The following is a 57671-nucleotide window of genomic DNA, read 5'->3' as shown; positions in this document are numbered from 1 at the left end:
AGTTGTTCTTAACGAAACCCTGGGCCACGCGATCCGCATCGCGACTAATTAGTCGCTAGCCATCCCATTTCATAACGTCGAACACAGGAGCCACATAAACATGCACGTGTTGGTCACTGGTGGCGCTGGATACGTCGGAAGCGTTTGCAGTGCTGTTCTCCTCGAATCCGGCCATGACGTGAGCATCATTGATGATTTTTCTACCGGCAACCGCGATGCAGTGCCGGCAGAAGCCCACTTAATCGAAGGTGAGCTCAGCAAGATAATTGATCAAGTCCTTGCAGAGAAATCATTTGACGCCGTCGTGCATTGTGCTGCACGCAGCCTCGTTGGAGAATCCGTGTCTAACCCTGAGTTGTATTGGCACGCAAACGTAGTCACTACACTTCGTTTACTCGACGCTATGCGGGCACACCAGGTTTCCAATCTCGTTTTTTCCTCCACGGCTGCAGCCTACGGCGAACCCGAGTCGGTGCCGATTGAGGAATCCGCGCCTACTAAACCCACCAACCCTTACGGCGCCAGCAAATTAGCGATTGACCATATCATTAGTTCTTACACTAAAGCTTATGGACTGGCAGCGACATCCTTGCGGTATTTCAATGTCGCTGGAGCCTACGGCAAAATTGGTGAAAATCGTCGTATAGAGACTCACCTTATTCCGCTAATTTTGCAGGTAGCACTCGGTCATCGTGACAAGATCATGGTTTTCGGTGACGATTACCCCACGGCAGATGGCACCGCCGTGCGAGATTACATCCACGTTTACGACTTGGCTCAGGCCCATGTGCTTGCTCTAGAGTCAAATATAAAAAGCTCGCACAGGGTCTACAACCTGGGTTCGGGTAATGGTTATTCAGTGCAGGAAGTGATCTCCCAGGTTCGCGCGACGACTGGCCACCCAATCCCGGCTGAATTGGCCCCACGTCGTGCAGGTGATCCCGCCACCCTCGTTGCTTCTTCTGCCAAGATCACCACCGAACTCGGTTGGAACCCCACGCGCACAAACCTGCCGACTATTGTTGCAGACGCCTGGGAATTCACTCGCCAGTTAGGTGTTAACGCTCATTCTCATCCAAGAGCCCGCACTTAACCGCGTCGAGAGCCGCATAGTGCATTCCGGAACTTACAGCCGCAAATAATAATTGGCTTAAATTGTGGCTTGGTTGCTCATGTAACGCGACCGTTAATGCCTGGCTTGCAGATAAGACCTGCCCGAGTTCAAGAAAAACCAGTGCGAGTGTTGCCAGGGCATTTGCACGCAACTCCCCGGATAGGCTGCGCACCGCTGCTATCAACAGATTTTTCGCAGCTTCCGGGGCGTCTAGCATCACGCCGATCACTTCATCCCTAAGCACAGTACGCGACATCCAGATCCCGACCGAGTCGATTATTTCTTCCTCGGATAACAACTCCTCTGTCGTTACGTCATTTCTGGCAAGGCCATTCAGCAATGCTGTTGCATCACTACTTGCGTTTGCGTCAACACTCGAAGATCGGTTGACCCGCCGTTGTATCTCACGAGTACGAGCTGTTCGTTGTTCTTCGTCACTGTCGGTGTCATCACCAAGCAAATAAGCAAACGCTTCTTGCCTGGTTAAGCTAGGAAGTTCGTTGCGAAGACTCCATGGGTGCATCGCCGGAGATGCCACAACCGATCCAACTGTGCCAGTCCGCCAGATCGTTGGTGTGATTTCGTCATAAAGCACTTCTACACCAAATAACAAGCGATACCGTGCGCCTTCACGGGTTTCATCAACCAACCAACACCCCATGAGCGGAACTTTTCCAGCCGCATCTGCCTGTTGAATAGCTTGAAACCAGGCTTGTTTTTCAATCCACCCTGAATATTCATGGTCATTACCTACGGCACGGTCGCTGACAATAAACCCAACGTGGAATGCGCATTGCGCATTTGCCAGATAACGGGCTATTTCTCCACTAGGAAAATCATCACTCAAATCAACTCGGACTGTCGGCCCAATATAGACGCTACCGTCCGGTTTTGAATAATATCCCTGGACTACAAACGATTCTTCTGGGTAAAAACCTAGCAATCCCGGTAGGTTTGCAATCAATTCGTCCGGCGTCGCAGCTAGGAGCCCATTTTCACCACTACTACGGTTCTCGTGCATTGCGCTTTTTCTAGCAGCATTGCCGTGCCGATATCGAGCATGTGATCTTTTCGAATTCCGGTTCCTCATGCCAACCAGTGTCAATGCTTTTACTATGCCTTTCCATGCTATTCGAGCACGAGCAAGCTAATCTGTGGATAACTAAAGTTATCCACACTCGCGCGGGCAACTGGGTTGCCTCCCAGCTATGCACGGAATAAGGTCTCATATTTCGGCGTTACACCATGTAGAAACTGATGCGGAGAAGGACTGAATGTCAGTCGCGCGCAACAGCGCTAGAATGCAACGAGGAGGTGCGCCAATGTACGACGATGCACGTGAAATGTACGAACTGGAATATCCGGCACCCGATATGGGTAACAATTCCAACGACCGCCTGACTTTAGTGGTGGCATTAAACGGTTATGCTGATGCTGGAATGGCTGTGGAGGCGGCTGCCGACCACCTCATTTCGGCGCTAGACCATCGCCCAGTAGCCACATTCGATTCAGATGAACTAGTCGATTACCGTTCTCGGCGCCCGGCGGTAACCATCGCAAACAACGAGCCGGTCGAGATCGAAAACACCGAAATTAGCATCAAGGTTTTGCGAGATAACCAGGGTAAGCCGTTTTTGCTACTGTCCGGACCAGAACCAGATTTGCGTTGGAATGGATTCACCGAGGCGGTCGCTGACCTCGTCGAAAAACTGGATGTGCAACAGACAATTTGTCTCTACGCCGCCCCCATGACCGTCCCCCACACGAGACCGATGACGATTTCCGGCCACGGCAATTCTCAGGAATTAATCAAGCGCCTAGTTTCGTGGGATCAAAAACTCATGGTGCCAGGCTCCGCTGCTCTCTACCTAGAGCGTGCGTTGCACAAGCGAGGTCGTAATGTCGCTGGTTACACAGCTCATGTTCCACACTATGTAGCCTCCTCGCCTTATCCGCTGGCGACGTACAATTTGCTTAGTTCAGTCGCTAACGCTAGCAATTTGGATTTGCCGCTGGGGAGCTTGGAGCACGACATCCAGCGCACCAGTCAACAGCTAGAAGAACAGATTTATCAAGCCGATGAGGTGCAATCCCTAGTAGCTGGGTTAGAAGAACAATTCGATGAGGGTTTAGAACGTTACCGAGAAAAGAATCCTCAAGCTATCTTGCCAGGTGAGCAAAATATGCCGACTGGTGATGAGATCGGAGCATCGTTCGAACAGTTCTTAAATTCCCTCGACGGTACTGAGCATGGAGAAGCAGACGAAGAAGAGTAGCTTTCATTGATCGACTACGGTGGTGGATGTGAATCTTAACGACGTAGTGCCTGATCTGTCAGAAGTTCCCTCCTCATTGCTTGAGGAATCCATCTGGGAGTCATTTCTTCGCTGGACAAAGGATAAAGGCATATCCCTTTATCCCGCACAAGAAGAAGCTAGTCTCGCTGCTTTAGCCGGGGACAACGTCATTCTGTCGACGCCAACCGGTTCCGGAAAGACTATGGTGGCAACTGCTGCACAATTCTTCTGTCTCGCGGAAGGTAAACGTTCGTTTTACACTGCCCCGATCAAAGCCCTAGTAAGCGAAAAATTCTTTGCGCTTTGTGACGTCTTCGGCCCGGAAAACGTGGGGATGATGACCGGCGATGCCACGGTTAACGGCAATGCTCCTATCATCGCTGCTACTGCGGAAATTGTGGCTAATATCGCTTTGCGTGACGGCAAAGACGCCAGAATCGACCAAGTCGTGATGGACGAATTCCACTTCTATTCGGAACCAGACCGCGGTTGGGCCTGGCAAGTTCCCCTACTCGAGTTGCCCCAAGCGCAATTTGTTCTAATGTCGGCGACTCTCGGCGACGTCAGCTGGCTGCGTGAAGACCTCACTCAACGCACTGGTCGAACAACTACCCTAGTAACGGGTACCACCCGCCCGGTCCCCTTAGCATTCAGCTATGAATTCATTGCTGTCGAGGAAATGATCGATACCCTTGTGGACAACCACAAGGCCCCCATTTATGTCGTGCATTTCTCGCAGCGCAAAGCCACTGAACAGGCTCAATCACTAACCGCAACCTCTTTTTTAAATTCCGAAGAAAAACAGCGAATGGTCGAGGAGATTGGTGATTTCCGCTTCAGCACCACTTTCGGCAAGCAACTGTCGAAGATGATTCGCCGTGGTATCGGTTTGCACCATGCAGGAATGCTGCCCAAATACCGGCGACTGGTAGAGAAGCTAGCGCAAACTGGATTGCTGAAGGTCATTTGTGGAACAGATACCCTCGGAGTGGGCATTAATGTCCCGATCCGTACGGTTCTGTTGACTGGCCTCGCAAAATTCGATGGGCGACGAGAACGCATCGTCAAATCCCGTGAATTCCACCAAATTGCCGGCCGTGCGGGTCGTGCTGGCTACGACACGGAAGGCACCGTCGTCGTACTGGCGCCCGAGTTCGAAATTGAGAACGCAAAGATGCGTCGCAAAGCCGGCGATGATCCAAAGCGCTTAAAGAAGCTTAAAAAGAAAGCTCCACGTGATGGCGAAGTCTCTTGGTCAGAAAAGACTTATGAGCGGCTCATCAACTCCGAGCCGGAATCGCTCAGCAGCCAGTTCCAGATGAGCAATTCTATGTTGCTCAATGTGATCGCCCGTCCTGGAGATGTCTATGCGCACATGAAGCATCTGATTCGTTCCAACCACGACACCCGAGCACAACAAAATCAGTCAATTTTGGCCGCGACTTCCCTATTCCGTGGTTTACGAAATGCGGGTATCGTGGACAAGCCCGCCAACGAGACGGGAACGGATTCACAGGGCCGACGCTACCACCTGACTGAAGAATTACAGCGTGATTTCGCGCTAAACCAACCTTTGGCTCCATTTGCTCTGGCGGCGGTTGGTTTATGGAACCCGGACTCTCCCACTTACACATTAGACGTGATTTCCACTTTTGAAGCCATCTTGGATGATCCTCGCCAACTTCTCCAGGCGCAGCAATCGTTCGCGCGGGGCGAAGAAATCAATGCACTCAAAGCTGAAGGCGTTGATTACACGGAACGAATGAAAATCGTTGAGGAAATCAACTGGCCAATGCCATGTCGTGAAGAATTAGACGCAGCTTTTGAGACTTATTGCCAGGGACACCCCTGGGCCAGAGAATTTGACATCTCGCCAAAGTCGGTCGTGCGCGATATGTTGGAAAACTCCATGACCTTTTCGGATTTGATCGCAACCTATGGACTGGCCAGGTCCGAAGGGGTCGTACTGAGGTATCTTACCGATGCTTGGCGCACGTTGAACCATTCTGTCCCTGCCGAGGCCAAGACTGATGAGCTTTCGGATATCATCGTTTGGCTCGGAGAGCTGATTCAACAAGTGGATTCTTCGCTTGTCGACGAGTGGGCAACCATGACCGACGAAGATGCACCGGTCTCGCAAGAACGAGTCGACCGCGAGCTGGCATTCGGTGTAGAGGATCCTAGCGCACTAAGCGCGAACCCACGCGCTTTGAAGATCATGGTACGCAACTATATGTTCCGTCTAGTGCAACTTTTTGCCCTAGAACGAGAAGAGCGTCTCGAACAGTTGCTTGATTACCTGGAGAATTATCCAGATATCAGCGATGCTTTGGATGATTATTTTGAGCAATACACCGATCTTGATACTGGCCCCGAAGCACGCGGCCCGGAATATTTTCACCTCGATGCCTCTGCACGCTCGCGCCTCTGGCCCGTCCGACAGATCATTAGAGATCCAGAAGGAAATAATGACTTCCAGTTCGTTGCTACCGTCGACTTAGACGCCAGTGACGATGCTGGTGAAGTTAGGCTTAGGGATCTGCGTATCGAGCGCTAACGAATGCTGCAGGAAGAATGCATGCTATTTCGCCACTGTCCACGGCTGGCATTGCCAGCACAGTCATGCCATGGTCATACCGTGGTTCTGCGCAACCTTATTCCTACTGATTTCCGGTGGCCACTAGTCTCTGCTCACCGTTGATAGCCCCACACTAAAATTTTCGATAAAATCATAACTATGCCTAATAAGGAGTTTAGTCCGACACTGTCACAACTACGCACATTTGCGACTGTCGCCGAGAATCGGCATTTTGGTACCGCCGCAACTAAGTTGGGCATCTCCCAACCCTCACTTTCGCAAGCACTAGTTACTTTAGAGCAGGGGCTAGGCGTCCAGCTTATTGAGCGATCTACGCGCAAGGTGATTGTTACTGCAGCAGGCAAACGGTTACTGCCTTACGCTTTGGCTACGCTGCAAGCTGCGGAGCTGTTCGTTACAGAATCGCGTGGATCTGCGGGAACATTGGAAGGCCCGCTAACGTTAGGCATCATACCGACCGTGGCACCGTATATTTTGCCGGATGTCCTGCGGGCAACGGCAGCTGAATACCCGAACCTGACACTACATATCGTCGAAGAGCAAACTGCCCATTTGTTACAGCAGCTGCGCGACGGGCAAATTGATGTTGCAATGCTAGCACTCCCCACCAATGTCCCTGCGTTCGTGGAGCGGCCATTATATACAGAAAATATGGCTTTAGTTATCCACGACCAGCATGAACTTGCTGACCGTTCCGACCTTACACTCGACGCGTTGCATTCAGTTGAGTTGTTATTGCTTGACGACGGCCATTGTCTCCGGGACCAAATTTTGGAACTATGCCGACTTATTGACCGCCAACCACAATCACAAAATTCGTGGGTTACACGCGCTGCCTCACTAACCACAATCATGCAACTAGTAGTCGCGCACTTCGGAGCAACCCTGGTTCCGGAGTCTGCACTTGATGCAGAATGCCGTAAACCGGGATTGTCTGTATCGCATTTTGCTAGCGCGGTACAAGCTGACCGACGTATTGGGTTGGTTTACCGCGCTTCCAGCTCACGTGGCGACGATTTTGCTGCACTCGGCGATGTGCTAGAAAAAGCATTTCACCAAGCGGTCGAGCGTGCCCGCGATCTACAAACTCGCTCTTCCTAAGCTGCAGGTCGGCTATGCGGTGCTAGGTACCGCCTGGCGGAACATGTGAGCCGTCACAAGCGACCATGCGGGAACAACAACAATTAAGACCAAACCAAAGCTAATCAGCAAAGCGACAGTCACTACCAGATTAGCGACGATCGCAAACAACAATAACTTGGCAAAATTAGTCCAGCCGATCCCCCAGCCGGTTTTCATACTTGCTCCAAAACCGAACTGCCCGCTGACTGCTGCCCAGCTCATAAACATGCTCAACACCGACCACGCAACCATCGCGACGGCTCCAATAAGCATCATGGCGATGCCGGAAGCGCTAAAACTGTTGCTTTCTGGTGCTCCATCGCTGAAAGCTCGTCCTAATGGGGAGACTGCGATAAAATAAAGAATTCCGCTCACAATCGAGACGGCTAACATTACGCCAATAGCCCGAAGCAACGGGGTGTCTTTCCACAAATACCCCCACCCGGTATTTGCATCATCTACTTGAAAGATTGCCAACCGATAAAAATATGGGGTGAGAACCAAGGTGATCAGGATGATGCCAAGCGTGATTACATCAGAAACTGTCCCCGAAAACAGCTCTCCCCCGGTTTCTTCAAGCGTTCCCGGATCAGCAATTGACGCTATGACTGCGATCTGCGCAGCCACTGCTGCAATAATCCCGATAAACACAATCAGACCTAAAACAATCCACAACTTCGCATTTCTAAAGGTCGTAGCAAATCCCCAAGAAATGGCTTCAAGAATGTTGATTTTTCCTGGTTCTTGTTGCGCAGACACTTGCCCGTTGTGTTGAGCAGAGCTTTCCCCAGGATTGCTATAAGCACCATACGCTGCTTGCTCAGACCCCTGGTAGCCGAATTCAGGACGGTCTTCCGGGTGGTTGCTTGGTGGGTAAAACGGTTGTTGCTGTGAACCGCCACCATCTGGGTTTTCTTTGCTATTAGAATTGTCGTCTGCATTATGTCCGCGTGGGGGGTTAGTCATAGCACTCCCTAATCTCGCTGCTCATCCAATCGAAACTCATTTCCGGTATCCATGATACCGAGTTTCTCATCGGATTTAGGTTAGCCAGACTCACGACCGCTAAACTAGCACTATCGTTATGAATGACTCCGAACAACCAAACCAAAGCCATAAAAATGTGGATCACCAGCGTTCTTCGCCTTCTATAAACCCTCTTATGAATTCCTCTTTCACAAACTCAAAATGCCAAAACCAAACTGACACTGTTCCAAGCAAGCACGAGCTCTACCAGCGTCTTGAGCAGTTACGTTACGCAGACCAGCAACGCTTCCGCCGTAGATTATCGAAAGCCAAAACCGCGAAAGCCTTAAACGCTATTTCCGACGATCTCGACAAAGCTGCGGCAATCATTCCGGCTATTGAACAACACATTCCCACCATTGATTTTCCCGGTACTTTGCCGGTGAGCCAGAGCGTCGACGAAATTGCCGAAGCAATCACTGAAAATCAAGTCGTCGTCATTGCTGGTGAGACCGGTTCGGGAAAAACTACGCAAATCCCCAAAATTTGTTTGCAACTCGGACGTGGCCGCTATGGGTTGATTGGACATACTCAGCCACGTCGGCTTGCAGCACGAACCGTTGCTGAGCGCATTAGTGATGAACTGAACCAAAAGATTGGACAATCGGTTGGCTACGCCATTCGCTTCGATGACCGCGTAGGCAAAAATGCGGCAGTCAAGCTGATGACTGACGGCATTCTGCTGGCAGAATTGCAACGAGATCCGTACCTTTATGCTTACGACACCATCATTATCGACGAGGCTCATGAACGCAGTTTAAATATCGATTTTCTACTAGGGTATCTCAAGCGTCTACTGCCTAAACGACCAGACCTCAAGGTCATTATTACCTCGGCGACAATTGACCCGCAGAGCTTCGCCGAGCATTTCCGCGATCCGAAGACGCACAAGCCCGCGCCTGTGATTGAAGTGTCCGGCCGTACTTACCCGGTTGAGGTTCGCTATCAACCACTCGAGATTGAGGTTGACGGCAAGACTGTAGCCATCGATCCCCTAGATGGTTTGTGTACTGCGGCAGAACAGCTACTAGCCGAAGGAAGCGGCGATATTTTGTGCTTTTTCCCTGGTGAACGTGAAATTCGCGATGCCCAAGAAACACTCGAGAAAAAGCGCTTTCGCGGTGTCGAAATTGTCCCATTGTTTGGTCGTTTGTCGAACCAAGAACAGCACCGAGTGTTCGCACCTCATTCGAAACGGCGGATTGTCTTGGCCACGAACATCGCTGAAACCTCACTGACAGTGCCCGGGATCCATTATGTAATCGATACTGGAACGGCACGTATTTCCCGATATTCGACGCGGACAAAAGTTCAACGTTTACCGATTGAACCTATCTCACAAGCCAGCGCCAACCAGCGCGCTGGCCGTTGCGGACGCATCGCAGATGGTATCGCGATTCGTTTGTACTCTGAAGAGGATTTCTTTTCTCGCCCAGAATTTACTGACCCGGCAATTCTGCGGACCAACCTAGCGAGCGTCATTTTGCAAATGTCCGCGCTCCGGCTCGGAGCAGTTGCGGATTTTCCGTTTGTGCAATCGCCGGAACATAAAGCAGTCCGCGATGGGTTAGTTCTGCTAAGTGAACTGGACGCAATTGATTCGACCGCAAACTCCGATTCTGCACCACAACTAACCAAAATCGGCAAACAACTCGCACGAATTCCGGTTGACCCGCGCTTGGCCCGTATGTTGGTAGAAGCTGAACGCCTAGAATGTCTGCAACCCGTCATCGTTATCGTTGCGGCCATGACGCTGCAAGATGTCCGTGAACGCCCTCTTGAACAGCAGCAACAAGCGGACCAAGCCCATGCACGTTTCCGCTCTCGCTCCAGTGATTTTTTGGGCTTGTTGTCATTGTGGGGTTATATCACTGAACAACGCGCGGAATTGTCCGGCAATCAATTTCGGAAACGCATGAAAGAAGAATTCTTACATTTCATGCGAATCCGGGAGTGGTTCGATTTGGTCCGTCAGCTCCAAGACATCGCCCTGGATATGAAGTGGACGATCTCAAACAACAAGGATAAACAACACGGTGGCATCTCGATCACCGATGGAAAATTCTCCGGCGACTCATCCGCGATACACCGCGCGCTCCTCACAGGCTTGCTGTCGAATATCGGATCGCGCGTGAGTGATTCTGCGGAATTCCAAGGTGCGCGCGGGACCCGTTTTATGATTTTCCCGGGGTCTGGAGTGGCAAAAAAGCCTCCAGAATTGCTGATGGCATCCGAGCTTGTGGAAACCTCGAAACTTTTCGCACGTGGTGTGGCTGCTATTGAGCCCTCCTGGGTGGAAACCGCTGCCCGCTCATTACTCAAACACCAGTACTCAGACCCGAGCTGGTCCTATAAACGCGGAGCTGCGGTGGCAACCCAACGTTCCACACTTTATGGAGTTCCTATCGTCGCTGATCGAACGATTTCTTATCATCGTGTCGATCCAGAAGCCGCCCGGGCAATGTTTATTCAGCATGCACTCATTGCTGGCGAGTGGAAGACTTCACATAAGTTTTTTCATCAAAACCTAGAGAAGCTTTCTACTGCAGGCGAATATGAAGAAAAAGCCCGTAGACGAGGCATCATCGTTGATGAGGATACCCTCTTCGAATTCTACGACCAGCGAATTCCAAATTCTGTGACCCATTCGAAAGCTTTCGATGGCTGGTGGAAAAAAGCACGCAGAAAACAACCGAACTTGCTGGATTTTGATCCCGACAAGCTGCTCACTGACGGGGCGAGTGCTGTCACTGAACAAGATTTCCCAAATCATTGGCGGCACGGTGGATTAGACCTAGAGCTGACGTATTTATTTGAACCAGGCCACCGCCGTGATGGCATAACGGTAAATATCCCGGTGCCCATGTTGGCCAACGTAGATCCAGAACCATTCGAGTGGTTGGTTCCTGGGCTACGCGAAGAGCTAGTGACAGAGCTGATTCGGAGTTTGCCTAAAGCATTACGCCGCAGCTTGGTTCCAGCACCAGATTTCGCCGCACAAGCCATAGATCATTTACTGCCTTACGAAACAGATTTACTGCAGCAGGTTGCGGAAGCTTTCCACCAAATAGGTGCACGTGGCATTAATGCCAGCGATTTTTCACCGGAGAAACTGCCTCCGCATCTACACATGACTTTTGCTGCTATCGATAAGCGCGGGAAAATTATCGATGACGATAAAGATCTCAGTGCTCTGCAACAGCGCCAAGCAGGCAAAATTAGCGCTTCAATTACCAAAAAAATGGAAAACAGGGTCCAGCAATCGCAAAATTCATCGCAAACAGATGCTAGACCCCGTATGCACACTACCCAGCGCACATACGTCTCTGCTTGGACTAAAGAAAACTTGGGCACCATCCCCGAGCAGATCGAGCACGAAGTCGATAATCATTTGGTCACGGCCTATCCCGCGCTCACGATCAACGAACAAGGGCTATCAGTTCAGTACTACCCAACTCGCGCAGCTGCAGATACTGCGATGATGACCGCCACGCTGACATTGTTATTGCGAAGTTTGAGCGTGAATACCCAGAAAATGGTTAATGGTCTACCGCTGCAACAACGAGTCGCTGTCGAACACTGCCCTCACGGCGGTGCCGACGGGTTGGTCGCTGATGCCCGCATTGCAGCATTGCGCGATTTACTGATAGCAGAAGGAGGGCCAGTACGGAGCCCCGATGAATTCGAGAAACTGAAAGCCGCTATCGGAGGAAAACTCCCACGCGAAGTACGTCAAGCCGTCGTCACATTGGCACCCGGATTGGTGCGGTATTCTGCACTCGCCGACGAGCTAAGCAACTGGGAAGGTCCAGCGATTGATGATATGAGAGGTCAATTGGATTTCTTATTCCCCAAGCAAGCTATCAGCACCCACGGAATACAACAGCTACGTCATCTGCCTCGGTATTTGCGAGCGATAGAAATTCGTTTATCTGACATGACAACTGCCCCAGACAAGGATGGAGAACGCCAAGACATTATCGATGACTGCCACGCTTATTTAGAAAATCGCCTACGCCGACTTCCTTCCGGAGCGGAAAGATCTTCGGCTGTGGCAAAAATTCGGTGGATGATCGAAGAACTACGAGTGAGCTTATTCGCACAGCGCTTGGGAACTGCACATCCTGTTTCTGCGCGACGGATCCACAAAGCTATCGATGCCGTCGGTAAAAATTCTCCAACTAAATCACAAAAGTAACAGCGTTGCACTGCTGTTACGTAGACCGAATGTAATTAGTCTTCGCGTTCACGGCGGCGCATCAACCGGATTTCTGATTCGAAATCCTGTGCGCTGTCGAACGATTTATAGACCGAGGCAAAACGCAAATAAGCCACTTCGTCGAGTTCACGAAGGGGTTCCAAGATAGCCAGACCGATAGCGTTTGCATCAACCTGAGAGCTGCCGTGCCCACGAACAGTTTCTTCAACCTGCTGTGCCAGTCGTTTCAAAGAATCTTCGGTAACAGGCCGCCCTTGGCAGGCGCGGTGGACACCGCGGATGAGCTTGTCGCGCGAAAACGGCTCGGTCAACCCATTTCTCTTTGTCACCAGCAATACTGATTTTTCTACAGTCGTAAAACGCCCTTGACATTCGGTACATTCCCGACGTCGGCGTATGGCAACACCGGCATCGACTAGGCGCGAATCTACGACTCTGGACTGTTCATGGTGACAGAATGGGCAGTACACAGCCTAGTCATCCTCCTTGTAGCGTAAGCCTTCAACAGATTCACTAAGACAACCGAACGGTTAATAGCAATCACTAACGATCTTAGGCATTTAAGCTGCACCAACGAAAACTCCCAGGGCCATAATCAGCCCTAGCACTACTCCCATCAAATACGGTGCTATACCAACCGAAGATCGCGGCTGTGCCGCCCGAGACAGCTGTAGACTACCTTGCTCCAGATCATCCGGAACCAGCGAAATTGGCTGCAAGGTGTAAATCATTTCACGGGGATGCTCATTCGTGCATTGCTGGGGCTCCCACTGCGCAACAGGGGAAACAACATTATTAGGTCTATGATTAGAAACCACAACCACGCGCGGGGACGTACCCCGGTCTATGCGAATCATGACGACAGTCCACGCTCCTTCTGAACTCATGCGATGAATTGGACTAGTAACTTCGGCTAGCTACCGAATACCAGCTCACCACCGACCGACTATTGCCTAGCCGTTCAATCGGCTTACACTGAATCCTATAAAGTGAGTCTCACACCACCCCTACAAAAACTAGTAATTGTGTTCGATTAGTACTTCGATTAGACTCGGATTCACCACACGGAAGCAATTTTCCATCTACATTCAATATCCAAAATGTGAACTACAGCATTAAGGTTGTTCATATTGGACGATCGTTGACGAGAATTTAAGGAGTTATGCATGCCGCGCCCACGCACTTCATCAGCACCGAAACCTACCTTCGAACAACTCTCCGACCGACAACGCCGCATCCTAGAAGTTATCCGTGATGCTGTCATGCTGCGTGGATACCCTCCGAGCATTCGGGAAATTGGTGATACCGCCGGCCTGCAATCCACATCATCTGTGGCATACCAGTTAAAACAGCTGGAAGAAAAAGGCTTTTTACAGCGCGACCCAAACAAACCGCGCGCCATGATCGTGCGCAATATGCCAGAGACGAAAAAACCAGGTAGGCGCACAAATAACGCAGAACGCAACGTTAATAGCGGGTCACAAGCACCAACAGATGCTTCTGGTTATTGCTACGTCCCCGTATTAGGACGTATCGCTGCCGGTACTCCTATTACCGCAGAAGAGAATATCGACTCGTATTACCCCATGCCGAAAGAAATCGTCGGTGGCGGAGATCTCTTCATGTTGCAAGTCGTTGGTGAGTCCATGAAAGACGCTGGGATCTTAGACGGCGACTGGGTGGTTGTACGCTCACAAAAAGTGGCCGAAGTCGGCGAATTCGTTGCCGCGCTATTAGACGGTGACGAAGCCACTGTCAAAGAATTTCACCGCGATTCGTCCGGAATTTGGCTACTACCCCACAACGACGCATTTAGCCCTATTCCCGGTGATGAAGCCGAAATAATGGGCAAGGTTGTTTCTGTGATGCGCAAACTTTAACCCGAGATTGGCCCACTCCGGCTCAGCAGAAAGGACACTATACAAACATGTACGCCGAGGAACGACGCCGTCATATTGCTTCCCTGGCGGCAGTCGATGGTTGGGTCAAAGTTGGGTCTCTTGCCGAGCGCTTCGCAGTAACCTCGGAGACAATTCGTCGGGATCTTGCGGCTCTCGATGCAATTGGAGCCGTTCAGCGTGTACGCGGCGGCGCACGTGCAGCGCACAGCTATCAGACCTCAGAGGTGCCATTGGCCGATCGAAATCGTTCGGCCACAGAAGCGAAGCTCGCTATCGCAACGGCAGCCTTAGACTTTGTTCCGAAATCCGGCACAATTTTTATCGGGGCTGGAACCACCAATAATTCACTGGCGGAATTTTTAGGGCAAACGGAACGCGCAGCCGACCTCAATATCGTCATCAACAGTTTGCCGGGCGCCTTGAGCCTTGCTTCCTACGGTCTCGATAATGTCCAACTACTAGGCGGAACCGTGCGCGGTATGACCCAATCCATCGTCGGTCCCACCGCTTTGCGCTATTTAGCTTTACAAAGAGCCAGCGTCGCTTTCATCGGTACAGATGCCCTGACTGTGGAACATGGATTATCCACTGCAGACACCCAAGAAGCGGCTATCAAAACCGCATTTATGACGAACGCTGAAAAGGTCGTAGTGCTTTGCGATTCCAGCAAGCTTGGTCGAGATTACCTGGTTAGTTTCGCAACCATCCGAGATATCGATGTGTTGATCACTGACTCTGCGGCACCAGATTCTCTCGTTACTGCTGTAAAGAAACAGGGTGTGAACGTCATCGTCGTCCAACGTTAACGTAGCCCTGTCGCATGACGACTTGAGTTGCGTTAGGCCTGCCCCTCTCCGATTCGCCCATATAGATAACGCATAATCGGATACAGCACCATGATTCCTACTGACCCCCAGGCGATACCTTCTAGCTCGATTGGGCCAACAGACAGCGTTAAATTACCGATCCCCGCAACCAAGGCAATCGCAGCAGCAGTCAGGTTCACCGGGTTGTTGAAGTTGACCTTATTGTCCATCCAGATGCGTACACCCAACATGCCAATCAAGCCGTAGAGTAACAGCGTGGCGCCTCCCAGCACTCCCACCGGGATACTGAAGATCAAAGCCCCAAATTTCGGGATAAATGCTAGCGCAACCGCTCCCAATGCTGCTACCCAATATGCAGCAGTCGAGTAGACCTTGGTCGCAGCCATGACTCCAATATTTTCTGCATAAGTGGTTGTGCCTGAACCACCTGCACCACCGGCCAAAGTAGTAGCTAACCCATCAGCGAGTAAGGCGTCTCCAGCCAGGTGGTCAACATTGCGACCTGTCATCGCAGACACAGCCTTCACGTGGCCCACGTTTTCTGCGATCAGCACCACCAACACCGGCAGCGTGGTTAGCACGACCGAGAGCTGAAATTCTGGTGTATGGAATTCCGGAATTCCGACCCACGGTGCATTTTCAATCGCCTGTGCAGCTTCGGCATCAACTTCCCCGGTGATAACGGCAAAAATCCACCCTGCAACCACTCCAATGAGGATGCTCAATCTGCTGATCATACCGCGTCCAGCCACCGTAGCGAGTACAATCGCGCCCAGAGTAATACCAGCAACCAGTGGTTGAACTTGGAAATTTTCTGTCGCAGTCGGCGCTAGATTAAGTCCGATCAAAGCCACAATCGCACCAGTCACCGCAGGAGGTAACACAGCATCAATCACTGAACGGCCGGCAATTTTCACTAGCAGCCCCACCAACATAAGCACGATGCCGGTAACAAAAATTCCGCCCAGCTGCGCGCCGATACCGTGCTGCTGTGAGGCAATCAGCGGTGCGATGAAAGCGAACGAGGAGCCAAGATACGACGGCAACCGGTTGCGGGTAATAAGCAAGAACAGCATCGTGCCCAAACCAGAAAACAACAGTGTGGTGTTGACCGGGAAGCCTGTCAGAGTCGGAACCAACAAAGTCGCCCCAAACATCGCAAAGACATGCTGAATGCCAATGCCTATTGTCCGGGGCCACGAGAGCCGTTCCTCAGGCGCAACAACTGCGCCCTTGTTTATCTTCTTACCGTCACCGTGTAGCGTCCAGCCCATCGAAGTAGTCACGGTTAGTCATTATTGTCGGCGACTTAGCTGGTTTGGTAATCGGATTCGAATTCTGCAAGTTCTTTCGCCATCACCGCTGGTAGACGGACATCGATTACCGTGCCTTCTGCATTGTAGCTTTCGCTGTGGACCGTACCGTACTCGTGAACACGAGAAACAAGGTCACCTCGGGTGTATGGAATTTCCAGCAGCATCCGGGTATCCAGCGAATTCAAAAATAGCTCCACTCTACCAGAAAGCTCAGCAATCCCTTCCCCCGTTTTCGCAGAGACATACACAACGTTGTCTCTTTCCAGCACATGACGCATCTCGGCTAGCACTAGTGGATCTGCAGCATCAATCTTGTTCATCACAATAATTTCCGGAGGAGCCTGCTGGCCGGTTTCTTCGACAATATCGCTGATGACCTTGTTCACAGCTGTAATTTGTTTCAACGGGAATGGATCTGCAGCATCGACCACGTGCAGCATCACATCGGCCGCAAGCACTTCTTCCAACGTCGATTTGAACGCTTCCACAAGTTGCGTCGGTAGGTGGCGCACGAAACCGACGGTGTCGGTGAAAACGACGCTGCGACCGTCGCCAAGCTGAGCTTTCCGGGTCGTCGGATCAAGAGTCGCAAACAATGCATCTTCGACAAGTACGCCGGCATCAGTCATCGCGTTAATCAAAGAGGACTTTCCGGCGTTCGTATAGCCAGCAATCGCGATTTGTGGCACCAAAGAACCTTGCCGACGAGCACGCTTAACCTCCCGGGCGGTTTTCATCCCGGCTAATGACTTACGCAATCGCGCCATTTCTGCGCGAATCCGGCGACGGTCTGTCTCAATCTTAGTTTCACCCGGACCACGCAAGCCCACACCGCCATTAGAACCGGCACGACCACCAGCCTGGCGGGACAGGCTGCCACCCCAACCGCGGGTGTGTGTGTAAAGGTATTCAAGTTGTGCGAGCGAGACTTGGGCTTTGCCTTCCTTGGACTTCGCATGCTGGGCAAAAATGTCCAAAATCAGCATCGTTCGGTCAATAACCTTGGTATCAAGCTCGCGTTCCAAAGCCGTGAGCTGACCTGGGTTAAGCTCGCCGTCACAGATAACGGTGTCCGCACCATATTCCTGAACCAGTGATTTCAACTGTTGTACCTTACCCGAGCCAATGAATGTCCCAGAGTCAGGCGAATCACGCTTTTGGTACAAGATTTCGAGTACCTCAGCGCCGGCGGTCTCAGCCAAAGCAGCTAGTTCTTCTAGTGTCGCCTCCAATTCGGCGACAGTTCCTTCTGTCCATACACCAACGAGGATTACTTGCTCGAGACGAAGCTTTCGATATTCGACTTCATAGCCATCAGTGGTGTCCTCCGTGCGAATAGTGGTATCCCGAGTGACGCGACGGAATGCGTTTCGTTCCGCCAAATCCATATCTCCGGTAGTCGGCGCACTATCTCTAGAATTATCTCCAGAGACCAGGTCACTACGAATGGCCTCAGATTTCCCAGCCGCAATTTCACTCAAAGCATCTTGCGCGTCAGTGATTGCGAAAGAATCCTGTGCTTCATTATCTTTGAATGCTGCTTCGAGGAGTTCATCATGCGCAGCGTTAGAGGATTTAGAGGAGTTATGCTTGGCGTCAATATTTTTAGAGCCAGCAGAAAAGCTATGTGAAAAATTCTTTGTCATCTTGTTTCCCATTATGCCAGCCACATCGCTATAAATCGAGGTTTCGCAGCTTTTCCGGTATTCGCTACACTGGGGCGCTATGACGGCGACGAAACAAACCAACTTATCCGCGATCGGCATGCACTTCGATAACTGGCAGGATGCCGTTGAAGCAGCCATCGCCACCAACCAGCTCATGGTCACCGGAGAAGTCCGCGGTGGCCAGTTGGTGCAATTCAACGACTCTTCCGGCGCACAGCTAAACATTCTGGCTGTAGAGCCATTTTCTACTTTCGTTGGTTTCAATTCGTTAAGCCAGACTTATGCTCACGTCGAAATGATCAACGACGTGCTCAGCCTGTGCGAAATTATTGATCCGCAAGGAACGCCCGTAGCAACCGTGACTGCACACCTAGCACAGGGGCCATTGCTTGCCGATGAACCTGCGCAGCCATGGCAGCAAGTCACCATGGCGGTGCTTGCCGACGACGTCGAAGTCATTTCCGATGCCGCCACATGGCAACAGCGCAACCCGGACGGACAGCTTGGTTCTGTCAGTTCTCGTGGTGCTGCGATTATCGAGTCTGGTTCTGGAGCACAAACCCCAGATGCCGCCACGACTTTTTCCGGTCAAGTAATCCAGTCCACTACGTTGCGCAACCAGCTGACCGGACAGGAATTTCATCATCTCGTATTGGATGCCCAGTTCCCACTGGACGTTTGCATCGCCACCGATGCATTAGCAACAGTTCCAGAAAAGGGGCAGATTGTACACGGTAATGGTACGTTGACCGCTGCAATCCTTGCCCCTAGCGGCGGTTGTGGATCTGGCGGCTGTGGCTGCGGTTCCGGCGGCTGTGGCTGCGGCGGACACTAGTACCCCAGGCACAAGCACAAACATTGTAGTAGATATAGGCTGGTAAGCGGACCCGAGGTATACCAACGATCGACTATCAAGCAGCAGCTTTGTATGTCACGCTAGTTTTTTAGGTTAGGTTATGTCTTCAACTACCCCCGGCGGTTATTCTCGCCAACGCATCGGCATCATCATTGTCGCATTGTTGGCGAGCTTCCTGGTGTGGTGGTGGTTGAAAGCCGCCGGAATCATCCTGGTGTTGGTAATCGGCGTCTTAGCCTGGTACTACGTTTCTTCGCGGCCTTCCTCAAATGAGGTACAAGCACTACGTGCCTCGATAAAGCTTTCACTCGACGAATTAGACGATGTGATCGCCGAATACGACGAGTTCGCTTACTCCCAAGAACCGGATTCTCTGGCTGACCGAACTATTCACCGCCCAGAACTGTTAAATAGCGACAGCGATGAGCCAGAGATCGAACGTTTTCACTACGAATATTCCACTGCACAGCGCTATCGCAACCGCATGCATGCGCATCTAGCTAACCCCCGCTTGGGAGTAAACCAGCTTGAAAGACTATTAAAAATTTCGGACGAACGAGTGTCCAACCTCCGGGAACATTGGTTCGCCGCGCGTCGTGCCGCCCAGCGCAAAGGGCCCGGCTCCACGAGAAGCAACTAACGGTAGCTACTCCGATCCGAGGGACAGAATCCGTAGTTGCAAAAACTGTTACTGGTCTGCCAGTTCAATGTGGAAGGTACCTTGGGCAACGATGCGCGATGGGCCTGTCAGCGTTGCACCATCCTCACGGATTTCGACAGTTACAGTTCCCCCCGGTACGACGACGGTGACCGTGCCTTCTTGCTTGCCAGCATCCGCAAGGACTGCACAAGCTGTTGCTACAGTTCCAGTTCCGCAGGATTTTGTTTCACCAACCCCACGTTCAAAAACGCGCATATGCGTTGTGCCATCCACTAGTGGAGTCGCGATCTCCACATTGACTCCTGCCGGGAAGAAATCCTCATCAATACGCGGCGTCTGCAGCTGGAGACGAGCAATATCCTCCGAGTTCCATCCTGGAACTACCACCGCAAGGTGTGGGTTCCCCACATCGACCGCAATTCCTGCAAAAGATTCCCGGCCAATATGAGCCGTCGACAAGCCTGTGATTTCAGCCCGCCCCATTTCCACGCTGATAACTGCTTGCTGGCTATCCGGTATCTGCCCCGAATCGTCAGCTTCCGCAACCTTGATGGTTTTATCCCCGGCGCGAGTAGCAATGCTGAATTGCGGCACCGTCTCGTAGCCCTGACGATAGAGCCAATGAGCAAAGACTCGAGTTCCATTGCCACACATCTCAGCTATAGAACCATCGGCGTTGCGGTAGTCCATGAACCAAGTGGCATTCGATTCAGATACTTGCGGCACGTGTGGTTTTACGTGCTCGGTGCGAACAACACGTAGGATGCCATCGGCGCCTATGCCACCGGTGCGGTCACACAATGCCCGAATCTGTTCCTCCGTGAGGTCTCTCTGATTGCTGGGATCGTCAATGATGACGAAATCATTGTGGGTTCCGTGGCCTTTTGCAAAATCTATCTGGAAGTTCACAGGTTTTAAGTTTACCGGGGTGACAACGAACTGTGAGGATTTTCGGTAGTCGTGCTCGAATTACCAATATTGTCCAGGTAGTTAATGGCTTGCCGGTACGGGTCTGCTGCGGCATCGAGCCAGACGATGCGCTTATCACGACGAAACCATGAGCGTTGCCTTCGGGCGTATTGTCGGGTCGCAATCAGTGTTTTTTCTTCGGCTTCTTCTGCGGTGAGCGCGCCGTCCAGCATTGCTAAAACTTGCGCGTATCCAATGGCACGGCCAGCGGTGGAATCAGCCACCAATCCTTGTCCTTGCAGTGCTCGTACTTCTTCTACCAGTCCTTGCTGAAACATATTGCGCGTACGCGTGGCGATGCGCTCGTTGTAGCATTGTGAATCGACATATAAGCCGAAAACCGTGGCGTTCCAACGATAAGCGGAGGTTTTATCTGGTTGGCTGGCTTGGAACGGCTTCCCTGTTAGTTCGATGACCTCCAAGGCACGGACGATGCGGCGTGGGTCGTTTTCTTCGATCACCGCAGCAGCAGCTGGGTCTACCTCCCGCAATTTGCGGTGGAGTGCTGTAGTACCTATTTCTTCCTGTAACTCATAATATTTCTCACGCACGGCGGGTTCGGTGGGAGGGAATTCCCACTGGTCCAGCAAAGCTTGGGCATACATCATAGATCCACCGACGATGATCGGTGTTTTCCCGCGGTCCAGGGTATCGTTAACATCCGCGACTGCGGCACGCTGAAAGGCCGCAACGGAGGCGGTATCGGTGACAGCAAGCACGTCGAGTTGGTGGTGCGGAATTCCCTGACGTTCTATCGGGTGCAGTTTAGCGGTGCCGATATCCATACCACGATAAAGCTGCATGGAATCAACATTGACAACTTCCCCGTCGAAATACTGCGCCAAGGCGAGTCCGAGATCTGATTTTCCCACCCCAGTGGGCCCCACTACTGCTAATGGTCGTGGGGTATGAATTCTATTTGCGCTTGCCATATCCTCTGCAAACCCCTTTGTGAAAACTATTAAAATTCCTGCTGGAAAAATCTATTGAAAACAGCTGCAGGCTCGATTAAACCGGTTGCTATATAGCGTGCCACTCCGTGGGTCGTGTCGAGATCGTGCAAATGCAAAGACGTGATTCCTCCTGCAGCTTTCAGCTGTGCAATTTCCAGCCAAAGCTCTGGTTCCCATACCCCTGCGCGAGATAACTGCTCGCTATTCGGATGTGTAGCGAAGCCAGGCCCGCTAGTGTTGCCACCGAGCAATGCTTGCGACCATTGATGTGCGTGCGACGCGGTCGGTAGTTCGGCCAACGGTGCGCTCTGGCTCAGGCCCGCACTGCCGTCTATCCCCATGAGCACCAGTGTTCCTAACTCGTGTTGGTGAGCGGCGAATTCTTGCAGGCTACCGTAGCTAGCAGTGATTAAAGGCTCCAGTTCATTACACAGGTAGCGTAGGACCAATTCCGCCAAATAGTGTCCGTCGGCAAGCTGAATCTCCGGTGCGCCCCACGCGCGGAAATTACCACGATGTTCGGTGCGCCAACGAGGATCTTGCGAGCCGACTAAAACAATCTCGGTAACAGGTGTGCCCGATTCGCGAGTGGTGTCGACAAGCATCCTCAATATTTCGCGAACGCGGTAGCGAATACGGCCGCTAGCGGTATCTGCTGGCGCTAATTGCGCAACAAGTGCAGGACTGGTCGGCACGATGCACAAAGGAAATGCCAGGGTCGAATGGCATATCGGTAAATCATCTGCATGCTTTTCTGCAGGGGTGATTTCTGCCGACTCAGCTGAAGATACGGAATTCATACTCACGATATCTAGCCTAACGGTTGTACCTTGGGAAAGAACGATATTGTATGAAACGACGAAGAAAGGCGTATGGCAGGTAAATTAGAAGTACTAACTTGCTACCCCCTAACAGACCAGAACAACCCAGACCGCACATAAACAACGCCTAGACAGCACCGGCTTGTTTAAGTTCACGAAACTTCGAGGACAATTAGCGATGACACAGCAGCACACCCCTAACCCAACCCCCGCATCTATTCCTAAACCGGGGCCTCGGCCACACGCTTCCGCACGCTCATCCTCCATGTCTGCCTCCACACCGACACCGGTGCCAGTATCTGCGCCGATTACCTCTAATCCGGAGGACCATGGCTATATCTCCACGGATGGAACCGTCTACCTCACCAGTGTTCTTGCTGGAAGTGAGCGCGTAGTCGGCTATTGGCAAGCTGGCAGCAAGGACGAAGGGCTAGCACACTACGGGGCTAAGTTCGACGAATTAGCCACCCAAGCTGAGGTGCTGGAAACTCGTCTACGCGCGCATCCGCATGATGCTGCAGCAATCGCCCGTTCAGCACAATCACAACGCGAAACCCTCCACGATGCTGCAGTCATCGGTAATCTACCCGCCCTGGACGAGCGGCTCGCCGAGATTAGTAAACGCTGCGACGATGCCGCCGAGCAAGCCAAGCGTGATCAGCAGCACCGTGCAACCGAGGCCAAAATTGCCAAAGACCGTTTGGCAACCGAAGCCGAAGAAATTGCAGACAACTCCACAGAGTGGAAAGCAGCAGGTAACCGGTTGCGTGCGATTCTGGAAGAATGGAAGTCCATTAAAGGCCTCGACAGAGCCACCGATGACGAATTGTGGAAACGTTTTTCCCGAGCTCGAGACGCATTCCACCGGCGAAGAGGTGCACACTTCGCAGATCTAGATAAACAACGCGCGCAAGCACAAAAAAGCAAAGAATTATTGGTAGAAAAAGCCGAGGCTTTACAAAACTCCACAGATTGGTCACGTACGGCTGGAGCTTATCGGGATCTCATGCGCGAATGGAAAGCCTCTGGGCGCGCGCCACGGGGTGCTGACGATGCCTTATGGACCCGATTCCGCGCTGCCCAGGATCACTTCTTCAGCGCACGAGATGCCGAACAAGCAGCCAAAGACGAAGAATTTGCTCAAAATGCAGAGCAAAAAGATGCGTTGCTTGCCCACTACGACGAGCTAATTGATCCGTCGAAAGGTATTTCCAGCGCCCGAGAAAAACTCCGAGAATTGCAAGAGAAATGGGACGCGATTGGCTTCGTCCCGCGCAATCAGGTTCGTACATACGAAGACAAGATCGCCGCTATAGAGGCTCGGGTAGCGGAAGCAGAGGATGCGGAATGGAAGCGCACAGACCCCGAAGCACAAGCCCGTATTGCCCAATTTCAAGCAAAAGTCGATGATTTCACTGCGCAAGCCGATGCAGCGCAGAAGGCCGGGAAACAAGCCAAAGCCGAAAACTTGCGCCACCAGGCCGAACAATGGCGCGAATGGACTCGAATGGCTGAACAGAGCCTAGAGAATCCTGAACAATAAAGGAATTTCTAGATTCTCATGCAGCTCGCGCAATTTTCCACTCCCATCCAGTCTCGGCAAGAACCTTCGGATTTCACGCCGCAAGCGCAAAATCTTCCTGAGAGCCAATTCATCCCCAGCGATGAGATTCGGGATTTTGTGCTTGCTGCTAACGTTGCAGCCCAAGATGCCGCAAAGGACCCTGCAGCTTCAACAGCACCTGAACGAGTTGTCTCCCAATTAGCGGGTTCGGCGGAATCGGCGACCTATCTGTTCGCTCTCTGCGAAAACGCACCCCTGGGTGAAGTCTCAGAATTGTCCTATCCTCTTATTAGCTCTACCGAGCCCCCGCAACAATCCGGAATTCGCGGGCATGCTTGGCCCGGCAGAGAGCCTAATTTTGCAGGTTTTATTCACCTCACTTTGCCCTTGCTGGAAGATACCACCATCGCCGAAATCGAGTGTGTACTTGACCTGGACCTTCTTCCTTTACCAGGTGAGCGCGCTAGTAAAAAAGCGACAGCAGTAGCAAAATGTTTACTCGCTTATGCCGAAGATATCGCTATCCAGTTCGGCCGCACTCGCGCACAGATCACGCTGCATTATCCAGCAAACCACCCACCAAGCGCCGATCCGTTTTACTTCGCGATCACACACGCCGGTTATCAACAGCATTTAGGGCATGTCCAAGCATTTATTCCAGTCGAGAAACAGGAACAAAAACCCGTTACAGACACCCGAAACAGCAGAGGACCAAGCAGCACAGGACTAAGCAGCAGAGAACTAAACTACGAAATTGTCACGTGGCTAGATTTCGCAATTACGGAAAAATATTCTTCGCAAATACGCGAATTATTGACCATAGCTTCGGTCGATGTCCCTAACGGAGGCTTGGAACTAGAGCCAATCCACTGGACCCCAAGTCGGATGGCCCAAGCCGCTAAGCGCTTGCGGGCACGCGGTGGTACTACCCTGCTGGTCGGAATCGTCGACAAGCACACAGGAAAGATCTGTGCACTCACAGAAATTGCCCGACACTATGGCTCTGATCCCTCGGTAGCGGAATGGACTCTAACGGTCACTGCACGCGAAAATCGGAATCAGGGCCTAGCAAAGTTGGTCAAACGTCACGCAATCGCTGCTGCGCGTGCACACTGGCCAAGTGTGCAACGCATTTATGGTTCGGTCCCTGAGCAGCCCGACCAGATGCGCGCTATTTATCGCGCCCTGGGAGCCTCCGAATTCAGTTGCAGCTCCACCTGGGAAAAATCGCTCGATGCCAACTAATCGTTCTCGCTAGCACGCGAACCTGCCCGACGACGCCTGTCGTCAACAAACAATGGGTTGGAATCATAATCTGTATGCTGCACCGTCATACCGGAGACGCGCTTTAACCGAGTAACCTCATCAACCGTGGTCGAATCCGCACGCATGCGTGCTGCAGCTCGTTGTTCCGGATTCTTTTTCAAAGCAACCGCACAATACGCGCCAAACGCAAGCACCGCGCCGAGAATGCCAACATACATGCCGATGGAATGCGGCGCGTTCTCACCACCGTGTGGGCCCGTATGACGCACCCACAACGAGAACAAAGAATACGGCAAGGCAACCGCTACGCACATCCAACCGACCAACCCAGCGGGCGCGAATTTGGTGAGCAGCACAGAGGTGCTCGCAAGCCCAATACCTATGGTTAACAACACTGCCCAGACTTGTTCAATCACAGTAGTTATGTCACTGCTACCGAACAACATTTCATAGCCGCGAGTATTACCAGCATACGGGAGAATCAAGAACCCCACATACGCGAAAACTGCGCCTCCCAGTGGGTAGACAGCTTTACCCAAAGTCATAGTGCGCGCTGCTCGTTTTTCTACCGCCGCAGATTTTTCCGCGTCCGGTCGAGAATTTGATCTCGCTGGTTGTTGTGATGGCCAAGTAGTCATATTTTCGATGCTATTAGACAGCGTTAATTGCTGCGAGTCGACACCGTCGGCAAGCCCAGGCTTACGCCAACAGGTGCGGTGCTCGGGGTCTTGCCTGCACTCGACATATCACCGGCCTTAGTTCGACGATGTTGGCTAACTCCACCATCAGCAATCAGGAAATACGGTTTTGCGGCAGTGATCGTGGTTGTGACGACATCTCCTGGACGGATCTCACCGTCTAAGTCTCCGCGTGGAGAAAAGTGCACCAAACGGCCGTCGCGGGCACGCCCAGATAACCGGTTGGTTTTCTCATTTTTACGTCCTCCGCTTGCTTGGACAAGTAACTCAACCTCAGTCCCTACCAACGCACGATTGTCTTCCAACATGATCTCATCTTGCAAAGCAACCAACCGCTCGAAGCGATCTTGCACGACTTCTTTAGGCACCTGAGCTTCCATCTCTGCTGCCGGTGTACCAGGACGCGGCGAATACTGGAAAGTGAAGGCCGACGAGAACCGAGCACGCCGAACTATGTCCATTGTGGCCTGAAAATCTTCCTCAGTCTCACCGGGAAAACCGACAATGATATCAGTGGTGATCGCAGCACCAGGAATCTTCTCGCGCGCCTCATCGACAATCTTCATGAATTTCTTGCTGCGATAAGACCGGCGCATGTCTTTGAGGACCTTGTCAGATCCTGATTGCAAAGGCATATGCAACTGCGGGCAGATGACCGGGTATTCGGCCATTACGTCGATAACATCACTGGTGAATTCTGCAGGGTGTGGGCTAGTAAAGCGCAAACGATCGAGCCCCTCGATCTGAGCGCACGCTGCGAGCAGCTTAGAAAACGCACTGCGATCGCGTTTGAGTTCAGGATCAACAAAGTTGACGCCATAAGCATTGACATTCTGTCCCAAAAGGGTAACTTCACTCACCCCCTGCTGTACCAGCGCCTCAACTTCGGCGAGGATATCTCCTGGCCGACGGTCGATTTCTTTACCGCGCAAGGACGGTACGATGCAAAAAGTACAGGTGTTATTGCATCCAACCGAAATGGAGACCCACCCAGAATACGCAGATTCGCGTTTTGCCGGTAAGACTGAAGGAAAATCTTCTAAAGCATCAACAATTTCGACCTGAGCTTGTTCATTATGCCGCGCACGCTCTAACAAGGCAGGCAGCGACCCCATGTTATGAGTGCCGAACACAGCATCCACCCAGGGTGCATTGTCTAAAACTGCATCTTTGTCTTTTTGCGCCAAGCAACCGCCAACAGCAATCTGCATTCCTGGGTGGTTTTGCTTGGTTTTCTTTAGGTTACCAAGGGTACCGTATAAGCGTTGATCAGCGTTTTCACGCACTGCGCAGGTGTTAAAAACAATAAGATCCGGCTCGACTGGGCCAGAGTTTTTGGATTCCGAATCAGTGCTCTTATCCGAACGGTACTCTGCTGCCGAAACATATCCAGCATCTTCCAGCAATCCGGCTAGGCGTTCAGAATCATGTACATTCATTTGACAGCCAAAAGTACGAACCTCGTACGTCCGAGGGCTCGTTTCCGATTGTTCTGTTTTTATGTCTGCTAAATTTTCAGCTACATCTGCGCAATTCTCTTTGGCAGCCCCGTGACAGACTTTTTCGGTCTTCGCCGGCTCAGCCACGTCAACGGACGGTTGCCACATTTCAGTGTTATTTTCCCTATATTCATTGCGCATGCTCACGGGAGTTCATTGTAGTTACTGGCAGCGCGAGTTCATAACAGCACGCTACCAGCCATCTCTTGCGCCGACATGCCACCATATAGGGATCTAGGTTGGTGCCTCAGTTTCATCGTGTCCGTTCCCTGCAGCAACCGAAATTGGTGAACTACGGTTTTGCGTTCTCGACCAGACCTTGTTCCACTCTTCCTTTCTGTCGCTGTCGCCGAGCTTTCCGCCACCGTGCTAATAATGACGATGGATAATCACCAGAATTACCTAAGGCCGCTGTTAGCCGATCTAAGAATACAGCCAAAATCACCACAGCAAGACCTGCTTCCAAACCTTGGCCGAGATTAAGCGTCGAGATCGCTGCAACGACTTCTTTACCAAGACCGTCGGCACCCACCATGCCTGCAATAACCGCCATCGACAGCGAAAGCATGATTATTTGGTTTATCCCCGCCATAATCGACGGCATCGCCATGGGAAGTTCGATTCCGCGCAAAATTTGTCGATCAGTAGCACCATAGGCACGTCCCGCTTCCACGACCTCGGGGTCAACATGGCGAATCCCCAGTTCAGTCATACGTACCCCCGGGGCCAGAGCAAAGATGATCGTCGAAAAGGTTCCCGGAACCACACCGATAGAAAAGAACATCACTGCAGGCAACAGATAGACAAAAGCCGGCATTGTCTGCATAAAATCCAAGATAGGGCGTACCACTGCCGAAACCCGATCATTTTTTGCCGCCCAGATCCCGACAGGGAGCGCAATGACCACTGCGACCAGCGTCGCGATTATCACCATCGCCATAGTGTCGAGCATTTGTTCCCACTGCCGTAGCCCCATCACTAACAAGAAGCTCATACACGCGTTAAGCGCTAGCCGCCATGACCGCAGTCCCCAACCTGCGCAAGCAAAAATGGCCAACAACAGGATTGCTGGTATTGCTTTTAACCCATCCGCGAGAGCTTCGACCAGAAATTTTGTGATCTCAGAAAAAACATCAAAGATCACTGAGGCATTCTCCCTCAGCCACATGAGCGCATTATCGCCCCAGGTGCCGAGAGGGATGCGCGGGATAATTTCTTCGCTCAATGCCATTAGCGTCCGCTTTCTTCGAGAAGGTTAGTATCGTTCGCCGCAGCAGCAAGCAAACGTTCTCGAGTAATAATGCCTTCGATCTCACCGATGTCGTTCTTGACCACGAGCGGGGCATCATTGCGAGCAGAATGCGTAAATAAATGCGCGATTGGAGTCCGTGAGTTCACGATGAGCTCACTGCTAAGCGCTGCGCTAACAAATTGCTGCGATTCCGCTTGTGTGCAGATATCTCCGGCCACTAGCACGCGAGCACGGTCAATATCCTGAATAAACTGAGCTACGTAGCTATTTGCGGGTTTGCGCAAAATCTCACCGGCAGTACCAATCTGTTCAATACGACCATCTCGCATGACTGCGATTCGGTCTCCCACACGCATGGCTTCATTCAGGTCGTGAGTAATAAATACCACAGTTTTTCCTAGCTCTGCTTGGAGATTTAGCAGGTAATCTTGCATTTCTTTCCGGATCAACGGATCCAAAGCAGAAAACGCTTCATCCATCAGAAGGATCTCGGCGTCGTTAGCAAGAGCACGGGCGAGGCCGACGCGTTGTTTCATACCACCTGAGAGCTCATCCGGGCGATAATGCGACCAGCCGTCAAGCCCCACCAGTTGTAGGGCTTTGGTTGCTTTTTCTTCGCGCTCAGTTTTGCCTACACCTTTGATTTCTAAGCCATAAGCGGCATTTTCTCCTACACTTCGGTGCGGTAATAGCGCAAAGTTTTGAAATACCATGGAGATATTGTCTCTACGCACTGAACGCAGCTCAGCTTCTGACATCTCGGTGATGAGACGACCACCTAAGCTCAGCTCCCCGGCTGTCGCGGGATGCAGTCCATTGACCATGCGCAGCAAGGTTGATTTTCCACTTCCGGATAGCCCCATGACGACGAACACTTCTCCAGGAACCACCTCGAAGCTTGCGTCGATGACTGCAGCTGTCAAACCTTGGTCACGCAGCTCTGTACGAGTGGTCCCAGTTCTCAGTGCTTGCACCCCCCGAACAGGATCTTTCCCAAAAATTTTATACAGTCCGTTGGCAATTATTCCGGACATGAATGCTCTCCTCTAATTTTGAAAACCATATATACACGGACTAATACCCGTGCACGAGAGCATGTTCCGAGCCGCAAGTTTTTCTTCTTCGTCAGTTTCACCGTCAAAGTAACAGGTTGCTATGAACATCTCAGTTTCGCCGCTACCCAGGTCCAGTAGATTCTCGGCGCCTTCTCCGTAATATAGCTAACCTGCTACATATATGCGGTTTAAAACATCGACTGAGAACTCTACATTCTCATCGTGATTTGCTGCCGGTCTGGGCCAAACCCTAGCGAACTTCGGTTCCTAACTCATCACATCGCTTGTCGAGAGCTTGTCGTGCAATGCCGAGTGCCATCCCCTGGCCAAAACCTCGCCGCGCAAGAACCCCGACAATTTTCCGCAGCTCTTTGTCATAATCTGCACGATCTTCCATTCGCTTTACCTTCTTGGCTTTTTTCCTTGCCAAGGTTTCTGCGAGCGCGGCCTCGTCGTCGTCATCGATTTGTTCTAGTGCCTGCGCCCTGATCCCCGGGGCGATGCCCTTGTCCGCCAATTCATGGTCGAGCACCAACCGTGTCTTCCCACGTCGCTGGTGTCGCTGATGGACCCACTCGTGTGCAAATTTCTCGTCATTCAATAATTCAGAATGTTCTAAATCAGCGATGACTTCGTCGATAACCTCTGCTTCGAATTCTGCATCGAGAAGTTTACCGCGCAGCTCCTGCGTGGAGCGTGCACGGTAATTGAGTAGGCCGAGGGCCTTCTTGCGCACCGGTGTTTTTGCTTCTTCTAGCTCGCGATCGATGAAAGCCGAACCATCCGAGTTTTTGGCGGTGTGTGCGGCAATGGCATCCCGCAACTGCGTAATTTTTCGTGCACTCGGCTGCGAATCGCCACGAGATTGATGCGCAGGCTGGTTACTCTTCGGAGTCATCGAAATCTGGCGCACCGTCATTAACGTCTGCGTTATCGCTCAATGGTGTATCTGATCCTGGAACATCGAAGTTTTCGGCATCCTTATTATTCTTGGCTGCGTATTTACCAATTCCAAGCTTCTGGAAAATCTTTTGCTCTAGTTCATCACTCAAATCAGGGTTCGATTTCAGGAACTGACGGACTTTTTCTTTTCCTTGGCCAAGCTGCTCCCCTTCGTAGGTGAACCAGGAACCAGATTTTTTCACGATATTGTTTTCTACGGCCAGATCAATGATCGAAGACTCGCGTGAGATACCTTCACCATACATGATGTCAAATTCAGCGACCTTAAACGGTGGCGAAACTTTGTTTTTGACAATCTTGATTTTTGTCCGGTTGCCGATCGCATCTTGGCCGTCTTTTAGAGTTTGGATTCGACGAATATCGCAACGAACTGAAGAATAGAACTTCAAAGCTTTGCCACCAGTGGTGGTTTCTGGTGAGCCAAACATCACACCAATTTTCTCGCGCAGCTGGTTAATGAAGATCGCGGTGGTACCAGAGTTGTACAAAGCGCCAGTCATCTTCCGCAATGCCTGCGACATCAAGCGCGCTTGCAGTCCGACGTGCGAATCTCCCATCTCGCCTTCGATCTCGGCCTTTGGTGTCAAGGCGGCAACCGAGTCCACCACGATGATGTCGATTGCGCCGGAACGAATCAACATATCCGCAATTTCTAATGCTTGCTCTCCAGTATCTGGTTGCGAGACCAGTAAGTTATCGGTGTCGACGCCTAAGAGTCGAGCGTATTCCGGATCGAGCGCGTGCTCAGCATCGATGAACGCCGCAATACCGCCTGCCTTCTGAGCTTCTGCAATCGCATGCAAAGTTACAGTCGTTTTACCCGACGATTCTGGGCCATAGATTTCCACGACTCGACCACGCGGGAATCCTCCAATCCCCAATGCGACGTCGATTGCGGTATTACCGGATGAGATCGCCTGGATTGGAGGACGGTCATCGTCACCCAAACGCATAACCGCCCCCTTGCCGTAGTCCTTCTCGATCATCGCCATCGCGGCATCTAAGGCCTTCTGGCGGTCTGCCCCGGCGTTATCGGATTTCTTGCTATTAGTTTTTTTCTTTGTTGCCATTTCCTCTACTTTCACTAGGACTCATGGAGAGTACCTAATCACATCAATTAACCGCGTCGGCATGTACTGTCATGCAACCGCGATCGTCATTTTCCTGTACTGCATATCAATTAGACTGCGTCCGCTTACTTTTGGTTCCACGGATCATCCTGCCCCAGCTAACCGGTTTTGCACCTGGCGACGCGGGATTCATGCGGTAGCAGGACCCTTACCAGCCGGGATTATCTTTACCTAGGCGACGTTCTTCTGGAATACGAAAATCATGCATGATTCCATCCCAAATTTCTGCCGGATCACATCCCGCGTCGATGAGTTCGTCGGCAGTAGCTTCACGGCCTGTTAACACATGTGAATGCGCTATCCATTTCGCCTGAGTTTCGCCAAACTCATCATTGAGCAGGCGACTGAATTCGGTTAACCGCATAACGTCACCGCCTTAAAATCGACATCTTATTGGTGCTGATGTGACTTATTCGCCACGGAGCTCACGCATACGTTTCGCAATCTCATCTTGTGAAACCTGTGGCTGTGAATTCTGCTGCGTCTGGGAGCTGGCTTGCTGTCCAGATTCCACTTGTTTCGGGGCAGTAGATTGCCCTTGCGTGACGGATTGTTGCGCAGAGTTCGAGCCAGCCATCTCCGCACGAATCTGCTCGAGTCGCGAATGCCCTGCCATCTGGATACCGGCCTGCTTGACCTCGTGCATGCGATTCTGAACTGAATTCTCGGACAACTCAGCTTGACCGAGAGCACGAGAATAACGTTGCTCAATCTTGTCGCGCACACTATCGAGTGAAGGAGAAGAATCATTGGTGAGATTGTTCATGGAGTTCAACGACTCCGAAACCTTCTCCTGCATCTTGGCCTGTTCCAGCTGGCTCAACAACTTCGACCGTTGCTGGAACTTTTCTTGCAGTTGCATGTTGTTCCGTTCAACTGCCTGCTTGGCTTGATCCGCCTGTTTTAGCGCCTGATCGTGTAGCTGCTTAGTCTCTTCCACGGATTGTTCTGCAGTCACCAGTTGTGCAGCAAAAGCTTCAGCAGCATTTTCGTATTCAACTGCCTTGCGCTCATCGCCCTCGCGGCGAGCCTTATCTGACAGTTCAAGAGCCTGTTTAGTATTGGACTGAAGTTTTTCGACCTCATTAAGGCGGCGGTTCAACTGCATTTCTAATTGCCGCTGGTTACCAATAACAGCAGCTGCCTGCTGCGATAATTCGTGGTGCTGGCGTTTTGCGTCGCTAATCGCCTGCTCGATCTGAACTTTCGGATCCGCATGTTCGTCGATCTTGGAATCGAACAGAGCCATGAAGTAGTTCCATGCTTTACTGAAAGGATTAGCCATGCTTAATCAAACGCCTTCCTATGTGCGTATCGAGGTCAATAAGTAGGTCTCGCAGTCCCTATAGAACCACAAATCAACGGAATCAATGGACCGACGAACTGCGCGAATTCTACAGCTCCGAGACTGGTTCTGCTGCAGCCGGGGAAGCTTTCGCCAGTTCTTGGTCTACCGAAGTCATTGCCATATTTCCAGCAGCTTCGATGAGCACGTCAGCAACAGTTGCATTCAACGCGTGACAGACAGATGCTAATAGTTCCGACGAGACTTCCTTGCGTCCGCGCTCTAGCTCGGAAATATAGCCCGGCGAAACCCGAGCCGCTTTCGCAAGTTCACGCAACGTGACACCTTTATCGGCGCGAAAAGCACGCAGCGCGAGCCCTAAGGCTTGCCGCAATAACGGTTCCGGCTGCGCCAGACGTTCATGATACGCAGTGCGCTCTCCGGTGATAATCGGAGTATCGAGTACTACTGATTGAGTTGCCATCACTAATTCCAACGATTCGAGTTCATTATTTGTTCCCACTCGAAATGTGGGATCTTCGGCAAGTATACAACGACCTTTCACGCGAAGGACGGACTTTACCGGTTTAAGCAAAAGCATTTTCGAGAGCTGTCTAGCACGAAGGAACAAGAATCTATGGTTAATTTAAGGTGCTCTAGTGCAAAGTGATTTTCTCGTATAAAAGCTGAATTGCAGCATCCACAGCATTACCACGAACCTGCGCACGCGAGACATCCGGCCATTGATAGAAAGCCGATTCGCCGTTTCCCATCTTCGGGCCGGCTACCGCAACATAAACATCACCAGAAGCGTGACCGTCCGCAGCCCCTGGCCCAGCCACACCAGTCAGAGACACAGCCCAATCACTCTCACAAACTATGCGGGCTCCGGCGGCCATTGCCCTCGCACATTCTGCAGAGACAACACCATAATGTGCAATCACGTCGGCATCGACTCTAGCTAAAGAAGTTTTCAGATCCGCAGAATAAGTCACCAACCCACCTCGTAACACTGCCGAAGCCCCCGGGATATCGGCTATCCGTGCTGCCAGCGCACCGGCAGTCAAAGACTCACAGGTAGCTAGAGTCTGCCCCCGTGATTCCAATACCCCAAGCACCGTTCCAGCATTAATAAAGTTTTCGTCTGCTTCACTCACACTAATTCTCCCGTTGAGAATCCCGAAGATAGACGTATCCCGTCCATAAAGTAACTGCAACGGCGGCTAACATTACAAGCAACGTCGGAATATTCATCCAACTTGGCAGTGGACAAAGATATAGGGCAACTGCGAGAGACTGGAGCGCCGTCTTGAGCTTCCCTCCTTGGCTAGCAGGAACCACTTTTCCTTGACGCAGCAAGGCAAAACGCCAAACTGTTATGCCAAATTCGCGAACGAGGATTACAACAGTGATCCAAACTGGCAACTCGCCGATGACATTCAAGCTGACTAAGGCTGCCGTCATGAGTGCTTTATCGGCAATAGGGTCTGCAATTTTGCCGAAGTTCGTCACGAGCCCGCGCGCTCGGGCTATATCTCCATCGAGTTTGTCCGTGACCATAAGAGCCGCAAAAACCAGGAAAGCAGCCCACATCCAAGCGATTTCGGTTCCCCCGCCTGCAAGGACGAGCCATACAAAGACCGGTATAAAAGCGATCCGCATACTCGTGAGAACGTTCGGGAGATTTAGGTTAGACGGCTTCGCAGATGTGGTACTCACACCTAGAACCTTACCCCTTCAGCGTTACGCGTCTGGTCATACCCCCGCGGCTTTGCGGGTATCAACGGCACCTTGAGCTACATCGCGACGAGATTTAATGATCGAGGCAATAACGGTCACAACCAATGTCGCAACAATGAACACTAGCGAACCGACCGTGGATACTTCTGGCACTGCAAGATTCTCGCCACCGTTAATAAAAGGCAGGTTGTTTTCATGCAGTGCATGCAGCAGAAGTTTGATGCCAATAAATCCTAGGATCACGCCTAATCCGTACGCCAGATAGATCAAGCGATCTAGCAACCCGTCGAGAAGGAAATACAGCTGACGCAGTCCCATCAACGAAAAGGCATTTGCAGCAAACACCAGGTAAGCCTCGGTCGTAATACCGTAAATTGCCGGAATTGAATCAAAAGCAAACATGACGTCGATAAACCCAATTGCCAACAGTGCTACCAGAAGCGGTGTGACAGCGGTTTTTCCGGACTTACGAACGACCAATTTATCCCCGTGATAGTCCTTTGTCACTGGCATAATCTTGCGTATTGCTTTGATGATAAACATGTCATTCGGATGGGTTTCTGGCTTATCCCGAAACTCATCAACGACAAGTTTAATCGCGATATACAGCAAAAAGATCGCGAATATATAGAAGATATCGGACCATGCAGAGATCAAGGCAGAACCAGCCAGAATGAATATCAAGCGAAAAACGAGAGCCAAAACAATGCCGATCAACAATACTTTTTGTTGATACTTACGAGGCACTTGGAAAGCTCCGATAATCAATGCAAAGACAAAGAGATTATCGATTGACAAGGCTTTCTCAGTCACATAGCCCGTAAGGTACTCGATTCCATGCTCAGCATCCCAGCCAAACCACACGACCGCACCGAAAAGAAGAGCCAGACCAATATAAAACGCCGACCAAAAGCCAGCTTCTTTTAGTGTCGGCGCGTGTGGCGTGCGCACGTGACTATAGAAATCGAAAATGAAGAACCCTGCGATGACAGCGATCGTAATCAACCAAATAAAAAGTGGTACTCCCACCATGACCTCCGGTCAGCATGTAGATGGACCAGAGGTCTCTCCTACCGCAGTATCCGCATAATTACGAGCTCTTAGGAGCCTCAATGCGCTCATACTGGGCCGACAGAACCGGGTACAGAAGGCTTCGTACCGTGTTGACGATTACTGTCGCGTCGAGGATACTCCCCTCCATGGACTGCACAACAGTCTAGCGCACTGAACCAAAGATGTGGTTATTCAATGCGCTAAAAAGCTTGTGACGTTGGATTATACGTAGCTTTTGTAATATGAGCTGAACCATCCGTGTCACCAGCGGAGTCCTCGACAACGTTATCTGGCTGCCCCTGATTCTGCTGCTCTTGCACTTCTCGCGGGGCGTCGGCCGGATCTGCTCCCTTGATCATCCAAATCGTAGTGTCAAGTTCTTCTGGCTTCGTTAATACTTCGCGCGCCTTCGAGCCCTCCGATGGGCCGACGATTCCGCGGGTTTCCATGAGGTCCATCAGGCGCCCAGCTTTTGCAAAACCGATACGTAGCTTCCTCTGCAACATAGATGTTGAGCCTAATCCGGAAGTCACCACAAGCTCGACGGCTTCCAGCAAGTCGTCCATATCCTTGCCGATATCATCATCGATTGCTTTTTTCGCCTCGGCTTGTTTGTCCTCGGTAACGCCCTCGGTATAGTCCGGTTCCCCTTGCTCCTTCGCTGCCTCGACGACGGCGTACACCTCATCGTCGGACACAAATGCACCCTGCATACGCACTGGCCTTCCACCCTGTGGAATGAATAAACCATCACCCATACCAATAAGCGACTCTGCGCCTGTTTGATCCAGGATCACACGCGAGTCTGTGGAAGACGAAGTCGCGAACGCCAACCGCGACGGCACGTTAGTCTTGATTAGACCAGTAACGACATCTACCGATGGACGTTGCGTAGCAAGGACCAAGTGAATACCAGCTGCACGCGCTTTTTGCGTGATCCGCACGATGGATTCCTCGATCTCCTTCGGGGCCGTCATCATAAGATCTGCTAACTCGTCCACCACGCACACGATGAATGGGTACGGTTCCATCTTCCGTTCGGACCCCGCCGGGGCTTGCACCTCACCGGTGCGCACTTTGTGGTTGAAATCCTTAATATGACGCACGCGCGCCGAGCGCATGTCTTGGTAGCGCTGCTCCATTTCTTCCACCAACCACTGCAACGCCGCTGCGGCTTTCTTCGGTTGCGTGATAATCGGTGTAATCAAATGCGGGATGCCCTCATACGGGGTCAATTCCACCATCTTGGGGTCCACCAGGATCAACCGAACATCATCCGGAGTGGCGCGAGTTAACAGTGAAACCAACATCGCATTAACGAAAGCCGATTTACCAGAACCAGTCGAACCGGCGACCAGCAAATGGGGCATTTTCTGAATCGACGACGAGATGAATTCGCCTTCAATATCTTTACCCAACCCAACCAATGTCGGATCTTCATCTCCCGCGATAACCTCAGATTCCAGGACATCACGCAAGCGAACGATCTCCCGGTCGGAATTCGGCACTTCGATACCGACTGCAGACTTTCCGGGGATCGGAGCGAGAATACGCACACTGCCAGTGGCTACCGCGTAGGCAAGGTTCGATTGCAAGTTCGTAATCTTGCTAACCTTCACACCTGGCCCAAGCTCAACGATATAACGCGTCACTGTTGGCCCACGGGTAAAACCGGTGACCTGCGCATCAACCTTAAATTCCGCAAAACATGCATCGATGGCTTCAATTGTGCGGTCATTTATCTCCGTCCGGGTTTTCGGAGCTCGCCCCGGTTCCAATAGACCTGCAGAAGGAATCGTATATTCAGTGGCCAATTTCGATGCTTGCTGAGTCGCGCCTGCGTCTTCACGCGGTCCATCATTAATCTGCGACGCCAAACCAACCTGGGTTGCTTGTTGCGCCTCAGGCTGACGAGCGCCAGACTGCGGTTTTACTCCGAGCACACGAGTTTGTCGCGCCGTATCCTGGTACTTGGTATCCACGGTGCGCGGGTTTTCTGCAGCTTGCTTTTGTTGCAGCCCGGATTGAGCTTGGTCCACAGCATCTTCTGGCGCTAGAGGCAGCTCTTCTGTCTTCTCTACTTCTGGTTCCGTACGAGCAGACCTGGACCTCGTTGGACTGTCCAAGACCGCAGGAAACTCATCCGTATCACTTGCCGTCGGCGCATTTTCCAAACCAGCAGCAGTCTTCGAAACCTGCTCCTGATGTTCTCGAGAACCATTACTGGAAAGCACCTCAGTGTGCTCTACCTGAGATGGTTGTTCGATGCGAGGAAAAAGTCCGGTGCTCTTCTTAGCATTAGCAACTACATCGTGTGTCCCTGCGGTGCTTGACTGGGTTGTTGTGAAACCTGGCCGCTTAGACTGCGAAGCCACTGGATTCGTCCGCAACGGCGCGCGTCGACGTGGCGTGCGTTGTGCTCCAGATGCAATGGCTGCAATTTCGTCGTTCGCTCGCCCGTAGGCATCCCCGTATTCATTGTGGCCGCCGACCGACTCCCGATCGGGATCAGCATCCAAATTTTTGTTGCTATTTCCAGAAATTACATTACGCAAATACTCAGTAAACTCTTTGACCGTAATTCCGGTGACCTTCAATGCACCATAAATAATGACTAGGAACAACAGAGGAACAGCAACATAGGGACTGAATCCAGCAGCTAATGCTCCGCCTGTCCATGCCCCGAGTGCACCACCAGCGACAAATCGTTCCGGCCATTCTGCTGGTGCTCCGGAAAATAGATGGATCAATCCGAGCATAGAAATAACGATCAACGCAGTCCCCATGGATACACGAACCCTGTGTTCTACAGCCACGCGTCTGCCGGAAAACAACGCCGATGCTGCGAGAATGAGCGCGACGGGGACAATGAAGGCACCGGCCCCCAACACGGCATGGGTGGCCGTCGCGATGGCCCGACCAATAAATCCAGCGATATCAAGCCACACAGAAGCACCCAGAACGATGGCAACACCAATCAGTGTTAAGGCAATCGCATCAGAGCGTGACGAAGGTACGCCCGCCTCCGGCTTCACCGCAGGGAGAGCTGACTCGGAGGTACCGACCTCACTCCCCTCAATCTGCTCAGCGTGTGCATCATCACTCTGCTGGTCTAAGCCATCAGCTGACACATGATTATCGGTCGCGCGTTTCTTTTCTCGTGATTGCGCCATCACGCCTGAACTACGTTGTCCCTTTTTTGTCTTAGCCTTCTTGCCCGTCATGTCTGTCGAGTAGAGATCTTCGTCTAATCCTGCAGGTGAATTTTTCCGCTTCTTATTCCTGCCAGCTGCTTGCCGGCCCATTTCGGTAGCATCGGCATCTGTGTCGACACCATCGGTAAAGTCGTCGTAGTCGGCATATGCCTCGTAATCGTCATCATCCTGGCCAATATTTCCGAACTTTTTGAGCGCACCTGATGTTTTCGAAAATGCAGTGGCAATACCTGAGCCCACAGCACGGAAAGCACTTCCCGTGCGTTCATGCGAAGTATTGGCTGCACGTTGCGCAGAACCAAAAACTACAGTTTCTAGGTTTGCAGAATCAGAATTCTCCTCCCTAGATTTCGCGGGATCTCCACCAGTTTTTTCCGGCATTCCAGAACTTAATTTTTTCCCGGCTGTGCGACCAGAGCGGGTGCGCGGAGCCGGGCGAGTCGAGTTGGCGCGGGCTTTGTTACGCTCGCCGCCACCACGATGATTGCGAGGGCTGGTGGACTTTACAGACATGCCCCATACCCTAATGCCTCAATGCCCAATATCCCCAAGCGCCACACCAATTTCGTGTATTAACTTACACAACTGTTAGTCAAGTCTAAAAGCTTGATCGAACGATAGCGCTCTCTTCCCCTGTGATCTCAACGCTGACTGCATTACGTCCAAATCCCCACAAGATCAATTCACCAATATCCCCTGACACACGCACCACATCATCACCCTTATCGACTACGCCCCAGCTTCCACCGAAGGTCAATGGTGGGAAACCAGTCGCAGAGAGAATGATGGGTAGTCGAGATTTCCCCAGCATTGTTTTAGCAAGCAGGGGCAAGGCTCTGGCTAAGGATTTCTCCCCCTCCAAGCTAATTTCCCGGCGTTGCCAATTCGGTTCCGCACGGCGGACATCTTCATGGTGAACAAAGTTTTCTACTGCATTAACCTTCGCTTCAACCAATCGGAATAAGGAAAACTGCGGAGGCCCCTGCCGCCAATTTTCTACAAGCTGCTCGTAACGCTGTGCCTTTGCCTTTTCTTGCACTTTCCTAAGATGCGACGACAATGACGGGACAAACATACCTAACGCCGCATCCGGACGATGTTCGCGCACCCACAAGTGCGCTGCTAAATCTGATGTCTTCCAACCCGAACATAAGGTTGGAGCATCAGGACCACGTTTGAGCATTAAGTCTGCCAAGCACTGGCGTTCCGAATCAGAAAAAGACATGTTTCCCAGGGTACCCTGGGAAACATGTCTTACTGAGGAAAAGCGAGCTTAGACGGACTCGCGAGAATTATCGACTTCTTCGTCGTCGACGATCTCTATTTCCGAAGCCATTGGTACAACGGTCGGAAGGATAACAGGTTCGCGTTTCCAATTTTGCTCGATGAAGCGAGATACTTTCCGGCGCAACTTCTGCACCATGCGGTAGGTGTCGTTTTCACCTTCCGCAGCAAGATCATTCATCGTATTATCCACGAGCTCGACAACCTGCGGGATCAAGGCACGATCATCTTCTGCAAAGCCCGTTGTCTCCACACGTGGGCGCTCCAAAAGCTGTGAAGTTCGGTTATCGACCACGCACGTAATAGAAACGACGCCACCAGCGCCCAAGCTCGTACGGTCAGCCAAGGTATCCGCATCGACGTTGCCCATATTTAGGCCATCAACGTAGAGGTTTCCAACGGTCTTTTGTCCGACAACCTCTGCTTTACCGTTAGCCATATCAATGACCACGCCATTCTGGGCCAACATGACTCTCTCGCGCGGAACCCCGGTAGAAATGGCAAGCTCTTTGTTGGCACGTAGATGCCGCCATTCACCGTGGACTGGCCATGCATTTTTTGGTCGCGCTGCGTTATAGAGGAATAACAGTTCACCAGCATAACCGTGGCCCGACGAGTGCACCTTAGCATCTGCGTTGGTAATCAGCTCAGCGCCGATCCGCGAAAGCATATTCATCACGCCAAAAACTGCTTCTTCGTTACCAGGGATCAGCGAGGAAGACAGGATAATAAGATCTCCTGCTCGAACGGTGATCTGCCTATGCTCGCGACGAGCCATGCGCGACAATGCAGCCATCGGCTCACCCTGCGTGCCGGTAGTGATGAGCATCGTCTTGTGCGAGGCCATCTTTGAGGCTTCTTCAATCGGGATGATGGTTCCTTTTGGTACACGTAGGTACCCCATCTTTTCCGCGATCTCCATGTTTCGCAGCATCGAGCGTCCGTTAAAAGCGACCTTACGGTGCGCTGCTACCGCGGCATCAATGGCGGCCTGCACACGGTAAACGTTAGATGCAAATGACGCAACGATCACACGGTTTTTCGCAGACGCCACAATCCGCTTCAACGTCGGAGCGATATCTGCCTCGGTAGCAGAAACACCAGGAACGGTTGCATTGGTGGAATCACACAGCATTAGGTCTACGCCTTCGTCACCATAACGTGACAAGGCTGGAAGATCTGTCGGGCGATTGTCCAATGGGGTCTGATCCAGCTTAATATCGCCCGTGTGAATGATTGAACCAGCTGGGGTGTTCAACATGATTCCCAGCGCGTCTGGGATGGAGTGATTGACAGCCCAGAAACGGCAACGGAACGGACCGTAGCTGACATCTGACTTTTCGTTAACTTCCACCATCTTCGGCTTCTGGCGGTGTTCTTTAGTCTTCGCAGCAATCAACGCCAAAGTGAATTTCGAAGCCACAATTGGAATATCTGGCCGCAGCTTCAGCAGCCATGGGATAGCCCCAATGTGGTCTTCGTGCGCGTGTGTCACAACAAGCGCTTCTACCTTATCGATCTTCTTTTCGATCGGGCCGAAGTCAGGCAAGATCAAGTCGACGCCTGGTTCTCCAGACGACGGGAATAACACGCCACAGTCGATGATCAGCAACTTGCCATCGTACTCAAAGACGGTCATGTTGCGACCAATCTCCGAAATTCCACCAAGAGCGTACATACGCAGCGAGCCTTTTTGCAGCTGGGGTGGTTCTGGCAGGCGTTTGGTGAGATCAGCGCCTTGCATCGATTTCGGTACGTTACGGCGACCACGATTGTTGTTGCCGCCCTGGTTGTTACCGCTACCCTGGTTGTTGCCACCACGGCCACGGTTATTTCGCCCACGGGAGCCACGGCCACGACCTTTAGCGGAGTTGACTCCGTTATTGTCCTTGCCGTCGCCATGGTTGTTTTCGCTGTCTTTAGCGGCGCCTTGTTTATTCGAACCAGAGTCTTCCCGGTTATTAGAGCGGGGATTCTTGCCAGATTTTTTGTTATCCGGCTTATTGGGTTTGCCCTGCTTCTGCGCCCCCTGTTTATTAGGCTTGTTCGACTTCTGTCGGTTTTGGTTGTTACCAGCACCATCGTCGTCGGATCCACCAGACTGTGAATTCGCCTCTGGTGGCTTGAACGAAGGGCTTGGTGCGGTATCAGTGGCACCACTAGATTGTGACAGTGATTGCGCTACGGTTGCAACGTCCTCCGGTGGCCCCGCTTTTCGGGAAACTTTCCGGGAACGGGTGCGAGATTCAGTCATCTATAAGACTCCAGCTTGGTCCAAATCACGGCGTAACCCATCCACCTGCTCGTCGTCTAACGGAGCGAGTGGCAGACGTGGTTCGCCTACTTCAATTCCCTGTTCGCGCAGGGCTGCTTTAGCAAAATTGGCACCTCCCAGACGCTGCTGCGCCTGGATTAACGGTGTTAATACATTTGTGTGGATTTCTCGCGCACGGGCGAGATTTCCCTCGTCATATGAGTCGTACAACTCACGCAAAGCTCGTGGCGCGGCGTGTCCGATAACGGAAATAAAGCCGCTGGCCCCGACGGACAGCCACGGCAAATTGGCCGGGTCGTCACCGGAATACCATGCGAGTCCAGTTTCTTGCATGAGGTTACAAGCAGCATGCAGATCACCTTTGGCGTCTTTGACTGCTTTGATGGTGGGCAACTTAGCAAGTTCGGCAATCGTGTCCGACTCCACTGAGATGCCCGAGCGTCCAGGAATGTCATACAAACTGATGGGCAAATCGGTTGCCTGCGCCACCGCTGTGTAATGAGCGATAAGGCCCGCCTGACTCGGCTTCGAATAATACGGCGTGACCACTAACAAAGAATCGGCTCCCGCTTCAGCGGACTTTTTTGCTAGATCGATCGTAGTTGCCGTGTTATTCGTACCGACACCTGCCATAATCTTGGCACGGTCACCGACCTCATCTTTGACAGCCTTCAGAAGTTCAAGTTTCTCGTCCACCGTCGTAGTCGGTGACTCTCCGGTGGTACCGGATACTACAAGGGCATCCAGGCCGTTATCCACCAAGTGAGCGGCTAGTTTTCGAGCAGCCGGTATATCCAAGGCACCGTCCTTATCGAACGGGGTCACCATGGCAACACTGACGCTGCCGAATGTCTCGACTCCAGTCTTGACTGTCAAACCTGTGCTCATGCTGCTCTAGGTTACCCGTTAACCACGCCCAACCACGAACCGGCGCACCCTTTGGAGCGTATGATTTGGTTTTCGACCGTGTTTAGGCACCCTAGGAATATTCAGTCTGAACGTTGGCTAGGCATAAGGGCTAGCCGCCATATAGGTACCATCCGATAACGCACTGATATAGAAATCTGAAAACAACGATGGCGCTTGTTTCTGAAGCAACCGCAGACACTCGACCGCCAGACGGCGCATTTCCACGTCCGCGTGCTCACTCGCGCGTGCACCAATAAAGTGCCGCCACGTGCGGTAATTTCCCGTCACCACAATGCGCGATTCCGTCGCATTTGGTAACACAGCACGCGCTGCTTGCCGAGCCTGTTTTTTGCGTAACAAGGCATTTGGTTCGCCGGAAAGTCTTTCTTCCAGAGCAGCAAGCAACTCGTTGTAGACAAATCGAGAATCATCTACTGCTTGTCCCACTAAACGAGATAATTCCTCATCCCCCGCAACCGCATCCGGCATAACGAATTGTGCGTCTCCCGAATGCACAAACCGCTGCGAGAGCTGGCTAAAAGAAAAGTGCCGATGCCGAACAAGTTCATGGCTCACTGAGCGCGAAATCCCACGAATATACAGTGTCGCGGTGGCGTGTTCCAGTAGCGCGGTGTGCCCTACTTCCATGATGTGGTGCAAATAAGCATCATTAGCAGCGGTATGTGGGTTTGGCTTCGCGAACGTTTCATAACATGCACGACCAGCGAATTCCACTAGAGATTCAGCATCCGTTGCAGAAGAGTCTGCTTGCCAATTTATCTCTGGATCCTGTGGGGGAAAAAATTGAGTAGCAGCGAGAAGATCTACTTTCAGGTTCTTAGATGTGGCCATGTGCTAATTCAGGCCCAGGAATTTCTCCAGGCCCACAGTCAGACCTGGGTGATCTTTAATCTGACGAACACCAGTAAATACGCCTGGAACGAAGGATGTCCGATCATAGGAATCTTGTCGAATTGTCAACGATTGGCCTTGCGCACCAAAGATCACTTCTTCGTGTGCCACCATCCCACGGGTGCGCACTGCGTGGACTGGAACCCCATCAACGTTTGCTCCACGCGCGCCGTCGAGTGATTGCTCAGTAGCATCCGGCATCTCCGGCATGTTCGCTTGCCGTCTCGCATGAGCAATGCCTTGCGCGGTATGAATCGCGGTACCCGAGGGTGCATCAAGTTTTGTTGGGTGGTGGTATTCCACAACTTCAGCGGTCTCAAAAAATTCAGCGGCCTGACGGGCAAAGTGCATCGTCAAAATAGCGGAGATTGCAAAATTCGGTGCAATTAACACGTGGCCAGCCCCATCCGCCTGAGCCCAATGCTTCACCTCTTCCAGACGCTCCTCGTCAAAACCCGTGGTCCCGACAACACAATGGATACCGCGTGCTAGGCAGAATTGTAAGTTCCCCATGACCACAGCTGGCTGGGTAAAATCAACGACGACTTCAGCCTGCTTTTCCACTAAAATGTCCAGACTGTCATCTCTATCGACAGCAGCAACTAGTTCCAGGTCATCGCTTCCGTCAATAGCTTCCACAATCGCACTGCCGACGCGGCCTCGTGCTCCTAATACTCCGACTTTAATGGTCATAAATCTTCCTTAGGTAGAACGCCCCATGATGAGAGCGCATATTTTTTAGTATGGCTTAGTGATCCGACTATCTCGTTACCTAATTGTATCGACTCTGTATTTAGTTTTCGCCGAATATTTGCGAGAGAAACGATAAACTAGAACCATGAAAACTCCTCGGACATTTCTCAGCTTGGCTGCCACCATTATCACTTCCGGATTGGTGTTAAGCGCATGCGCTACCGCTGACAATACGGATAATTCCGCGCAGCGGCCAACCAGCACCGTGACCTCGACCTCCCCACAGCCAGCAGAAACTACCGAAAACAAAACGACAACCAAAACAAACGACGCGCAAGATACATCCCGCACGACCGCTGCGCGTGGTCAAGAATCAGCTCAGCCAACAGGTGCGCAGATGCTTGGCACGCCTTCGATGGAAGACCGGCAGGACCTTCCTGACGGTCTTGGTGATTTAAGCCCCACGGATGTGCGCATCGGTACCCACCAAGGATTTGACCGGGTCGTATTCGAGTTCGCAGGTGTCGGCAAGCCAGGTTGGTTCACACACTACACAGACACCCCGGCACAACCTGGTTCCGGCTTTCCCGTGGAGTATCAAGGCAATACAGCTTTAAATATCGCTATAGAAGGCACCCCTGCCCCAATTGATCCACAAAAGCAAGCGCAATGGATCGATCTCAATGCAAGCTTCCCGGGCGCCGGGTCGGTTGCCGAAGTCAAATTAGCCGGAGCCTTCGAAGCTCAGTCTAAGTTCATCATTGGCTTAGATAAGCCACGACCCTATTCCGTTACCCGCCTGGAAAATCCAACGCGTGTGGTCGTAGATATCCAGAAATAGATATCCAATAACAGTTTTTAGTCCCCGCGCGGGCAAGCTCGGGGTAATAACAAAGGCAGCCTCCGACGGTGTAAATTACCGCTCGGAACGCTGCCTTTATTGTGACCGGTTTATACTGCACCGGCCACGACCGTGTGGAATTTAATCTTCCTCCACCGGCACCAGTGAGATCTTGCCTCGATCATCGATATCAGCGATCTCGACCTGCACCTTGTCTCCGACGTTAATTTCGTCTTCAACCTTTTCGATGCGACGACTACCGCCGATCTTGGAGATATGCATCAGACCATCACGGCCTGGCATTAGCGAAATAAACGCGCCGAAAGCTACAGTCTTCACGACGGTTCCCAAAAAACGCTCCCCAACCTTAGGAAGCTGTGGGTTCGCAATGGCGTTGATCTTTTCCACCGCGGCGTCTGCTTCCTCGCCGGTAGCCGCCGACACATAGACGGTGCCATCGTCTTCGATAGAGATTTCAGCACCAGTCTCGTCGTGGATGGCATTGATCGTCTTGCCCTTAGGGCCGATCAATTCACCAATCTTCGAAGGTGGGATGTTTACGGTGATCACCCGAGGTGCGGTATCAGCCAAGGCATCCGGTGAATCGATAACAACTGTCATCGTTTCTAGGATTGTCAGGCGTGCCTCGCGCGCCTGTTCCAAAGCCTCGGCCAATACGTCAGAAGGAATGCCATCGAGTTTGGTATCCAATTGCAGAGCCGTGATGTAATCCGGCGTACCAGCAACCTTAAAGTCCATGTCACCGAATGCATCTTCCACTCCCAAAATGTCAGTCAAGGTGACAAAGCGATCCTCACCATCGACTTCACCGGACACCAGGCCCATAGCAATACCAGCCACAGGTGCTTTCAAAGGGACACCAGCGTTGTACAGCGACAAGGTAGAAGCGCACACAGATCCCATGGAAGTCGAACCATTTGATCCCAACGCCTCAGAAACCTGGCGAATGGCATACGGAAAATCCTCGCGTGAAGGAATTACCGGCACAACCGCTCGCTCTGCAAGCGCTCCGTGACCAATTTCTCGGCGTTTCGGGGAGCCGACACGGCCGGTCTCACCAGTTGAGAATGGTGGGAAGTTGTAATGGTGCATGTATCGCTTAGATTCACCGGGGGTCAAAGAATCTACCCGCTGAACCATCTCCAGCATGTTCAACGTGGTAACCCCCAGGATCTGAGTTTCGCCACGCTCAAACAACGCAGAACCGTGTGCTCGAGGAATTAACTCGACTTCCACTTCCAAATCACGGATGTCAGTGGTGCGACGTCCATCTACACGGTAGCCATCACGCAAGATCTTTTCGCGGACAATCTCTTTTTGCAAGGCACTGTATGCAGCACGGATTTCCGACAACGCATCGTCATCGTCGATGTCATATTTTTCTTCGATATCGTCGGCGAGGTCTTCGTCCCACTCAGCAATGTAGTCATTGATAGCTTCGTCGCGGGCTTGTTTCTCACCAATCGATAGCAGCTTGTGCAGCTTCTTGCGAGCCTTCTTTGCGACTTCTTCAAAGACTTCGTCGGAATATTCCTTAAACAAGGGGAACTCCGCGGTTTCTTTCGCAACCTGCTTAGCCAATTCTGTTTGTGCCTGGCACAGTAGAGAGATAAAAGGCTTCGCTGCTTCCAGGCCCTGCGCGACAGTGGATTCGGTTGGAGCCGGCGCTCCCGCAGCCACACGGTCGGCTACCTGCACACCCGCGCCAGCTTCCACCATCATGATGGCCACATCATTGTTGGCAACTTTATTGCCTTTAGAATTTCGACGCCCCTTCTTCTGGCCGCCTTCTTTCTTCTCCACGATTCGGCCTGCCACAACCATCTCAAACAGCGCTTCCTGGTGCTGTTGATGGTTCGGGAAGGCAACCCACGCGCCTTCTGGGTGTTCATCGTCGGCCAGCAGAGCCATACGAACCGCTCCGACCGCACCAGAAACCGGTAATCCGGAAATCTGGGTAGCTGCCGAAGCTCCATTGATGGCCAGCACGTCGTAATATTCCCCCGGCGCTATCGACAGTACTGTGTTGACATTTTGTACCTCGTTGCGCAAACCTTTGACGAAAGTCGGACGCAGCGGACGGTCAATCAAGCGACAAGCCAAAATCGCCTCGGTAGATGGTCGACCTTCACGACGGAAGAAACTGCCCGGAATACGGCCCGCAGCATACATACGTTCTTCCACATCGACAGTCAGTGGGAAGAAATTTAGCCCCTCTTTCGGCTTGGAAGAGGCGGTCGTCGTCGACAAGATCATTGTCTCGTCATCCAAGTAGGTGGTCACCGAGCCATCTGCTTGGCGGGCAAGCTGCCCAGTTTCAAATCGGATGGTACGGGTTCCGAAGTCCCCGTTGTCGATGGTGGTTTCTACACCGTTGATTCCGACTTCTTCATCAATAAATTTTTGCACAGCCTGGTTGCTGCTCATACAAACTCCTTGCTCTTAAACGAGCTCGTTCCTGGTGACGATCATCGTAGCCGCCAAAAGATCTTCATCTCTTATAAAAGACCTATACCTATTTCGGAAATATTCCTGGCAGATTTTATAAGCCAGAATCAGTTTAGCATGAGACAGACCCGTGATACGCAAAAACCACCCTGCCCGGGAAGCCGGACGGGTGGCGATAAGCGTGCAGCCTAGGCTGTTTAACGACGACGAATTATCGACGCAGTCCCAAGCGAGAAATCAGGTCACGGTACCGGTTAATGTCTTTGCTCTGCAGGTACTTCAGCAAACCACGACGACGACCAACCAACAGCAACAGACCACGGCGAGAGTGGTGATCGTGCTTGTGATCTTTCAGGTGCTCGGTCAGGTTGGTGATACGGTAGGTCAGCAGCGCGACCTGGGCTTCTGGGGAACCAGAGTCAGTCTCGTGAACGCCGTATTCCTTCAGGATCTCTTGCTTCTTTTCTGTAGAAAGAGCCATGCTTATCTCCTTATTTCAGTCCACACGAAAATTTATTTGCAACCACTGCGGACCATAGTCGCAAACCAGTCACTCATACTAGCCGCCAGGGCTACTAACGAGCAAATGGCGAGGTTGTGTTTGGCCAAACTCATAATCAAGACTGGCTATCGACACTAATCCCGCGAACCTCCTTGTAAAGCACGCTGCAAGAAAAACTCCCCCGCCACTGAATCATGATCAATAACTGAACTATCGCGCATCTCCAGGTCCTGTGCTAAGACCTCACGAACGCTGCAAACATCACGGGAAATAGCTTCCAGGAGTGCATCTAGACTGTCATATTTCTCCATCGATCGAATTCGATCAACGAAATAAACCGTGGCACCATAACCGTACAAATCCGCTTCTCGGTCCAATACAAAAGACTCCACGCTGCGCTCGTCATCGCCAAAAGTCGGGTTTGTGCCCACGGAAATAGCAGCAGCATAAGCCACCCCCGGAACCATATTCCCATTCACCGGGGAATTCGACCCCTCAACCACAAGCCAACCTGCATACACTCCATCAGCAGGAAGGGCTAGGTTTTCCGGAAAATACTGGTTCGCGGTAGGAAATCCAAGTTCTTTACCACCCCGCCCGGCTCCGCGCACAATCGGGCCATAGACGCTAAACGGCCGCCCCAATGCCCGACGTGCAGCAGCCACATTTCCGGCCATAAGATATTTGCGAACGGCTGTCGAACAAACCAAAATCTCACCGTCGGCAAGTGTCTTATCATGCAACAATTGCACCACGTCTACACCAATCCCACGCGCGGCACACAGCTGCCGCATGATTTCCGGCGTGCCAACGGCGTCTTTACCAAAAGTGAAATTCTCTCCGATTATCACGTGGCTGGCGTGCAGTTTGTTGACGAGCAACCGGTCGACGTATTCCTGCGGCGACCAACCCGCCATCTCGACGGTGAAATCAATCACCATCACATTATCGATGCCCATCTTCTCCACGACGGACATACGCTGATCAAAACTACTCAGTGCTAACGGAGCGCGTTCCGGTAAAAATACGCTAACCGGGTGCGGGTCGAAGGTAATCAGAACCGATTGCTGCCCAGTAGCTCGTGCTTTGCGCACCGCAGCAGAAATAAGCTCTTGATGTCCGCGGTGCACCCCATCAAAAACTCCGATGGTGATCACAGAGGATTCCACGCGTTCGGGGATCTCGTCCATACCCTGCCAAATATTCACCCTGCCAGCTTAAGGCATACACTGACTGCTATGAATTCAGCTACGGATTTTTCGCAGCCAGACCCACTAGACGGTTCCGGGTTAGTGGTCGTCGACAAGCCAGCGGGCATGACCTCACACGACGTCGTCGGCAAGTTACGCCGCATCTTCCGCACCAAAAAAGTCGGACACGCGGGAACTTTAGACCCCATGGCAACTGGAGTACTGGTCGCCGGGATTAGGCGTGGCACCAAGTTTCTAGCCCATATGGTGGCCGCGGATAAAACCTACCAAGCAACCATCCGGCTAGGTGCTGCTACCACTACTGACGATGCCGAGGGCGATTTTCTTCCCGCAACGACAATCGAAGACGGGCTGAACCAAGAACAGGTCAGTGTTCGTTTATCCGGCCTATCTGACGACGATATTGCAGCTGCAGTTGCTTCCTGGACCGGCACAGTCGAACAAGTCCCTGCGAAAGTCTCCGCCGTGAAAATTGCTGGTAAACGAGCCCACCAGCGGGTGCGCGAAGGCGAAGACGTAGAAATTCCCGCGCGCACTGTAACGATCAACCAATTTACTGTGCATTCCATACGACGCGGCAGTGACGACGAGATCGGTATTGCTTTTATTGATATTGCATGCACCGTGACATGTTCTTCCGGAACTTATATCCGAAGCCTGGCCAGAGATATCGGTTCAGACCTGGGCGTCGGTGGCCATCTGACGAAGCTACGCCGAACGCACGTTGGCCCTTATGGGCTCAGCGATGCGGCAACCCTCGACGAGCTGGCCGACAATCCACAGCTCAGCTTAAGCCTCGACGACGCTCTGCAACGGAGTTACCCCCACTGGCAGGTCACTGAACAACAAGCAACCGATCTATCCATGGGTAAACGTTTGCCCGCTTGCGGTCTGGACGGTGTAGTTGTGGCCATTGCCCCAAATGGGCGAGCGATAGCACTAGTCACCGAAACCACAGGAGCACGAGCCGAAATTAAAACCGTCTTCGTGGCACGTCCCAGTACTTTATAAGTTGATGACTCAGCAGTCCCGTCGTCTCAGCTTTTAGCGGTCTCATGTTCTCAGAGATGATTCGGTCACGGCTGCTGCAGTAAATACGAAGCCATCGTCAATCATCCACTTCCCAGTTATCAACGGCACCGGGGTCGGGCGTACCAGTAAATAGGCCACGAAGGTGCCGTCTTCGCGAAGATCAATTTCGGCTTGTTCGAAACCTAACCATCGCTGAGTCATCGGAAACCACGTCTTATACACGGTTTCTTTCGCACAAAAGATGATGCGATCCGCACACGATATTCCGGTTGCTCGAAAACGCGAAATTTGTGGCTTTTCACTACCCCGTAGAATCAAATCCACAATATCCACTGGTAATTTTTCCGCTGGTTCAATATCGATTCCTAAGCTGTGTAACCGATGAGTCGGCGCCACAGCCGCCGCCCGCATACCAGAGGTATGCGACATGGACCCGCAAAACCCCTCCGGCCATAGCGGCATGCCTCGATTTCCCCGCAAAATAGGCTCGTTTCTGGAATACCCCAACTGCCGGAGCGCTTGATGAGCGCACCATCGAGCATCACCAAACTCAGCTTTGCGTTTTTCCACTGAATGTGAGACTAGCGATTGTTCCAACGGGTGCAACCTGTGAAAATTACTCAAGTCCCCCGCTGCATCGCTACGAACCGTAACGATTCGGGCGGAATCCGGCAACAAAAACTCATAATTTCTGGTCATACCCCATCGCTCCCCTTGCCACGACGTCGCGGCATCCGTAGCTCCGGGTGACTTTCACGGCACTGCTTGAATCCTACCCGCTGCGCAATCTGTCCACCGTTCGGATCAGCAACCAGTTCTAGCACTGGGCAGGGCCAAATTCTATTCTGATCGCTTCGGCCCCATTCCCGGGGATATCCCAACGAGACCTCATGGTGTTCCACGCCATCTAGTTCAAAGATTGCTGGCATATGCAAATGGCCGTAGACCACGGCCTTCGCGTTATAGCGCTGCGGCCAAGTGCGAGTATGCCGACTGCCGCACCACAACGCAAGTTCCGGCAAGACCATACGCAACGTCGGTTCCTGTACCAAAGGCCAATGATTGACTAAGACTGTCGGCCCGTTAACACGTGATAGACGCGTAATAGAATAGGCCAACCGATCCCAGCACCATGCCCGGATATCGGCGAATGGTGCAATCGCGATTTCATCAGTCATCACTACGTTTTTCTGTGCAGCAAGCTCCAAAGCCTCTTCTACCCCAGTACCTGCTGGACGAAAACTGTAATCATACAGCGTAAATAGTGGCACAACGGTGGTATCACCGAACACAGGGAAAGTATCTTCCGGAGTCAAAACATCAATACTGCGACATATCTGCACCAAAGCATCATATTTGGCTCTTCCCCTATGCGCGTCCGTCGACCGAGAAAACAGCTCATGATTGCCGGGGACCCAAATCACCTGCGCAAACCGACTGCGCAGCTCGCTCAACACCGTAGAAATCAAATCTAGGCGCTCTGCGACGTCGCCTGCGACCAGCAACCAATCATCCGGATGTCGCGGGCTAATCTCATCGAGCCGCAGTCGGTTCGCACGCACCGCGGCATGCAAATCAGCTACTGCCCACAAAGTAGGCCGGGGATGGTTCATTCCGTCATGGCCCATTTCATCGAGTAGAAACGGTAAACCACCGCAGCTGTGCGAAACACGATAAATGCCAACAAACCGCACCAAATGCCAGCCAGTCCGCCGTCGACAAGGTATGCGGTCCACACGCCAGGCAAGAACCCCAATAAGACTGCCCCAATCGTAATCGTGCGTAAAAACGCGACATCACCTGCACCAAGCAGTACGCCATCAATGGCAAATAGCACACCTCCCAGCACGATCATGATGATCAGCAGCCACCACGGAGTCATGATTGTCTCTAGCACTCCAGCATCCTGGGTAAATAATCGAGGTATCCACCCAGAAAACACGGCGAAAACTGTAGCTAGCCCCATCGCAAAAATTGTGGAGTACCAGATAATCTTTAAGCCTGTCCGCCGCGCCAACGCAACCGTGCGTCCGCCCAAAGCAGCACCAATGAGCGCTTGAGCGGCAATTGCTAATGAATCCAGCACCAATGTCAAAAAATTCCACAACTGCAGCATGATCTGGTGGGCTGCCAAAGCATTAGTGCCGAAACGTGCAGCCACACCTGCCGCAGATAAAAAGGCCACTTGAAAAGCCAGCGAACGCAAAATCAGATCGCGACCCAATACCAATTGCCGTGCAATCACTTGACCTCGTGGTGCCCAACTGCCCTTATGTGCACGAATCAAGCACAGCACAAAGCACGAGGCTGTCAGCCCCATGCCAAGCACATTCGCCCATGCTGAGCCCACCAGCCCGAAAGTGGAGACCAAAAATGGCAGGGCAAGTGCCCCCGGGATAACGCCTATTAAGGTGAAATAGAACGGCCACCGCGTGTTGTGGATGCCCCGCATCCAGCCGTTGCCTGCCATGATCACTAGGGTCAGTGGAATCGCACACGCCGATACTCGCAACCAGTTAGCCGTGGCCGCAGCTACCTCCGGATCGCCAGTCAACCACTGCGCAATCGTAGAACCGAATATCCACAATCCAACGGCCAACACCGCTCCCACAGCAAGTGCTACCCAGGTTGCTTGCACGCCTTCAGCTATCGCGGCAGATTTTTTACCCTGCCCGAATAACCGCGACGAGCGGGCGGTAGTGCCATACGACAGAAAAGTCAGCTGTGTTGTCAACATCGATTGCACAGTCGCCCCAGCACCAAGTGCTGCTAATTCGAAGCTGCCTAAACGACCAACAACCGCCGTATCAAGCAGCAAATACAACGGCATAGCGGCCAATACACCAAGCGCAGGGAGTGCGAGACCAAAGATACTGCGTGCAGTAACCTCACGATCTACGTCAGTTCTTTTATGCACGGCGTCGTTAAGTTCGGAACTGTTATTACCAGAAATTTTGGTCATGGACACTCACGTTCAATCACCCGAAAAAGCTGATTTAGTACTGCAAGATTGGTTCCCCGCGCAGAAAAAGCTGCGGCGGGAACATGCCCTCCACCACCGAGCTGCATGGCAATCTGCGAACAATCAATTTCTCCTGAGCGCAATGAGATATTCCAGTAGCCTGGCGCCATTTCTTTGCACACGACTCCTAGGTTCGTGCCATCGAGCGAACGCACAAAATCAACTAGTTTTTCCACGGCAGATTGACTGTGGCTTGCAATGATGCGGTGTGGAACTTGCAAAATTGCCATGTTTACCGAACCAGCGGCTTTGATCTGCAGATTGGATAAAACCTCACCCGTCATCTGCAAATCGTCCGCAGCAGTAAGATCCACCAAATCTTCCGCTATTTGTTTGGTGTCCAGACCAAACTTCATCAATTCCGCGGCCATGGTATGCATTAAGGCACTGCCCCAACGGAAACTTCCAGTATCCGTCATCAACCCTGCATACAAACCATGCGCGATGGATTGATCAAGTTCTACTCCCAGGTGCGCGAACAACTCATAAAGAACCACGGTCGTTGATTCACGGCTTGCATCCACCAAGTTGATGCTTCCGTATCCGGGGTTTGTTGCGTGGTGATCGATGTTTATGGTGTGCCCAGTGAAATCCTCGAAACTGGAAGCAGCTGTACCTGTCCGGGAAAGCGACCCGCAGTCCACACTGATGAGTATGTCTGCCGGGGGTAACGTATCGACAGCACCGAAGAGCTCGACCCTATTTGCCTGCGGAATCGACAAAAGATTTTCCGGGATGCTTTTTTCTTGACCAACGAACATCCGCGAAGAAATGCCGAGTTGTCTTAATCCCAGGGAAAGCGCACAAGCCGACCCAATGGCATCAGCGTCAGGATTAACGTGAGCCAGGATATTTACCTGTCGAGCTTGCTTGATAAGGCTTGCAACCTGCGAATATATCATTATTCGGCACCTTTATTCTGCGCTATCATTCGGATTCTTTGTAGGGATCCGACTCACCTGCCGGGCGGGCCTGTTCACGCAATCTAGCCAGTTCTTCGTCACGAGCTCTTGCTTTCGCTAACAAGCCTTCCATATGTGCGGAAGCCTGTGGGACTTCGTCGAACTTGAACTCAAGGGTCGGTGTGAACCGTACTGAAAGCACATCTCCAACGATTTTGCGCAGTTGTCCCCGGTGTCGGTGCAACGCCTGTGCCGCCTGCTCGAGATCAGGTTCTTCGCTGATATCGCGTCCGCGTACGGTGTAATACACCGTAGCGTTATGCAGGTCACCAGTTACCCGGGTATCCGTAACGGTGATGAGCTCCAACCGCGGGTCCTTAATCTGATGTTCCAAGGCACTTGCCACAATTTCTTGGATTCGCTTCGCAATTCGACCGGTACGCGCATTATCTGCCATGATCTAGCCACCTTTCACATAAATAAATTTTAACTGCTGATATTTTAGCGCAGACGAAAAACACCCACCCGTTGCCGGTGAGGCAAATCGGGTGGGTGTGCTAGCCAGCATCATAAGTGAGCAATAGCGTGACAGTCAGGTTACTGCCCGCGATCGCTACTTGAACAGGTACTAGTCGCGTGGGACTTCTACCTCTTCGTAAGCCTGGATGATATCGCCAACCGCAATGTCTGGATACGACAGAGTCATACCGCATTCATAACCGGCCTTGATCTCAGTCATATCGTCCTTTTCGTGACGCAAAGACTCGATCGTGGCATTCGGCGCGATGACGTTACCGTCACGCAAGATGCGCGCCTTACCGTTACGCTTGACCGAGCCTTCGTTAACCATACAGCCGGCGATAAGGCCAACCGCGGAAGACTTGAACAGCGCACGGATTTCGGCTTCACCGGTATCGCGTTCTTCGTAAATCGGCTTGAGCATGCCTTTGAGGGCCTGCTCGATCTCTTCGATCGCGCGGTAAATAACGGTGTAGTACCGCACATCGACGCCTTCTTGGTTGGCAGCTTCTGTAGCTTTACCTTCTGCGCGGACATTGAATGCCACGATAACGGCATCCGAAGCAGCAGCCAAAGACACGTTGGTCTGTGTAACAGCACCAACACCACGGTCGATGATGTTCAGCTCGACTTCGTCGTCGATATCGATCTGCAGCAACGCATCTTCCAGGGCCTCGACAGAACCTGCGTTGTCGCCCTTCAAGATCAGGTTCAGCGTGCTGGTTTCCTTCAGCACCTTGTCCAAATCTTCCAGAGAAACGCGCTTCTTCGTCTTTGCCTGGATTGCAGAACGACGGCGGGCATCACGCTGCGCAGCAATCTGGCGCGCAACCCGGTCGTCTTCTACAACCAACAAGGAGTCACCTGCGCCTGGTACGCCATTAAGCCCCTGTACCTGCACCGGACGCGAAGGTCCAGCTTCTTCCACGTCATTTCCAAACTCGTCGACCATACGACGCACACGGCCGTGAGCATCGCCGACAACGATGGAATCGCCAACATGCAAGGTACCGCGCTGGACAATCACAGTGGCAACAGGGCCACGTCCGCGGTCCAGGTTTGCCTCGATCGCCAGACCCTGTGCGTTCATGTCCGGATTCGCGGTCAGCTCCAGTGCTGCATCTGCAGTCAGAACTACCGCTTCCAGAAGTTCATCGATGTTCGTTCCCTGCCGGGCAGAGATATCGATGAACATGGTGTCTCCACCGTATTCTTCCGGAATAAGACCATATTCAGTCAGCTGACCACGGATCTTATCAGGTTGTGCTTCTGGCTTATCGATCTTATTCACTGCCACAACCACTGGAATGTCAGCGGCCTTGGCGTGGTTAATCGCCTCAATAGTCTGTGGCATCACGCCATCGTCGGCAGCAACCACCAAGATCGCCAGGTCAGTAGCTTTCGCACCACGAGCACGCATTTGAGTAAATGCCTCGTGACCTGGAGTATCCAGGAAGGTCAGAGTACGCTGTTTACCTTCGGCAGTGACCTCGGTCTGATAAGCGCCGATTCCCTGGGTAATACCGCCAGCTTCGCCCTCACCTTCGTTGGTCTTACGGATGGTATCCAACAATCTGGTCTTACCGTGATCGACGTGACCCATAACGGTAATGACTGGAGGGCGTTTCGCGAGATCTTCCTCGCCGCCTTCATCCTCGCCGAACTGCAGGTCAAACGACTCCAACAGCTCACGGTCTTCGTCTTCTGGCGAGACAACTTGCACTTCATAGTTGATCTCGGCAGCCAGCAACTGCAGGGTCTCTTCCGAAACCGTAGCCGTAGCTGTGACCATTTCACCCATGTTGAACAGAGCCTGGACCAAAGCAGCTGGATCTGCATTAATCTTTTCCGCAAAGTCCGATACCGATGCGCCACGGCGTAGGCGGATGGTCTTACCCTTACCGTCTGGCAAGCGCACACCACCAACTACGTTTGGTGCGTGCAGCTCCTCGTACTCCGCCTTCTTCTGGCGCTTAGACTTCTTACCACGACGTGGAGGACCACCTGGGCGACCGAATGCACCAGCGGTGCC

General features: G+C 52.1%; 50 protein-coding genes (1 of these 50 running past the window's edge). 14 read left to right on the top strand and 36 right to left on the bottom strand.

From position 1 onward, the window contains the following. Both A5774_RS02875 and galE read left to right on the top strand, forming a co-directional pair. On the top strand, positions 1 to 52 hold the final stretch of the coding sequence (locus A5774_RS02875) for a metal-dependent transcriptional regulator (RefSeq protein ID WP_021352603.1). 629 nt of this gene lie to the left of the window's left edge; only the last 52 of its 681 coding nucleotides appear in the window; the start codon falls outside the window, past its left edge; it ends in the stop codon at positions 50 to 52. Positions 53 to 100: 48 nt separating this feature from the next. Beyond that, complete coding sequence (galE, locus tag A5774_RS02870) at positions 101 to 1093, top strand: UDP-glucose 4-epimerase GalE (RefSeq protein ID WP_027017896.1); 993 nt, start codon at positions 101 to 103, stop codon at positions 1091 to 1093. Here galE and A5774_RS02865 read toward each other — a convergent pair. Next, positions 1059 to 2135, bottom strand: coding sequence for a DUF4192 domain-containing protein (locus A5774_RS02865; RefSeq protein ID WP_027017895.1), 1077 nt, complete (start codon positions 2133 to 2135; stop codon positions 1059 to 1061). The genes galE and A5774_RS02865 overlap by 35 nt on opposite strands. A 301-nt stretch (positions 2136 to 2436) precedes the next feature. On the opposite strand from A5774_RS02865, the gene A5774_RS02860 reads away from it, so the two are divergent. The 3 genes from A5774_RS02860 to A5774_RS02850 all read left to right on the top strand — a co-directional run bounded on the left by A5774_RS02860 (position 2437) and on the right by A5774_RS02850 (position 7111). Then, a complete protein-coding gene (locus A5774_RS02860) occupies positions 2437 to 3390 on the top strand; it encodes a PAC2 family protein (protein ID WP_021352606.1) in 954 nt (317 codons plus the stop codon). Between the two features lie 28 nt (positions 3391 to 3418). After that, the gene (locus A5774_RS02855; protein WP_064833341.1) at positions 3419 to 5968 is read left to right on the top strand and encodes an RNA helicase; all 2550 of its coding nucleotides are present in this window, start codon (positions 3419 to 3421) and stop codon (positions 5966 to 5968) included. Positions 5969 to 6148: 180 nt separating this feature from the next. Then, the gene (locus A5774_RS02850) at positions 6149 to 7111 is read left to right on the top strand and encodes a hydrogen peroxide-inducible genes activator (RefSeq protein WP_023019366.1); all 963 of its coding nucleotides are present in this window, start codon (positions 6149 to 6151) and stop codon (positions 7109 to 7111) included. A 12-nt stretch (positions 7112 to 7123) separates the two neighbouring features. Here the strand turns inward: A5774_RS02850 and A5774_RS02845 are convergent, their stop codons facing one another. Then, the gene (locus A5774_RS02845) at positions 7124 to 8098 is read right to left on the bottom strand and encodes a DUF4013 domain-containing protein (protein WP_021352609.1); all 975 of its coding nucleotides are present in this window, start codon (positions 8096 to 8098) and stop codon (positions 7124 to 7126) included. A 196-nt stretch (positions 8099 to 8294) separates the two neighbouring features. Here A5774_RS02845 and hrpA point away from each other — a divergent pair, with 196 nt between their 5' ends. Then, positions 8295 to 12356, top strand: a complete 4062-nt coding sequence (gene hrpA / locus A5774_RS02840) for an ATP-dependent RNA helicase HrpA (RefSeq protein WP_064833258.1) — start codon at positions 8295 to 8297, stop codon at positions 12354 to 12356. Between the two features lie 35 nt (positions 12357 to 12391). Here the strand turns inward: hrpA and nrdR are convergent, their stop codons facing one another. Then, positions 12392 to 12847 (bottom strand): transcriptional regulator NrdR, encoded by a 456-nt coding sequence (gene nrdR, locus A5774_RS02835; RefSeq protein ID WP_023019363.1) that lies wholly within the window; start codon positions 12845 to 12847, stop codon positions 12392 to 12394. Positions 12848 to 12937: 90 nt separating this feature from the next. Beyond that, on the bottom strand, positions 12938 to 13264 hold the full coding sequence (locus A5774_RS11180) for a hypothetical protein (RefSeq protein WP_126849813.1): 327 nt from the start codon (positions 13262 to 13264) through the stop codon (positions 12938 to 12940). A 279-nt stretch (positions 13265 to 13543) separates the two neighbouring features. Between A5774_RS11180 and lexA the strand changes: the two genes are divergently transcribed. Both lexA and A5774_RS02825 read left to right on the top strand, forming a co-directional pair. Next, entirely contained in the window at positions 13544 to 14257 is a 714-nt protein-coding gene (gene lexA / locus A5774_RS02830; RefSeq protein WP_023019361.1) for a transcriptional repressor LexA, read from the top strand. A gap of 47 nt (positions 14258 to 14304) precedes the next feature. Then, a complete protein-coding gene (locus A5774_RS02825) occupies positions 14305 to 15084 on the top strand; it encodes a DeoR/GlpR family DNA-binding transcription regulator (RefSeq protein ID WP_064833256.1) in 780 nt (259 codons plus the stop codon). 32 nt (positions 15085 to 15116) lie between these two features. On the opposite strand, the gene A5774_RS02820 is transcribed toward A5774_RS02825, so the two are convergent. Next, the gene (locus A5774_RS02820; protein ID WP_064833254.1) at positions 15117 to 16379 is read right to left on the bottom strand and encodes a uracil-xanthine permease family protein; all 1263 of its coding nucleotides are present in this window, start codon (positions 16377 to 16379) and stop codon (positions 15117 to 15119) included. 35 nt (positions 16380 to 16414) lie between these two features. Further along, positions 16415 to 18067: a GTPase HflX gene (gene hflX / locus A5774_RS02815; protein ID WP_052013796.1), complete on the bottom strand. Its 1653-nt coding sequence runs from the start codon at positions 18065 to 18067 to the stop codon at positions 16415 to 16417. A gap of 79 nt (positions 18068 to 18146) precedes the next feature. On the opposite strand from hflX, the gene A5774_RS02810 reads away from it, so the two are divergent. Next, positions 18147 to 18923: a hypothetical protein gene (locus A5774_RS02810; protein ID WP_021352619.1), complete on the top strand. Its 777-nt coding sequence runs from the start codon at positions 18147 to 18149 to the stop codon at positions 18921 to 18923. Positions 18924 to 19044: 121 nt separating this feature from the next. Beyond that, a complete protein-coding gene (locus tag A5774_RS02805; RefSeq protein WP_064833253.1) occupies positions 19045 to 19584 on the top strand; it encodes a hypothetical protein in 540 nt (179 codons plus the stop codon). A 48-nt stretch (positions 19585 to 19632) separates the two neighbouring features. Here the strand turns inward: A5774_RS02805 and dapF are convergent, their stop codons facing one another. From dapF to A5774_RS02790, 3 genes are read right to left on the bottom strand one after another with little or no spacing between them, the layout of a single operon-like run. Continuing rightward, complete coding sequence (gene dapF / locus A5774_RS02800; RefSeq protein WP_064833339.1) at positions 19633 to 20502, bottom strand: diaminopimelate epimerase; 870 nt, start codon at positions 20500 to 20502, stop codon at positions 19633 to 19635. 23 nt (positions 20503 to 20525) lie between these two features. Then, on the bottom strand, positions 20526 to 21506 hold the full coding sequence (gene miaA, locus A5774_RS02795; RefSeq protein ID WP_064833251.1) for a tRNA (adenosine(37)-N6)-dimethylallyltransferase MiaA: 981 nt from the start codon (positions 21504 to 21506) through the stop codon (positions 20526 to 20528). Between the two features lie 29 nt (positions 21507 to 21535). Next, complete coding sequence (locus A5774_RS02790) at positions 21536 to 22333, bottom strand: hypothetical protein (protein WP_155896240.1); 798 nt, start codon at positions 22331 to 22333, stop codon at positions 21536 to 21538. A 193-nt stretch (positions 22334 to 22526) separates the two neighbouring features. Here A5774_RS02790 and A5774_RS02785 point away from each other — a divergent pair, with 193 nt between their 5' ends. Together A5774_RS02785 and A5774_RS02780 are read left to right on the top strand one after the other, a co-directional pair. Continuing rightward, on the top strand, positions 22527 to 23891 hold the full coding sequence (locus tag A5774_RS02785) for a DUF349 domain-containing protein (protein WP_064833249.1): 1365 nt from the start codon (positions 22527 to 22529) through the stop codon (positions 23889 to 23891). An 18-nt stretch (positions 23892 to 23909) separates the two neighbouring features. After that, positions 23910 to 25157: a hypothetical protein gene (locus A5774_RS02780; RefSeq protein ID WP_082936076.1), complete on the top strand. Its 1248-nt coding sequence runs from the start codon at positions 23910 to 23912 to the stop codon at positions 25155 to 25157. Here the strand turns inward: A5774_RS02780 and A5774_RS02775 are convergent. The 18 genes from A5774_RS02775 to dapB form a co-directional block, all read right to left on the bottom strand. Continuing rightward, entirely contained in the window at positions 25154 to 25816 is a 663-nt protein-coding gene (locus tag A5774_RS02775) for a hypothetical protein (protein ID WP_035000603.1), read from the bottom strand. The two genes, A5774_RS02780 and A5774_RS02775, sit on opposite strands and share 4 nt — an antisense overlap. 23 nt (positions 25817 to 25839) lie before the next feature. Next, positions 25840 to 27378 carry a tRNA (N6-isopentenyl adenosine(37)-C2)-methylthiotransferase MiaB gene (miaB, locus tag A5774_RS02770; protein WP_027017888.1) on the bottom strand — a complete coding sequence of 513 codons (1539 nt, stop codon included), beginning with the start codon at positions 27376 to 27378 and terminating at the stop codon, positions 25840 to 25842. Positions 27379 to 27667: 289 nt separating this feature from the next. Then, a complete protein-coding gene (locus A5774_RS02765) occupies positions 27668 to 28606 on the bottom strand; it encodes a proline/glycine betaine ABC transporter permease (protein ID WP_064833247.1) in 939 nt (312 codons plus the stop codon). Next, entirely contained in the window at positions 28606 to 29661 is a 1056-nt protein-coding gene (locus A5774_RS02760; protein ID WP_027017887.1) for a glycine betaine/L-proline ABC transporter ATP-binding protein, read from the bottom strand. Before A5774_RS02760 ends, A5774_RS02765 begins: the two co-directional genes overlap by 1 nt. 271 nt (positions 29662 to 29932) lie before the next feature. Continuing rightward, positions 29933 to 30580, bottom strand: coding sequence for a regulatory protein RecX (locus A5774_RS02755; RefSeq protein WP_051619293.1), 648 nt, complete (start codon positions 30578 to 30580; stop codon positions 29933 to 29935). Further along, the gene (recA, locus tag A5774_RS02750) at positions 30564 to 31715 is read right to left on the bottom strand and encodes a recombinase RecA (RefSeq protein ID WP_023019349.1); all 1152 of its coding nucleotides are present in this window, start codon (positions 31713 to 31715) and stop codon (positions 30564 to 30566) included. Before recA ends, A5774_RS02755 begins: the two co-directional genes overlap by 17 nt. 208 nt (positions 31716 to 31923) lie before the next feature. Next, positions 31924 to 32139 (bottom strand): DUF3046 domain-containing protein, encoded by a 216-nt coding sequence (locus A5774_RS02745; RefSeq protein ID WP_021352635.1) that lies wholly within the window; start codon positions 32137 to 32139, stop codon positions 31924 to 31926. Between the two features lie 45 nt (positions 32140 to 32184). Next, entirely contained in the window at positions 32185 to 33060 is an 876-nt protein-coding gene (locus A5774_RS02740; protein WP_027017885.1) for a PspA/IM30 family protein, read from the bottom strand. A gap of 109 nt (positions 33061 to 33169) precedes the next feature. After that, positions 33170 to 33544 carry a helix-turn-helix domain-containing protein gene (locus A5774_RS02735; protein ID WP_027017884.1) on the bottom strand — a complete coding sequence of 125 codons (375 nt, stop codon included), beginning with the start codon at positions 33542 to 33544 and terminating at the stop codon, positions 33170 to 33172. A gap of 172 nt (positions 33545 to 33716) precedes the next feature. Then, positions 33717 to 34217: a CinA family protein gene (locus tag A5774_RS02730; protein WP_161970020.1), complete on the bottom strand. Its 501-nt coding sequence runs from the start codon at positions 34215 to 34217 to the stop codon at positions 33717 to 33719. Between the two features lies 1 nt (position 34218). Continuing rightward, on the bottom strand, positions 34219 to 34779 hold the full coding sequence (gene pgsA, locus A5774_RS02725; RefSeq protein WP_023019345.1) for a CDP-diacylglycerol--glycerol-3-phosphate 3-phosphatidyltransferase: 561 nt from the start codon (positions 34777 to 34779) through the stop codon (positions 34219 to 34221). Between the two features lie 36 nt (positions 34780 to 34815). Beyond that, positions 34816 to 35832 carry a TerC family protein gene (locus tag A5774_RS02720; RefSeq protein ID WP_027017882.1) on the bottom strand — a complete coding sequence of 339 codons (1017 nt, stop codon included), beginning with the start codon at positions 35830 to 35832 and terminating at the stop codon, positions 34816 to 34818. A 221-nt stretch (positions 35833 to 36053) separates the two neighbouring features. Then, a complete protein-coding gene (locus A5774_RS02715) occupies positions 36054 to 39026 on the bottom strand; it encodes a DNA translocase FtsK 4TM domain-containing protein (protein ID WP_369815507.1) in 2973 nt (990 codons plus the stop codon). Between the two features lie 640 nt (positions 39027 to 39666). Beyond that, on the bottom strand, positions 39667 to 40293 hold the full coding sequence (locus A5774_RS02710) for a TIGR03085 family metal-binding protein (RefSeq protein ID WP_064833245.1): 627 nt from the start codon (positions 40291 to 40293) through the stop codon (positions 39667 to 39669). A 48-nt stretch (positions 40294 to 40341) separates the two neighbouring features. Beyond that, positions 40342 to 42606, bottom strand: coding sequence for an RNase J family beta-CASP ribonuclease (locus tag A5774_RS02705; protein WP_064833244.1), 2265 nt, complete (start codon positions 42604 to 42606; stop codon positions 40342 to 40344). Beyond that, entirely contained in the window at positions 42607 to 43515 is a 909-nt protein-coding gene (gene dapA, locus A5774_RS02700) for a 4-hydroxy-tetrahydrodipicolinate synthase (RefSeq protein WP_023019340.1), read from the bottom strand. A 117-nt stretch (positions 43516 to 43632) separates the two neighbouring features. After that, the gene (gene thyX / locus A5774_RS02695; RefSeq protein ID WP_027017878.1) at positions 43633 to 44388 is read right to left on the bottom strand and encodes an FAD-dependent thymidylate synthase; all 756 of its coding nucleotides are present in this window, start codon (positions 44386 to 44388) and stop codon (positions 43633 to 43635) included. 3 nt (positions 44389 to 44391) lie between these two features. Next, a complete protein-coding gene (gene dapB, locus A5774_RS02690) occupies positions 44392 to 45141 on the bottom strand; it encodes a 4-hydroxy-tetrahydrodipicolinate reductase (protein ID WP_021352647.1) in 750 nt (249 codons plus the stop codon). Positions 45142 to 45286: 145 nt separating this feature from the next. Between dapB and A5774_RS02685 the strand changes: the two genes are divergently transcribed. After that, positions 45287 to 45982 carry a hypothetical protein gene (locus A5774_RS02685; protein WP_023019338.1) on the top strand — a complete coding sequence of 232 codons (696 nt, stop codon included), beginning with the start codon at positions 45287 to 45289 and terminating at the stop codon, positions 45980 to 45982. A gap of 141 nt (positions 45983 to 46123) precedes the next feature. Here A5774_RS02685 and A5774_RS02680 read toward each other — a convergent pair whose 3' ends face one another. The 3 genes from A5774_RS02680 to A5774_RS02670 form a co-directional block, all read right to left on the bottom strand. Continuing rightward, positions 46124 to 48430, bottom strand: coding sequence for a polyribonucleotide nucleotidyltransferase (locus A5774_RS02680; protein WP_023019337.1), 2307 nt, complete (start codon positions 48428 to 48430; stop codon positions 46124 to 46126). A gap of 232 nt (positions 48431 to 48662) precedes the next feature. Continuing rightward, on the bottom strand, positions 48663 to 48932 hold the full coding sequence (gene rpsO, locus A5774_RS02675) for a 30S ribosomal protein S15 (protein ID WP_021352650.1): 270 nt from the start codon (positions 48930 to 48932) through the stop codon (positions 48663 to 48665). Between the two features lie 155 nt (positions 48933 to 49087). Continuing rightward, positions 49088 to 50161, bottom strand: coding sequence for a bifunctional riboflavin kinase/FAD synthetase (locus A5774_RS02670; RefSeq protein ID WP_024272723.1), 1074 nt, complete (start codon positions 50159 to 50161; stop codon positions 49088 to 49090). 30 nt (positions 50162 to 50191) lie between these two features. Here A5774_RS02670 and truB point away from each other — a divergent pair, with 30 nt between their 5' ends. Continuing rightward, a complete protein-coding gene (truB, locus tag A5774_RS02665; protein ID WP_064833243.1) occupies positions 50192 to 51175 on the top strand; it encodes a tRNA pseudouridine(55) synthase TruB in 984 nt (327 codons plus the stop codon). Positions 51176 to 51217: 42 nt separating this feature from the next. Here truB and A5774_RS02660 read toward each other — a convergent pair whose 3' ends face one another. From A5774_RS02660 to infB, 6 genes are all read right to left on the bottom strand, one after another. Then, on the bottom strand, positions 51218 to 51895 hold the full coding sequence (locus A5774_RS02660; protein ID WP_027017876.1) for a 4'-phosphopantetheinyl transferase: 678 nt from the start codon (positions 51893 to 51895) through the stop codon (positions 51218 to 51220). Then, positions 51892 to 52824: a metallophosphoesterase gene (locus A5774_RS02655; protein ID WP_231892322.1), complete on the bottom strand. Its 933-nt coding sequence runs from the start codon at positions 52822 to 52824 to the stop codon at positions 51892 to 51894. Before A5774_RS02655 ends, A5774_RS02660 begins: the two co-directional genes overlap by 4 nt. Further along, complete coding sequence (locus A5774_RS02650) at positions 52806 to 54158, bottom strand: MATE family efflux transporter (RefSeq protein ID WP_082936075.1); 1353 nt, start codon at positions 54156 to 54158, stop codon at positions 52806 to 52808. The genes A5774_RS02655 and A5774_RS02650 overlap by 19 nt, the downstream gene beginning before the upstream one ends. Continuing rightward, complete coding sequence (locus A5774_RS02645) at positions 54155 to 55120, bottom strand: bifunctional oligoribonuclease/PAP phosphatase NrnA (RefSeq protein ID WP_021352656.1); 966 nt, start codon at positions 55118 to 55120, stop codon at positions 54155 to 54157. Before A5774_RS02645 ends, A5774_RS02650 begins: the two co-directional genes overlap by 4 nt. 25 nt (positions 55121 to 55145) lie before the next feature. Further along, positions 55146 to 55577, bottom strand: coding sequence for a 30S ribosome-binding factor RbfA (gene rbfA, locus A5774_RS02640; protein WP_064833242.1), 432 nt, complete (start codon positions 55575 to 55577; stop codon positions 55146 to 55148). 171 nt (positions 55578 to 55748) lie between these two features. Further along, a partial coding sequence (gene infB / locus A5774_RS02635) for a translation initiation factor IF-2 (protein ID WP_064833241.1) occupies positions 55749 to 57671 on the bottom strand: 1923 nt, incomplete at its 5' end.

It is taken from the genome of Corynebacterium sp. EPI-003-04-2554_SCH2473622, assembly GCF_001665955.1.
Classification (GTDB): Bacteria; Actinomycetota; Actinomycetes; order Mycobacteriales; family Mycobacteriaceae; genus Corynebacterium; species Corynebacterium pseudodiphtheriticum.
The sequence above is the reverse complement of the archived record's forward strand: the minus strand, read 5'-3'. Positions and strand labels throughout refer to the sequence as shown.

What these genes read in the sequence shown, in the direction of transcription:
- hflX (WP_052013796.1), bottom strand. Translation starts at nt 18,067, where the DNA reads ATGACAAAGAATTTTTCACATAGCTTTTCTGCTGGCTCTAAAAATATT.
- A5774_RS02825 (WP_064833256.1), top strand. Translation starts at nt 14,305, where the DNA reads ATGTACGCCGAGGAACGACGCCGTCATATTGCTTCCCTGGCGGCAGTC.
- A5774_RS02845 (WP_021352609.1), bottom strand. Translation starts at nt 8,098, where the DNA reads ATGACTAACCCCCCACGCGGACATAATGCAGACGACAATTCTAATAGC.
- A5774_RS02785 (WP_064833249.1), top strand. Translation starts at nt 22,527, where the DNA reads ATGACACAGCAGCACACCCCTAACCCAACCCCCGCATCTATTCCTAAA.
- A5774_RS02860 (WP_021352606.1), top strand. Translation starts at nt 2,437, where the DNA reads ATGTACGACGATGCACGTGAAATGTACGAACTGGAATATCCGGCACCC.
- A5774_RS02705 (WP_064833244.1), bottom strand. Translation starts at nt 42,606, where the DNA reads ATGACTGAATCTCGCACCCGTTCCCGGAAAGTTTCCCGAAAAGCGGGG.
- dapB (WP_021352647.1), bottom strand. Translation starts at nt 45,141, where the DNA reads ATGACCATTAAAGTCGGAGTATTAGGAGCACGAGGCCGCGTCGGCAGT.
- rbfA (WP_064833242.1), bottom strand. Translation starts at nt 55,577, where the DNA reads ATGGCAGATAATGCGCGTACCGGTCGAATTGCGAAGCGAATCCAAGAA.
- A5774_RS02765 (WP_064833247.1), bottom strand. Translation starts at nt 28,606, where the DNA reads ATGGCATTGAGCGAAGAAATTATCCCGCGCATCCCTCTCGGCACCTGG.
- A5774_RS02820 (WP_064833254.1), bottom strand. Translation starts at nt 16,379, where the DNA reads ATGGGCTGGACGCTACACGGTGACGGTAAGAAGATAAACAAGGGCGCA.
- A5774_RS02660 (WP_027017876.1), bottom strand. Translation starts at nt 51,895, where the DNA reads ATGACCAGAAATTATGAGTTTTTGTTGCCGGATTCCGCCCGAATCGTT.
- A5774_RS02650 (WP_082936075.1), bottom strand. Translation starts at nt 54,158, where the DNA reads ATGACCAAAATTTCTGGTAATAACAGTTCCGAACTTAACGACGCCGTG.
- A5774_RS11180 (WP_126849813.1), bottom strand. Translation starts at nt 13,264, where the DNA reads ATGAGTTCAGAAGGAGCGTGGACTGTCGTCATGATTCGCATAGACCGG.
- dapA (WP_023019340.1), bottom strand. Translation starts at nt 43,515, where the DNA reads ATGAGCACAGGTTTGACAGTCAAGACTGGAGTCGAGACATTCGGCAGC.
- A5774_RS02850 (WP_023019366.1), top strand. Translation starts at nt 6,149, where the DNA reads ATGCCTAATAAGGAGTTTAGTCCGACACTGTCACAACTACGCACATTT.
- thyX (WP_027017878.1), bottom strand. Translation starts at nt 44,388, where the DNA reads ATGGCCACATCTAAGAACCTGAAAGTAGATCTTCTCGCTGCTACTCAA.
- A5774_RS02780 (WP_082936076.1), top strand. Translation starts at nt 23,910, where the DNA reads ATGCAGCTCGCGCAATTTTCCACTCCCATCCAGTCTCGGCAAGAACCT.
- A5774_RS02755 (WP_051619293.1), bottom strand. Translation starts at nt 30,580, where the DNA reads ATGACTCCGAAGAGTAACCAGCCTGCGCATCAATCTCGTGGCGATTCG.
- A5774_RS02680 (WP_023019337.1), bottom strand. Translation starts at nt 48,430, where the DNA reads ATGAGCAGCAACCAGGCTGTGCAAAAATTTATTGATGAAGAAGTCGGA.
- A5774_RS02645 (WP_021352656.1), bottom strand. Translation starts at nt 55,120, where the DNA reads ATGATATATTCGCAGGTTGCAAGCCTTATCAAGCAAGCTCGACAGGTA.
- lexA (WP_023019361.1), top strand. Translation starts at nt 13,544, where the DNA reads ATGCCGCGCCCACGCACTTCATCAGCACCGAAACCTACCTTCGAACAA.
- A5774_RS02760 (WP_027017887.1), bottom strand. Translation starts at nt 29,661, where the DNA reads ATGTCCGGAATAATTGCCAACGGACTGTATAAAATTTTTGGGAAAGAT.
- A5774_RS02810 (WP_021352619.1), top strand. Translation starts at nt 18,147, where the DNA reads ATGACGGCGACGAAACAAACCAACTTATCCGCGATCGGCATGCACTTC.
- rpsO (WP_021352650.1), bottom strand. Translation starts at nt 48,932, where the DNA reads ATGGCTCTTTCTACAGAAAAGAAGCAAGAGATCCTGAAGGAATACGGC.
- A5774_RS02655 (WP_231892322.1), bottom strand. Translation starts at nt 52,824, where the DNA reads ATGGGCCATGACGGAATGAACCATCCCCGGCCTACTTTGTGGGCAGTA.
- A5774_RS02685 (WP_023019338.1), top strand. Translation starts at nt 45,287, where the DNA reads ATGAAAACTCCTCGGACATTTCTCAGCTTGGCTGCCACCATTATCACT.
- A5774_RS02865 (WP_027017895.1), bottom strand. Translation starts at nt 2,135, where the DNA reads ATGCACGAGAACCGTAGTAGTGGTGAAAATGGGCTCCTAGCTGCGACG.
- truB (WP_064833243.1), top strand. Translation starts at nt 50,192, where the DNA reads ATGAATTCAGCTACGGATTTTTCGCAGCCAGACCCACTAGACGGTTCC.
- miaA (WP_064833251.1), bottom strand. Translation starts at nt 21,506, where the DNA reads ATGGCAAGCGCAAATAGAATTCATACCCCACGACCATTAGCAGTAGTG.
- galE (WP_027017896.1), top strand. Translation starts at nt 101, where the DNA reads ATGCACGTGTTGGTCACTGGTGGCGCTGGATACGTCGGAAGCGTTTGC.
- A5774_RS02775 (WP_035000603.1), bottom strand. Translation starts at nt 25,816, where the DNA reads ATGACTACTTGGCCATCACAACAACCAGCGAGATCAAATTCTCGACCG.
- hrpA (WP_064833258.1), top strand. Translation starts at nt 8,295, where the DNA reads ATGAATTCCTCTTTCACAAACTCAAAATGCCAAAACCAAACTGACACT.
- recA (WP_023019349.1), bottom strand. Translation starts at nt 31,715, where the DNA reads ATGGCAACAAAGAAAAAAACTAATAGCAAGAAATCCGATAACGCCGGG.
- A5774_RS02715 (WP_369815507.1), bottom strand. Translation starts at nt 39,026, where the DNA reads ATGGCGCAATCACGAGAAAAGAAACGCGCGACCGATAATCATGTGTCA.
- A5774_RS02805 (WP_064833253.1), top strand. Translation starts at nt 19,045, where the DNA reads ATGTCTTCAACTACCCCCGGCGGTTATTCTCGCCAACGCATCGGCATC.
- A5774_RS02745 (WP_021352635.1), bottom strand. Translation starts at nt 32,139, where the DNA reads ATGCGGTTAACCGAATTCAGTCGCCTGCTCAATGATGAGTTTGGCGAA.
- A5774_RS02710 (WP_064833245.1), bottom strand. Translation starts at nt 40,293, where the DNA reads ATGTCTTTTTCTGATTCGGAACGCCAGTGCTTGGCAGACTTAATGCTC.
- A5774_RS02720 (WP_027017882.1), bottom strand. Translation starts at nt 35,832, where the DNA reads ATGGTGGGAGTACCACTTTTTATTTGGTTGATTACGATCGCTGTCATC.
- A5774_RS02735 (WP_027017884.1), bottom strand. Translation starts at nt 33,544, where the DNA reads ATGGCAACTCAATCAGTAGTACTCGATACTCCGATTATCACCGGAGAG.
- A5774_RS02740 (WP_027017885.1), bottom strand. Translation starts at nt 33,060, where the DNA reads ATGGCTAATCCTTTCAGTAAAGCATGGAACTACTTCATGGCTCTGTTC.